The sequence below is a fragment of the Xanthobacter variabilis genome (assembly GCF_043831965.2).
In the GTDB taxonomy this organism is placed as follows: Bacteria; Pseudomonadota; Alphaproteobacteria; order Rhizobiales; family Xanthobacteraceae; genus Xanthobacter.
Map to the genome: position 1 here is coordinate 2,836,627 of NZ_CM195533.1, position 54,327 is coordinate 2,890,953.

At 65.8% G+C, this 54,327-nt stretch carries 63 protein-coding genes (2 of these 63 cut by a window edge); 47 read left to right on the top strand and 16 right to left on the bottom strand.

Going from position 1 to position 54,327, the window contains the following annotated elements:
• From V5F26_RS12240 to V5F26_RS12420, 37 genes are all read left to right on the top strand, one after another.
• Positions 1-294 carry the 3' portion of a LemA family protein gene (locus tag V5F26_RS12240; protein WP_370640629.1) on the top strand. It extends 264 nt beyond the left edge of the window, so only the last 294 of its 558 coding nucleotides appear in the window; its start codon lies beyond the left edge, outside the window; it ends in the stop codon at positions 292-294.
• Positions 295-394: 100 nt separating this feature from the next.
• Positions 395-1,156 (top strand): TPM domain-containing protein, encoded by a 762-nt coding sequence (locus tag V5F26_RS12245; protein WP_394946051.1) that lies wholly within the window; start codon positions 395-397, stop codon positions 1,154-1,156.
• Between the two features lie 110 nt (positions 1,157-1,266).
• Positions 1,267-2,082 carry a TPM domain-containing protein gene (locus V5F26_RS12250; RefSeq protein ID WP_234050004.1) on the top strand — a complete coding sequence of 272 codons (816 nt, stop codon included), beginning with the start codon at positions 1,267-1,269 and terminating at the stop codon, positions 2,080-2,082.
• Positions 2,083-2,481: 399 nt separating this feature from the next.
• Positions 2,482-3,465 carry a malate dehydrogenase gene (locus V5F26_RS12255; RefSeq protein ID WP_394057925.1) on the top strand — a complete coding sequence of 328 codons (984 nt, stop codon included), beginning with the start codon at positions 2,482-2,484 and terminating at the stop codon, positions 3,463-3,465.
• 576 nt (positions 3,466-4,041) lie between these two features.
• Entirely contained in the window at positions 4,042-4,413 is a 372-nt protein-coding gene (gene rpsL / locus V5F26_RS12260) for a 30S ribosomal protein S12 (RefSeq protein WP_012113697.1), read from the top strand.
• A 23-nt stretch (positions 4,414-4,436) separates the two neighbouring features.
• The gene (gene rpsG / locus V5F26_RS12265) at positions 4,437-4,907 is read left to right on the top strand and encodes a 30S ribosomal protein S7 (protein ID WP_234050006.1); all 471 of its coding nucleotides are present in this window, start codon (positions 4,437-4,439) and stop codon (positions 4,905-4,907) included.
• Between the two features lie 18 nt (positions 4,908-4,925).
• Complete coding sequence (gene fusA / locus V5F26_RS12270) at positions 4,926-7,001, top strand: elongation factor G (protein WP_234050007.1); 2,076 nt, start codon at positions 4,926-4,928, stop codon at positions 6,999-7,001.
• A gap of 62 nt (positions 7,002-7,063) precedes the next feature.
• Positions 7,064-8,254, top strand: coding sequence for an elongation factor Tu (gene tuf, locus V5F26_RS12275; RefSeq protein ID WP_234050008.1), 1,191 nt, complete (start codon positions 7,064-7,066; stop codon positions 8,252-8,254).
• An 83-nt stretch (positions 8,255-8,337) separates the two neighbouring features.
• A complete protein-coding gene (gene rpsJ, locus V5F26_RS12280) occupies positions 8,338-8,646 on the top strand; it encodes a 30S ribosomal protein S10 (RefSeq protein ID WP_012113701.1) in 309 nt (102 codons plus the stop codon).
• A gap of 23 nt (positions 8,647-8,669) precedes the next feature.
• Entirely contained in the window at positions 8,670-9,398 is a 729-nt protein-coding gene (gene rplC, locus V5F26_RS12285; protein ID WP_234050009.1) for a 50S ribosomal protein L3, read from the top strand.
• Positions 9,398-10,018, top strand: coding sequence for a 50S ribosomal protein L4 (gene rplD, locus V5F26_RS12290; RefSeq protein WP_234050010.1), 621 nt, complete (start codon positions 9,398-9,400; stop codon positions 10,016-10,018). The genes rplC and rplD overlap by 1 nt, the downstream gene beginning before the upstream one ends.
• Positions 10,015-10,323, top strand: coding sequence for a 50S ribosomal protein L23 (locus V5F26_RS12295; protein ID WP_234050011.1), 309 nt, complete (start codon positions 10,015-10,017; stop codon positions 10,321-10,323). The genes rplD and V5F26_RS12295 overlap by 4 nt, the downstream gene beginning before the upstream one ends.
• A 26-nt stretch (positions 10,324-10,349) precedes the next feature.
• Positions 10,350-11,183, top strand: coding sequence for a 50S ribosomal protein L2 (rplB, locus tag V5F26_RS12300; RefSeq protein WP_394058951.1), 834 nt, complete (start codon positions 10,350-10,352; stop codon positions 11,181-11,183).
• Between the two features lie 11 nt (positions 11,184-11,194).
• Positions 11,195-11,473 (top strand): 30S ribosomal protein S19, encoded by a 279-nt coding sequence (rpsS, locus tag V5F26_RS12305; protein ID WP_234050013.1) that lies wholly within the window; start codon positions 11,195-11,197, stop codon positions 11,471-11,473.
• A gap of 6 nt (positions 11,474-11,479) precedes the next feature.
• Positions 11,480-11,860: a 50S ribosomal protein L22 gene (rplV, locus tag V5F26_RS12310; RefSeq protein WP_234050014.1), complete on the top strand. Its 381-nt coding sequence runs from the start codon at positions 11,480-11,482 to the stop codon at positions 11,858-11,860.
• The gene (rpsC, locus tag V5F26_RS12315) at positions 11,860-12,618 is read left to right on the top strand and encodes a 30S ribosomal protein S3 (protein WP_234050015.1); all 759 of its coding nucleotides are present in this window, start codon (positions 11,860-11,862) and stop codon (positions 12,616-12,618) included. Before rplV ends, rpsC begins: the two co-directional genes overlap by 1 nt.
• A gap of 28 nt (positions 12,619-12,646) precedes the next feature.
• Entirely contained in the window at positions 12,647-13,060 is a 414-nt protein-coding gene (gene rplP, locus V5F26_RS12320) for a 50S ribosomal protein L16 (RefSeq protein WP_234050016.1), read from the top strand.
• Positions 13,061-13,070: 10 nt separating this feature from the next.
• On the top strand, positions 13,071-13,280 hold the full coding sequence (gene rpmC, locus V5F26_RS12325) for a 50S ribosomal protein L29 (RefSeq protein WP_234050017.1): 210 nt from the start codon (positions 13,071-13,073) through the stop codon (positions 13,278-13,280).
• Positions 13,281-13,287: 7 nt separating this feature from the next.
• Entirely contained in the window at positions 13,288-13,536 is a 249-nt protein-coding gene (gene rpsQ, locus V5F26_RS12330) for a 30S ribosomal protein S17 (RefSeq protein ID WP_234050018.1), read from the top strand.
• Between the two features lie 198 nt (positions 13,537-13,734).
• Positions 13,735-14,103, top strand: a complete 369-nt coding sequence (gene rplN, locus V5F26_RS12335; protein ID WP_234050019.1) for a 50S ribosomal protein L14 — start codon at positions 13,735-13,737, stop codon at positions 14,101-14,103.
• Positions 14,103-14,420, top strand: a complete 318-nt coding sequence (gene rplX, locus V5F26_RS12340) for a 50S ribosomal protein L24 (protein WP_234050020.1) — start codon at positions 14,103-14,105, stop codon at positions 14,418-14,420. Before rplN ends, rplX begins: the two co-directional genes overlap by 1 nt.
• The gene (gene rplE / locus V5F26_RS12345; protein WP_234050021.1) at positions 14,413-14,967 is read left to right on the top strand and encodes a 50S ribosomal protein L5; all 555 of its coding nucleotides are present in this window, start codon (positions 14,413-14,415) and stop codon (positions 14,965-14,967) included. The genes rplX and rplE overlap by 8 nt, the downstream gene beginning before the upstream one ends.
• A 153-nt stretch (positions 14,968-15,120) precedes the next feature.
• Entirely contained in the window at positions 15,121-15,426 is a 306-nt protein-coding gene (rpsN, locus tag V5F26_RS12350) for a 30S ribosomal protein S14 (RefSeq protein WP_394058947.1), read from the top strand.
• A 10-nt stretch (positions 15,427-15,436) separates the two neighbouring features.
• On the top strand, positions 15,437-15,835 hold the full coding sequence (rpsH, locus tag V5F26_RS12355; protein ID WP_234050023.1) for a 30S ribosomal protein S8: 399 nt from the start codon (positions 15,437-15,439) through the stop codon (positions 15,833-15,835).
• A gap of 16 nt (positions 15,836-15,851) precedes the next feature.
• Entirely contained in the window at positions 15,852-16,385 is a 534-nt protein-coding gene (gene rplF, locus V5F26_RS12360) for a 50S ribosomal protein L6 (protein ID WP_234050024.1), read from the top strand.
• 12 nt (positions 16,386-16,397) lie between these two features.
• Positions 16,398-16,760, top strand: coding sequence for a 50S ribosomal protein L18 (gene rplR, locus V5F26_RS12365; protein WP_234050025.1), 363 nt, complete (start codon positions 16,398-16,400; stop codon positions 16,758-16,760).
• Positions 16,761-16,775: 15 nt separating this feature from the next.
• Positions 16,776-17,333, top strand: a complete 558-nt coding sequence (gene rpsE, locus V5F26_RS12370; RefSeq protein ID WP_234050026.1) for a 30S ribosomal protein S5 — start codon at positions 16,776-16,778, stop codon at positions 17,331-17,333.
• A gap of 30 nt (positions 17,334-17,363) precedes the next feature.
• Complete coding sequence (gene rpmD, locus V5F26_RS12375; RefSeq protein ID WP_234050027.1) at positions 17,364-17,552, top strand: 50S ribosomal protein L30; 189 nt, start codon at positions 17,364-17,366, stop codon at positions 17,550-17,552.
• A gap of 11 nt (positions 17,553-17,563) precedes the next feature.
• Positions 17,564-18,049, top strand: coding sequence for a 50S ribosomal protein L15 (gene rplO / locus V5F26_RS12380; RefSeq protein WP_234050028.1), 486 nt, complete (start codon positions 17,564-17,566; stop codon positions 18,047-18,049).
• Positions 18,050-18,244: 195 nt separating this feature from the next.
• Positions 18,245-19,579, top strand: coding sequence for a preprotein translocase subunit SecY (secY, locus tag V5F26_RS12385; RefSeq protein ID WP_394058942.1), 1,335 nt, complete (start codon positions 18,245-18,247; stop codon positions 19,577-19,579).
• A complete protein-coding gene (locus V5F26_RS12390) occupies positions 19,579-20,166 on the top strand; it encodes an adenylate kinase (RefSeq protein WP_394946053.1) in 588 nt (195 codons plus the stop codon). The genes secY and V5F26_RS12390 overlap by 1 nt, the downstream gene beginning before the upstream one ends.
• A gap of 364 nt (positions 20,167-20,530) precedes the next feature.
• Complete coding sequence (gene rpsM / locus V5F26_RS12395) at positions 20,531-20,899, top strand: 30S ribosomal protein S13 (protein WP_234050031.1); 369 nt, start codon at positions 20,531-20,533, stop codon at positions 20,897-20,899.
• 119 nt (positions 20,900-21,018) lie between these two features.
• Positions 21,019-21,408 (top strand): 30S ribosomal protein S11, encoded by a 390-nt coding sequence (rpsK, locus tag V5F26_RS12400; protein WP_234050032.1) that lies wholly within the window; start codon positions 21,019-21,021, stop codon positions 21,406-21,408.
• 136 nt (positions 21,409-21,544) lie between these two features.
• Positions 21,545-22,567 (top strand): DNA-directed RNA polymerase subunit alpha, encoded by a 1,023-nt coding sequence (locus V5F26_RS12405; RefSeq protein ID WP_394058939.1) that lies wholly within the window; start codon positions 21,545-21,547, stop codon positions 22,565-22,567.
• Between the two features lie 67 nt (positions 22,568-22,634).
• On the top strand, positions 22,635-23,060 hold the full coding sequence (gene rplQ / locus V5F26_RS12410; RefSeq protein WP_394058937.1) for a 50S ribosomal protein L17: 426 nt from the start codon (positions 22,635-22,637) through the stop codon (positions 23,058-23,060).
• Between the two features lie 141 nt (positions 23,061-23,201).
• A complete protein-coding gene (locus V5F26_RS12415) occupies positions 23,202-24,635 on the top strand; it encodes a DegQ family serine endoprotease (protein WP_394058935.1) in 1,434 nt (477 codons plus the stop codon).
• An 8-nt stretch (positions 24,636-24,643) separates the two neighbouring features.
• On the top strand, positions 24,644-25,966 hold the full coding sequence (locus tag V5F26_RS12420; RefSeq protein ID WP_394058933.1) for a replication-associated recombination protein A: 1,323 nt from the start codon (positions 24,644-24,646) through the stop codon (positions 25,964-25,966).
• 102 nt (positions 25,967-26,068) lie between these two features.
• Here V5F26_RS12420 and V5F26_RS12425 read toward each other — a convergent pair whose 3' ends face one another.
• Entirely contained in the window at positions 26,069-26,551 is a 483-nt protein-coding gene (locus V5F26_RS12425) for an Lrp/AsnC family transcriptional regulator (RefSeq protein WP_234050037.1), read from the bottom strand.
• A gap of 272 nt (positions 26,552-26,823) precedes the next feature.
• Between V5F26_RS12425 and trxB the strand changes: the two genes are divergently transcribed.
• The 5 genes from trxB to V5F26_RS12450 all read left to right on the top strand — a co-directional run bounded on the left by trxB (position 26,824) and on the right by V5F26_RS12450 (position 34,025).
• Positions 26,824-27,780: a thioredoxin-disulfide reductase gene (gene trxB, locus V5F26_RS12430; protein WP_394946055.1), complete on the top strand. Its 957-nt coding sequence runs from the start codon at positions 26,824-26,826 to the stop codon at positions 27,778-27,780.
• 99 nt (positions 27,781-27,879) lie between these two features.
• Positions 27,880-28,770: a LysR family transcriptional regulator gene (locus V5F26_RS12435; protein WP_234050039.1), complete on the top strand. Its 891-nt coding sequence runs from the start codon at positions 27,880-27,882 to the stop codon at positions 28,768-28,770.
• Between the two features lie 328 nt (positions 28,771-29,098).
• Complete coding sequence (locus V5F26_RS12440; RefSeq protein ID WP_234050040.1) at positions 29,099-29,617, top strand: peptidoglycan-binding domain-containing protein; 519 nt, start codon at positions 29,099-29,101, stop codon at positions 29,615-29,617.
• Positions 29,618-29,714: 97 nt separating this feature from the next.
• The gene (locus V5F26_RS12445) at positions 29,715-30,416 is read left to right on the top strand and encodes a M15 family metallopeptidase (protein ID WP_234050041.1); all 702 of its coding nucleotides are present in this window, start codon (positions 29,715-29,717) and stop codon (positions 30,414-30,416) included.
• 150 nt (positions 30,417-30,566) lie between these two features.
• Positions 30,567-34,025, top strand: coding sequence for an autotransporter domain-containing protein (locus V5F26_RS12450; RefSeq protein WP_394946056.1), 3,459 nt, complete (start codon positions 30,567-30,569; stop codon positions 34,023-34,025).
• Between the two features lie 153 nt (positions 34,026-34,178).
• Here V5F26_RS12450 and V5F26_RS12455 read toward each other — a convergent pair whose 3' ends face one another.
• From V5F26_RS12455 to V5F26_RS12490, 8 genes are all read right to left on the bottom strand, one after another.
• A complete protein-coding gene (locus V5F26_RS12455; RefSeq protein WP_394946057.1) occupies positions 34,179-35,024 on the bottom strand; it encodes a triphosphoribosyl-dephospho-CoA synthase in 846 nt (281 codons plus the stop codon).
• Between the two features lie 51 nt (positions 35,025-35,075).
• Positions 35,076-36,212, bottom strand: a complete 1,137-nt coding sequence (locus V5F26_RS12460; RefSeq protein ID WP_394946058.1) for an ATP-grasp domain-containing protein — start codon at positions 36,210-36,212, stop codon at positions 35,076-35,078.
• 120 nt (positions 36,213-36,332) lie between these two features.
• The gene (locus V5F26_RS12465; RefSeq protein ID WP_394946059.1) at positions 36,333-37,331 is read right to left on the bottom strand and encodes a beta-ribofuranosylaminobenzene 5'-phosphate synthase family protein; all 999 of its coding nucleotides are present in this window, start codon (positions 37,329-37,331) and stop codon (positions 36,333-36,335) included.
• A complete protein-coding gene (locus V5F26_RS12470) occupies positions 37,328-37,762 on the bottom strand; it encodes an HIT family protein (protein WP_394946060.1) in 435 nt (144 codons plus the stop codon). The genes V5F26_RS12465 and V5F26_RS12470 overlap by 4 nt, the downstream gene beginning before the upstream one ends.
• Positions 37,763-37,899: 137 nt before the next feature.
• The gene (gene pstB, locus V5F26_RS12475; RefSeq protein WP_394058964.1) at positions 37,900-38,721 is read right to left on the bottom strand and encodes a phosphate ABC transporter ATP-binding protein PstB; all 822 of its coding nucleotides are present in this window, start codon (positions 38,719-38,721) and stop codon (positions 37,900-37,902) included.
• Between the two features lie 163 nt (positions 38,722-38,884).
• Entirely contained in the window at positions 38,885-39,715 is an 831-nt protein-coding gene (locus V5F26_RS12480; protein ID WP_394946061.1) for a transglutaminase N-terminal domain-containing protein, read from the bottom strand.
• 83 nt (positions 39,716-39,798) lie between these two features.
• Positions 39,799-40,749, bottom strand: coding sequence for an alpha-E domain-containing protein (locus tag V5F26_RS12485; protein WP_394946062.1), 951 nt, complete (start codon positions 40,747-40,749; stop codon positions 39,799-39,801).
• 122 nt (positions 40,750-40,871) lie between these two features.
• Positions 40,872-42,287, bottom strand: coding sequence for a circularly permuted type 2 ATP-grasp protein (locus tag V5F26_RS12490; protein WP_234050050.1), 1,416 nt, complete (start codon positions 42,285-42,287; stop codon positions 40,872-40,874).
• A 170-nt stretch (positions 42,288-42,457) separates the two neighbouring features.
• On the opposite strand from V5F26_RS12490, the gene V5F26_RS12495 reads away from it, so the two are divergent.
• Both V5F26_RS12495 and V5F26_RS12500 read left to right on the top strand, forming a co-directional pair.
• On the top strand, positions 42,458-43,210 hold the full coding sequence (locus V5F26_RS12495; RefSeq protein WP_394946063.1) for a competence/damage-inducible protein A: 753 nt from the start codon (positions 42,458-42,460) through the stop codon (positions 43,208-43,210).
• A gap of 164 nt (positions 43,211-43,374) precedes the next feature.
• Entirely contained in the window at positions 43,375-43,809 is a 435-nt protein-coding gene (locus V5F26_RS12500) for a c-type cytochrome (protein ID WP_394058913.1), read from the top strand.
• Positions 43,810-43,987: 178 nt separating this feature from the next.
• On the opposite strand, the gene V5F26_RS12505 is transcribed toward V5F26_RS12500, so the two are convergent.
• Positions 43,988-44,716 (bottom strand): cytochrome b/b6 domain-containing protein, encoded by a 729-nt coding sequence (locus V5F26_RS12505; RefSeq protein WP_394058911.1) that lies wholly within the window; start codon positions 44,714-44,716, stop codon positions 43,988-43,990.
• A gap of 249 nt (positions 44,717-44,965) precedes the next feature.
• Between V5F26_RS12505 and V5F26_RS12510 the strand changes: the two genes are divergently transcribed.
• The 3 genes from V5F26_RS12510 to V5F26_RS12520 all read left to right on the top strand — a co-directional run bounded on the left by V5F26_RS12510 (position 44,966) and on the right by V5F26_RS12520 (position 46,692).
• Positions 44,966-45,352, top strand: a complete 387-nt coding sequence (locus V5F26_RS12510) for a hypothetical protein (protein ID WP_394946064.1) — start codon at positions 44,966-44,968, stop codon at positions 45,350-45,352.
• 234 nt (positions 45,353-45,586) lie between these two features.
• The gene (locus V5F26_RS12515; protein ID WP_234050055.1) at positions 45,587-45,757 is read left to right on the top strand and encodes a hypothetical protein; all 171 of its coding nucleotides are present in this window, start codon (positions 45,587-45,589) and stop codon (positions 45,755-45,757) included.
• A 29-nt stretch (positions 45,758-45,786) separates the two neighbouring features.
• On the top strand, positions 45,787-46,692 hold the full coding sequence (locus V5F26_RS12520; protein WP_394946065.1) for a group III truncated hemoglobin: 906 nt from the start codon (positions 45,787-45,789) through the stop codon (positions 46,690-46,692).
• Positions 46,693-47,367: 675 nt separating this feature from the next.
• Here V5F26_RS12520 and V5F26_RS12525 read toward each other — a convergent pair.
• The 6 genes from V5F26_RS12525 to V5F26_RS12550 form a co-directional block, all read right to left on the bottom strand.
• Positions 47,368-48,117 (bottom strand): tetratricopeptide repeat protein, encoded by a 750-nt coding sequence (locus V5F26_RS12525; RefSeq protein WP_394946474.1) that lies wholly within the window; start codon positions 48,115-48,117, stop codon positions 47,368-47,370.
• 626 nt (positions 48,118-48,743) lie between these two features.
• Positions 48,744-50,354, bottom strand: coding sequence for a bifunctional aminoglycoside phosphotransferase/ATP-binding protein (locus V5F26_RS12530; protein ID WP_394946066.1), 1,611 nt, complete (start codon positions 50,352-50,354; stop codon positions 48,744-48,746).
• Between the two features lie 167 nt (positions 50,355-50,521).
• Positions 50,522-50,995, bottom strand: a complete 474-nt coding sequence (locus V5F26_RS12535) for a hypothetical protein (protein ID WP_394946067.1) — start codon at positions 50,993-50,995, stop codon at positions 50,522-50,524.
• A 7-nt stretch (positions 50,996-51,002) separates the two neighbouring features.
• Positions 51,003-51,887, bottom strand: a complete 885-nt coding sequence (locus tag V5F26_RS12540; protein ID WP_394946068.1) for a hypothetical protein — start codon at positions 51,885-51,887, stop codon at positions 51,003-51,005.
• A 224-nt stretch (positions 51,888-52,111) separates the two neighbouring features.
• Positions 52,112-53,239 (bottom strand): NAD(P)-dependent alcohol dehydrogenase, encoded by a 1,128-nt coding sequence (locus V5F26_RS12545; RefSeq protein ID WP_394946069.1) that lies wholly within the window; start codon positions 53,237-53,239, stop codon positions 52,112-52,114.
• A gap of 137 nt (positions 53,240-53,376) precedes the next feature.
• Positions 53,377-54,327, bottom strand: partial view of a lysine-2,3-aminomutase-like protein gene (locus V5F26_RS12550; protein ID WP_509210508.1) — the 3' portion only. The gene runs 195 nt beyond the window's last position; 951 of the gene's 1,146 nt are visible here — the last part of the coding sequence; its start codon lies off the right edge, out of view; it ends in the stop codon at positions 53,377-53,379.

Below are 54,327 nucleotides of genomic sequence, written 5' to 3' on the forward strand. Positions count from 1 at the left end.
GCACAGAGCGAGCTGGGGCGGGCGCTGGGGCGGCTCATCGCGGTTTCGGAGGCCTATCCGGACCTGAAGTCCAGCCAGAACTTCCTGGCGCTCCAATCCCAGATCGAGGGAACGGAAAATCGCATCGCCGTGGCGCGGCGCGACTATATCCGCGCGGTTCAGGCCTACAATACCGAGCTGAAGACCTTCCCTGGCGTGCTTTGGGCCGCGACCCTCTATCGCTCCTACAAGCCCATGGAAACCTTCACGATTTCCGAGGAGCAGACGCGCGCTCCCCAGGTCCGGTTCAATTGAGGACCGGGGCGTGAGCGGCCGGGTCGTCGGGCGAGCTTGGGGGCGCGGCGGTTTCGCCGGCGCGTTGGCACCGGCTGCGGTGGCGAGAGCGTGGCTTGCCATGGCCCTCGCTATGGCGCTGCTGGCAGCCTTCTCGACGGGCGCGCGCGCCTATACGTTCCCGCCGCTGACGGGCCGCGTGGTCGATGCCGCGAATATCCTCGACCCCGTCAGCCGAGCCGAACTGGAAGCGCGCCTGGTGGCCCAGGAGGAGAAGGCGTCCGACCAGGTGGTGGTCGCCACCGTTCCCTCGCTGGAGGGCGGCGCGGTGGAGGACTATGCCAACGAGCTGTTCCGCGCCTGGGGCATCGGGCAGGCAGGCAAGAACAATGGCGTGCTGCTGCTGGTGGCGCCGAATGAGCGCAAGGTGCGCATCGAGGTCGGCTATGGCCTGGAGGGCATCCTCACCGATGCGGTGGCCAGCACCATCATTCGCAACGCCATCGTGCCCGCCTTCAAGGCGGGGGACATGCCGGACGGCATCCTGAAGGGCACGGACGCCATCATTGAGATCCTCAATCTGGATCCGGAAGAGGCCCGCGCCCGTGCCCGCGCCGAGGCGGAGGAAACCAGCCTGGAGGATTGGCTCGGCGTGATCGTGCTGATCCTGATGATCGCGCTGTGGATCTACATCTTCTGGCGGGCGGCGCGGTCGGGCTCGGGCGGGCGCGGCGCGCGCATGGCGGGGCGCCGGAAACGCTCGGGCGAGGCGGCTGCCCCGGTCACGACCTGGGATTGGGGCAGCGGCAGCGACCGCGACTCGGGCGGCTGGTCCGGGGGAGGGGGCTCATCGGGCGGTGGCGGTGCCTCCGGAAGCTGGTAATTTGCTGCGGCGCCCCGGCGCGCGATGTGGCATGATGCAATGCTGGTATTCCACCAGCCGTTCTGACAAGACTGGACGTCCGACAATGGTCGCAGGTGCTGGAGACCGTCATGGTGGCTGACCGCCGACAGGGGCCCGTGCGCGCAGGGCGCGCCGACCCCGCTGCCCAGGCTCAGCCGGGCCGCCCGCCGCGCGCGCAGCCGCCTCAGGCGCCGGCTGCGGCCAAGGAGCCGGAGGCCGCCCCCGCGCCCGATCGCAAGCAGGACATGAGCTACGTGGGCGCCGCCGCCCGTCCGCCGGCGACCGTCGTCTTCGGGCTTTCGCCCGAGGACATGCGCGAGGTCAATGAGGCGATCGCGGCCGCCGAGCTGCAGACCTCGGCGGAAATCCGCGTGGTGGTGTCCCGCGGGTCGCTGGTTCAGCACCCCTTCTTTTCGGTGATGTGGTCGTCGCTGGTCTCGCTGGTGCTGCCGTGGGCCATCGTGGTGCTGTGGCCCATGTCTGCGCTCAGCATCCTCCAGGTCCAGGCCATCATCTTCCTGGTGGTGGCGGGCATCCTGATGCTGCCGCAGATGACGGAACGTGTGGTGCCGCGCCTGGCGCTGAAGGCCGCGGCCCGCTCGGCGGCCATCGAGGCCTTCCTGGCCCATGGCGTGTCGCAAACCTCTGGCCGCACCGGTATTCTCATCTTCGTCGCGGCCCGCGAAAGGCTGGTCGAGGTGGTGGCGGACGACGGGGTGCACACGCCCCTGGGGCCCGTGGCCTGGGCGGAGATCTGCGATTCGATCTCCCGCGAGGCGCGCAAGGGCAGCCTCGTCGAGGGCCTCGTTTCCGGCGTGCGGCGTGCGGGCGAGCTTCTGGCGCGCCCCATGCCGCAGCGGCCCGGCGACGTGAACGAGCTCTCGGACCGCGTCGTGGTCATCTGACGGCTGCCTGACAAAGGAACCCGTGCCACGGTCGCCAGTCGCTGCGCTGATGCGTGGCGCGGCGCCTGGGAAAGGTATTTCAGGTCCCGCGACGCGCGAGCCGGGTGGTCGCCGTCCACGCGCAGACATGCCCCACGCCAGGGGGCGAGCGGGGAAAGCGCGCGGGTCGCAGCTATCCGAGCGAGGCCGGCGACAATTTGCCTCCCGGCCGGGCGCTCACCCGGGATGGGGAAGGCGCGGTGGTATCGGCATTTGCCCCATGGGGTGCAGGACACCTAGACGAAGGAAGCGGGGGGTGAGGTGCACCTCGGTGTGCATTCGTCTTTGCATTCGCCGCCTGTGGGAATAGATTGCGCGCCCGAGCCTGAGGGGCTCACTCAAGGCAAAGGGCATTTTCCCATGACCAAACCCGCCGTTCGCGTCGCCGTTACGGGCGCCGCCGGTCAGATTTGTTATTCGCTTCTGTTCCGCATCGCCAATGGCGATCTGTACGGCAAGGATCAGCCGGTCATTCTGCAGCTTCTCGATCTCCCGCAGGCCCAGGGCGCGGTGGGCGGCGTGGTGATGGAGCTCGAGGATTGCGCGTTCCCGAACCTCGCCGACGTTGTCATCACCTCCGACCCCAAGGTGGCCTTCAAGGACATCGACGCCGCCATCCTGGTGGGCGCCCGTCCGCGCTCGAAGGGCATGGAGCGCGCTGACCTGCTCTCCGCCAACGCCGAGATCTTCAAGGTGCAGGGCGCGGCCCTCAACGAGGTCGCCAAGCGCGACGTGAAGGTGCTGGTGGTCGGCAACCCGGCCAACACCAACGCCTACATCACCGCCAAGAGCGCTCCGGACCTGCCGGCCCGCAACATCACCGCGATGCTGCGTCTCGACCACAACCGCGCGCTCTCGCAGTTCGCCAAGAAGGCGGGCGTGCTGAGCCAGGACATCGAGAAGCTGGCCGTGTGGGGCAACCACTCCCCGACCATGTATGCCGACTACCGCTTCGCCACCGTGAAGGGCAAGCCGCTGCCGGAGCTCGTCGGTGACGAGGCCTGGTATCGCGACACGCTGATTCCCACCGTGGGCAAGCGCGGCGCCGCCATTATCGAGGCGCGTGGCCTGTCGTCCGCCGCCTCCGCGGCCAACGCGGCCATTGACCACATGCACGACTGGATCCACGGCACCAATGGTGGCTGGGTTTCCATGGGCGTGGCGTCTGACGGCTCCTACGGCGTGCCGGAGGGAATCGTGTTCGGCGTGCCCGCCGTGTGCGCCAATGGCGATTACGAAGTCGTGAAGGGCCTGCCCATGGACGACTTCTCCAAGACCAAGTTCGACGTCACCCTCAAGGAACTCCTCGAGGAGCGCGACGGCGTCGCCTCTCTGCTCGGCTGATTCCTTAATAAAACGTTGCCTTGGGGCGCGGCGCCTTGGTGCCGCGCCCTTTGCTTTGCCGCTGTCATAAAACCCTCCGGGCGGGGGTGCTAGACCTTGGGTGCAGAGCAAAAATGCCCCTCGAGCCCCCTTTTCTCGGCTCCGAAGCGTTGAAACTCTTGACGCAGAGCGACTCTGCAGCTAGAAGCAGCCCACTTTCGCGGCAGGCGGTCGGTGCCTGAACGAGAGACGCAGCAAAGGCCCCCGGCGAAAGCCCACTGGCCACAGCGTCTTTCAGGGCACCGAAACGCTGCCAGGAACAGCACTGCGATAACTTCAGGTGCATGATCGCAGCGCCGCCGGAACCGAGCCGGTTCCGGGTCGAGCGTTGTGATCCTCTGTCGCGAACAAGGCGTGTTCGCCGCCGAGTGCGGTGGCGAGCGGCGCCTTTTCTGTTCGTTGTGCGGCCAGCCGGTCTCCGGCGGTTGAAACGAATTTCGTAAGGCCACCGTGAGGTGGCCAGCCGTGGCGGTCGCAAGGCCGTCGAACTTAAAAGTTGCGGCCAAGGCCGCAGGTCAGGACGAGGCGAAGGCGTACATGCCGACGATCAACCAGCTGATCCGTAAGCCGCGGGAAGCGCAGAAGGCGCGGGACAAGGCGCCGGCGCTCCAGGCGAGCCCCCAGAAGCGCGGCGTGTGCACGCGCGTCTACACCACGACCCCGAAGAAGCCGAACTCGGCCCTTCGTAAGGTCGCCAAGGTGCGGCTCACCAACAGCTACGAAGTGATCGGCTACATCCCCGGTGAAGGCCACAACCTTCAGGAGCACTCCGTGGTCATGATCCGCGGTGGCCGCGTGAAGGATCTTCCTGGCGTGCGCTATCACATCCTGCGCGGCGTGCTCGATACGCAGGGCGTGAAGAACCGCAAGCAGCGCCGTTCGAAGTACGGCGCGAAGCGGCCCAAGTGATCGGCTGAAGTGAGGAATTAGAAATGTCCCGTCGTCACAAGGCCGAGCGCCGCGAAGTCATCCCGGATCCGAAGTTCGGGTCCACCATTCTGTCCCGCTTCATGAATTCCGTGATGCGTGACGGCAAGAAGTCCGTGGCCGAGTCCATCGTGTACGGCGCCCTCGACGTGGTCGAGGTCAAGGCCAAGCACGATCCGGTGGAAGTCTTCATCCAGGCCCTCGAGAACGTGGCGCCTGCGGTTGAGGTTCGCTCCCGCCGCGTGGGTGGTGCCACCTACCAGGTTCCCGTGGAAGTGCGGAACGAGCGTCGCCAGACCCTGGCGATCCGCTGGCTCATCGCTTCCGCCCGTGCGCGCAACGAGAAGACCATGGTGGAGCGTCTCTCCGCCGAGCTGCTCGATGCGGCCAACAATCGCGGCGCTGCCGTGAAGAAACGCGAAGACACGCACCGTATGGCCGAGGCCAACCGGGCGTTCTCGCACTATCGCTGGTGATCGGAGAGGACGCTTCCCATGCCCCGTACTCACGCGATCGAGGATTACCGCAACTTCGGCATCATGGCTCACATCGATGCCGGCAAGACCACGACCACTGAGCGGATCCTCTACTACACCGGCAAGAGCCACAAGATCGGCGAAGTCCATGATGGCGCCGCCACCATGGACTGGATGACCCAGGAGCAGGAGCGCGGCATCACCATTACGTCGGCCGCGACGACCGCTTTCTGGCAGGGCAAGCGTCTGAACATCATCGACACCCCCGGGCACGTCGACTTCACCATCGAGGTGGAGCGTTCGCTGCGCGTGCTGGACGGCGCCGTGTGCGTGCTGGACGGCAACCAGGGCGTCGAGCCGCAGACCGAGACCGTGTGGCGCCAGGCGGACAAGTACAACGTGCCCCGCATCGTGTTCGTCAACAAGATGGACAAGATCGGTGCCGACTTCTACCGCTGCGTCGACATGATCGTGGACCGCGTGGCCGGCAATCCTGTGTGCTGCCAGCTGCCGATCGGCTCCGAGAGCAACTTCAAGGGCATCATCGACCTCGTCCGCATGAAGGCGGTCGTGTGGGAAGACGAGGCCCTGGGTGCGAAGTACCATGACGAGGAGATCCCCGCGGATCTCGCCGACAAGGCCGCTGAGTACCGCAATAAGCTCGTGGAAGCCGCCGTCGAGCTCGACGACGACGCCATGGCCGCTTACCTCGACGGCACCGAGCCGGACGAGGCGACCCTGAAGTCCCTCATCCGCAAGGCCGTGATTGGGCGTAAGTTCAACCCGGTGTTCTGCGGCTCCGCGTTCAAGAACAAGGGCGTGCAGCCTTTGCTCGACGCCGTGGTGGACTTCCTGCCGTCGCCGATCGATCGCGGCGCCATCAAGGGCATCGATTTCAAGACCGAGGAAGAGACCGACCGCAAGCCTTCGGATGCGGAGCCGCTGTCTGTCCTCGCGTTCAAGATCATGGATGACCCCTTCGTGGGCACCATCACCTTCTGCCGCGTCTATTCGGGCGTGATGGAAGCAGGCATGAGCCTCCTGAACTCCACTCGCGACAAGCGCGAGCGCGTGGGTCGGATGCTGCTCATGCACGCCAACAACCGTGAGGACATCAAGGAAGCCTATGCGGGCGACATCGTCGCTCTCGCTGGCCTCAAGGAAGTTCGTACCGGTGACACGCTGTGCTCGACCGAGAAGCCGGTGATCCTCGAGAAGATGGAGTTCCCGGAACCCGTCATCGAGATCGCCATCGAGCCCAAGTCCAAGGCCGACCAGGAGAAGCTGGGCATCGCCCTGTCGAAGCTGGCCGCCGAGGATCCGTCCTTCCGCGTGTCGACCGACCACGAGAGCGGCCAGACCATCCTCAAGGGGATGGGCGAGCTGCACCTCGACATCAAGGTCGACATCCTGAAGCGCACCTACAAGGTGGACGCCAACATCGGTGCCCCGCAGGTCGCCTATCGTGAGACCCTCACGAAGAAGACCGAAGTGGACTACACCCACAAGAAGCAGACCGGTGGTACCGGCCAGTTCGCTCGGGTGAAGTTCGTGGTGGAGCCGAACGAGGCGGGCAAGGGCTTCCAGTTCGAGAGCGTGATCGTCGGCGGCGCGGTGCCGAAGGAGTACATCCCGGGCGTCCAGAAGGGCCTCGAGAGCGTGCTCGGTGCCGGTGTGCTTGCGGGCTTCCCGGTGGTGGACGTCAAGGTTCAGCTCATCGACGGCGCGTTCCACGAAGTGGACTCGTCGGCTCTGGCCTTCGAAATCGCGTCTCGCGCTGCCTTCCGTGAAGCCCTCCAGAAGGGCAGCTCGGTTCTGCTCGAGCCGATCATGAAGGTCGAGGTGGTGACCCCCGAGGATTACACGGGTTCGGTCATCGGCGATCTGAACTCCCGTCGTGGCCAGATCCAGGGCCAGGACATGCGTGGCAACGCCAACGTGATCAACGCGATGGTGCCGCTCGCCAACATGTTCGGCTACGTGAACACCCTGCGCTCGTTCAGCCAGGGCCGTGCCACCTTCACCATGCAGTTCGACCACTACGAGCAGGTGCCGTCGAACGTGGCTCAGGAGGTTCAGGCCAAGTACGCGTGAGCGTCGGCCTGAGCCCCATTCACCCTTAAAGATCACGCCAGAGAGACCCGACGGAGCGTCCCATGGCCAAAGAAAAGTTTAACCGTTCGAAGCCGCACTGCAACATCGGCACCATTGGTCACGTCGACCATGGCAAGACGTCGCTGACGGCTGCGATCACCAAGGTGCTGGCCGAGGCCGGTGGCGCCACCTTCACCGCCTACGACCAGATCGACAAGGCGCCGGAAGAGAAGGCCCGTGGCATCACCATCTCGACCGCTCACGTCGAGTATGAGACTGCCAATCGCCACTATGCGCACGTCGACTGCCCCGGGCACGCCGACTATGTGAAGAACATGATCACCGGCGCGGCGCAGATGGACGGCGCCATCCTGGTGGTGTCCGCCGCTGACGGCCCCATGCCCCAGACCCGTGAGCACATCCTGCTCGCCCGTCAGGTCGGCGTGCCGGCCCTGGTGGTGTTCCTCAACAAGTGCGACATGGTCGACGATCCGGAGCTGCTCGAGCTCGTCGAGATGGAAGTGCGTGAGCTTCTGTCCAAGTACGACTTCCCCGGCGACGATATCCCGATCATCCGCGGCTCGGCCCTCGTGGCCCTTGAGAATGGTGATGCGGCTCTCGGCCGTGACGCCGTGCTCAAGCTGATGGAGGCGGTCGACGCCTACATCCCGCAGCCGGAGCGTCCGGTTGACCTGCCGTTCCTGATGCCCATCGAGGACGTGTTCTCCATCTCCGGCCGCGGCACCGTGGTGACCGGTCGCGTGGAGCGAGGCATCATCAAGGTCGGCGAGGAAGTGGAAATCGTCGGCATCCGTCCGACCGTGAAGACCACGGTGACCGGCGTCGAAATGTTCCGCAAGCTGCTCGACCAGGGTCAGGCCGGTGACAATGTCGGCATCCTGCTGCGTGGCACCAAGCGTGAGGACGTGGAGCGCGGCCAGGTCGTGTGCAAGCCCGGCTCGGTGAAGCCCCACACCAAGTTCAAGGCCGAAGCCTACATCCTGACCAAGGAAGAGGGCGGCCGTCACACTCCGTTCTTCACCAACTATCGCCCGCAGTTCTACTTCCGCACCACGGACGTGACCGGCGTGTGCACGCTGCCGGAAGGCACCGAGATGGTGATGCCCGGTGACAACGTGTCGATGGACGTGGCGCTGATCGTTCCGATCGCCATGGAAGAGAAGCTGCGCTTCGCCATCCGCGAAGGCGGCCGCACGGTCGGCGCCGGCGTGGTTGCCTCCATCATCGAGTGAGCCAAAACGAAAAGAAACGGGGGCACGCCGCGCCGCGCGGTGTTCGCGGAGCGCGTGCCCTTCATTCCCGGAGCCTTTGAGCCATGAACGGCCAGAACATTCGAATTCGCCTGAAGGCGTTCGATCACCGCATCCTCGATGCGTCGACGCGAGAGATCGTCGCCACGGCCAAGCGCACGGGTGCGCAGGTGCGCGGCCCGATTCCGCTGCCCACGCGGATCGAGAAGTTCACCGTCAATCGCTCTCCGCACATCGACAAGAAGTCGCGCGAGCAGTTTGAGATGCGTACTCACAAGCGGTTGCTCGATATCGTCGATCCGACGCCCCAGACGGTGGACGCGCTGATGAAGCTCGACCTCGCCGCCGGCGTTGACGTCGAAATCAAGCTCTGAACGAGAGGCGAGGAGACACGACCATGCGGTCAGGCGTCATCGCCCAGAAGGTCGGCATGACCCGCATCTTTACGGATGCCGGTGAACATGTTCCGGTCACTGTGCTGAAAGTCGAGAGCTGCCAGGTGGTTGCCCACCGTACGCTCGATCAGAATGGCTACGTCGCGGTGCAGCTTGGTGCTGGCCGGCGTAAGCCGAAGAATGTGACCCGCGCCGAGCGCGGCCACTTCGCGGTGGCTCAGGTTGAGCCCAAGCGGAAGATGGCTGAGTTCCGCGTGCCGGAGGAGGCGCTGATCCCGGTTGGAGCCGAGATCACCGTCGATCACTTCGTCGTGGGTCAGTATGTCGACGTGACCGGTACCACCATTGGTAAGGGTTTCGCGGGCGGCATGAAGCGGCACAACTTCGGTGGCCTTCGCGCCTCCCACGGTGTGTCCATCTCGCATCGTTCGATTGGTTCGACCGGCGGCCGTCAGGATCCGGGTAAGACCTTCAAGAACAAGAAGATGCCTGGCCACATGGGTGACGTGACCGTCACGACCCAGAACCTGAAGGTCGTGATGACCGACGTCGAGCGCGGCCTGATCGCGGTCGAGGGTGCGGTTCCCGGTCACGCTGGCGGCTGGATCACCGTGCGCGACGCGGTGAAGAAGAAGCTGCCGGCTGAGGCTCCCAAGCCGGGCGCGTTCAAGATCGCGACCGCCGGCGAGGCTGCTCCTGCGGCTGAAGCCACCAATGAGGAGGGCGCGTGATGGAACTCACCGTCAAGACGCTCGACGGCGCTGACGCCGGGTCCGTGGTGCTGTCGGATGAGATCTTCGGTCTCGAGCCGCGTGCGGACATCCTGCACCGCATGGTGACGTGGCAGCTCGCCCGTCGCCAGGCCGGCACGCACCGCACCAAGGGTCGTTCGGAGATCAACCGCACGTCCAAGAAGATGTACAAGCAGAAGGGCACCGGTAACGCCCGTCACGGTGCGGCGTCTGCGCCGCAGTTCCGTGGTGGTGGCCGCGCCTTCGGTCCGGTCGTTCGCTCTCATGCGTTCGAGCTGCCGAAGAAGGTTCGTGCCCTCGCGCTGAAGCACGCTCTGTCGTCCAAGCTGAAGGCGGAGCAGATTGTGGTGGTCGACAATGTGTCGATGGCCGATCCGAAGACCAAGGCCTTGAAGGACCGTTTCGCGCAGCTCGGCTGGGCGTCGGTGCTCATCGTGGACGGGGCCCAGGTGGAGCAGAACGTGGCGCTGGCCGCCCGCAACTTGCCCTACGTGGATGTGCTCCCGGTCCAGGGCATCAACGTCTACGACATCCTGCGTCGCGACACGCTGGTGCTGACGAAGGCCGCCGTGGATGCGCTGGAGGCGCGCTTCAAATGAGTTCCGCGCGCAACATCGAGCCGCGTCACTACGACGTGATCCTCTCTCCGGTCATCACCGAAAAGGCGACGAACGCGAGCGAGCAGAACAAGGTCGTCTTCGACGTCGCCGGCACGGCGACGAAGCCGGCGATCAAGGAAGCGGTGGAGAAGCTCTTCGACGTGAAGGTCAAGAGCGTCAACACCCTGGTCCGCAAGGGCAAGGTGAAGATCTTCCGCGGCCGCAAGGGCGTCCGCAGCGACGTCAAGAAGGCCGTCGTGACCCTCGAAGAGGGTCAGAAGATCGATATCACCACGGGCCTCTGAAGAGCTGAGGGGAACGGGATAAGACCATGGCGCTGAAGCATTTCAAGCCGGTCACGCCGAGCCTTCGCCAGCTCGTGATCGTGGACCGCTCCGGCCTCTACAAGGGCAAGCCGGTAAAGACCCTGACCGAGGGCAAGAGCTCCTCGGGCGGACGTAACAATAACGGTCGCATCACCGTCCGCTTCCGTGGCGGCGGTCATAAGCAGACCTATCGCCTGGTGGACTTCAAGCGCACCAAGCGCGAGATGCCGGCCACCGTGGAGCGGATCGAGTATGATCCGAACCGCACTGCATTCATCGCCCTCCTCAAGTACGAGGACGGTGAGCTCGCTTACATCCTGGCTCCGCAGCGTCTTGCTGCTGGCGACCAGGTGATCGCGGGCAGCCAGGTGGACGTGAAGCCGGGCAATGCCGGGCCGCTGGCTTCGCTTCCCGTGGGCACGATCGTGCACAATGTGGAGCTGAAGCAGGGCAAGGGTGGGCAGATCGCTCGCTCCGCCGGCAGCTATGCGCAGATCGTGGGCCGCGATGAAGGCTACGTGATCCTGCGTCTGAATTCCGGCGAGCAGCGTCTGGTTCACGGCGCGTGCTATGCTACCGTGGGTGCGGTTTCGAATCCCGACCACATGAACACTTCGCTCGGTAAGGCCGGGCGGAATCGGTGGCTGGGTCAGCGCCCCCACAACCGCGGTGTCGTCATGAACCCGGTCGATCACCCGCACGGCGGCGGTGAAGGCCGCACCTCGGGTGGCCGTCATCCGGTCACGCCCTGGGGTGTGCCGACGAAGGGCAAGAAGACCCGCAGCAACAAGGCGACGGACAAGTTTATTGTGTCCAGCCGCCACAAGCGGAAGAAGTGAGGGCCTGACAGATGACTAGGTCGATTTGGAAAGGCCCGTTCGTCGACGGCTACCTTCTGAAGAAGGCGGAAGCCGCTTCGGGTTCGGGTCGCCGGGACGTGATCAAGATTTGGAGCCGGCGCTCCACCATTCTGCCCCAATTCGTGGGCTTAACCTTCGGCGTCTATAACGGGCAGAAGCATGTGCCCGTGTCGGTCACCGAGGAAATGATCGGTCACAAGTTCGGTGAGTTCGCGCCCACGCGCACTTACTACGGACACGCGGCCGACAAGAAGTCGAAGCGGCGGTGATCGGTCATGAGTAAGCAGGCAAAGCCCCGCGCGCTCGCGGACAACGAAGCCAAGGCGGTGGCGCGCAATCTGCGCGTCTCCCCCCAGAAGCTGAACCTGGTCGCGGGCCTGATCCGCGGCAAGAAGGTGGCGACGGCCCTCGCCGATCTCGAGTTCTCTCACAAGCGGATCGCCCGCGATGTGAAGAAGTGCCTCGAGAGCGCGATTGCCAATGCCGAGAACAACCACGAGCTCGACGTGGACGATCTGATCGTCGCCGAAGCGCACGTGGGCAAGGGTCTGGTGATGAAGCGGTTCTCTCCCCGTGCGCGCGGTCGCGCCTCGCGGATCGAGAAGCCCTTCTCCCACATCACCATCGTGGTGCGGGAAGTCGAGGAGCGGGCCTGATGGGTCAGAAGGTCAATCCGGTCGGGCTCCGGCTCGGCATTAACCGCACGTGGGATTCCCGCTGGTTCGCCAATAAGGGTGAATACGGCAAGCTCCTGCACGAGGATCTCCGCATCCGCGAGATGCTGTTGAAGCAGCTCAAGCAGGCGGCGGTGTCGCGCGTGGTGATCGAGCGTCCGCACAAGAAGTGCCGTGTGACCATCTACTCGGCTCGTCCGGGCGTGGTCATCGGCAAGAAGGGCGCGGACATCGACAAGCTGCGCAAGAAGGTCGCCGAGATGACCAACTCGGAGGTCTTCATCAACATCGTCGAGATCCGCAAGCCGGAGACCGACGCGCGCTTGGTGGCCGAGTCCATCGCGCAGCAGCTTGAGCGTCGTGTTGCGTTCCGTCGTGCCATGAAGCGGGCCGTCCAGTCGGCCATGCGTCTGGGCGCGGAAGGCATCCGTATCAATTGCTCGGGTCGTCTGGGTGGCGCAGAAATCGCCCGCCTCGAGTGGTACCGCGAGGGCCGCGTTCCGCTGCACACCCTGCGTGCGGATGTGGACTACGGCACCGCCACGGCGTTCACCACCTATGGCACCTGCGGTGTCAAGGTGTGGATCTTCAAGGGCGAGATCCTCGAGCACGATCCCATGGCGCAGGACAAGCGCCAGGCCGAGCAGGAAGCTGGTCCCTCTTCGCGTCCCCAGCGGCGTGAGCGTGGTGACCGCGAGCGTGGCGATCGCGACCGCGGCGACCGCGGCGACCGCGCCTGACGGCTGCGAGAGAGAAGGCGATTAAGCCATGCTGCAACCCAAGCGCACCAAGTTCCGTAAGCAGTTCAAGGGACGCATTCACGGCGTCGCCAAGGGCGGTACGGATCTGAACTTCGGCGAATTCGGCCTCAAGGCCATGGAGCCGGAGCGTGTCACCGCCCGCCAGATCGAGGCGGCCCGTCGCGCCCTCACCCGTCACATGAAGCGTGCCGGTCGTGTGTGGATCCGCGTGTTCCCGGATGTGCCCGTGTCGTCCAAGCCCACCGAAGTGCGTATGGGTAAGGGCAAGGGCGCTCCGGAATACTGGGCTGCCAAGATCAAGCCGGGCCGCATCATGTTCGAGATCGACGGCGTGAGCGCCGAGATCGCCCGCGAGGCGCTGACCCTCGCGGCGGCCAAGCTGCCCATCAAGACGCGCTTCATCCAGCGCATCGCCGAGTGAGGAGAGGCTCATGAAAGCCGAGGACGTTCGGGCCCTCAGCCCCGATCAGCTCGCCGATGAGCTGCTGAAGCTGAAGAAGGAACAGTTCAACCTGCGCTTCCAGAAGGCGACGGGTCAGCTGGAGAATACTGCACGGAACCAGCAGATCCGCCGCGATATCGCGCGGATCAAGACCGTGCAGAATCAGAAGAGCGCCACTGCGGCGCAGAAGGCTAAGTGAGGAAGCGATGCCGAAGCGCGTGCTCCAGGGCGTCGTGGTGAGCGACAAAACCGACAAGACCGTGGTGGTCCGGGTGGAGCGGCGCTTCACCCATCCGCTGCTGAAGAAGACCGTTCGTCGGTCCAAGAAGTATCATGCCCATGACGAGGCCAACGCCTGGAAGGTGGGGGATACGGTTTGGATTGAGGAGCATCGGCCTCTGTCCAAGCTGAAGAACTGGATCGTGATCCAGGGTGAGAAGCGGGCGGAAGTCTGATACTGAGAGCTTTCTCACCCGGGTGATTCGGCTCGGGTGAGGGACTGGCCCCGATGCTGGGTCCGTCGCTCTGCTTCACCGGCGGAGCGAGAGGAGACCGCATCGCGGCAATCCGTGTTTCGATGAGCGGGGCACGGCAAACAAGGGTTAGGCAACGCCGGGTGACCGGTGGCGCCGGATGACGAGAACAGGTGCGTCATGATCCAGATGCAGACCAATCTCGACGTGGCGGACAATTCCGGCGCGCGTCGCGTCATGTGCATCAAGGTGCTTGGCGGCTCGAAGCGGAAGTATGCCCATGTGGGCGACATCATCGTGGTGTCGGTCAAGGAGGCCATTCCGCGCGGTCGCGTGAAGAAGGGCGACGTGATGAAGGCCGTGGTGGTCCGTACCGCCAAGGACATCCGTCGCGGCGACGGTTCCGTGATCCGCTTCGACCGCAATGCGGCGGTGCTGATCAACAACAATAAGGAGCCGGTGGGCACTCGTATCTTCGGCCCGGTTCCGCGTGAGCTTCGCTCCAAGAACCACATGAAGATCATCTCGCTGGCGCCGGAGGTGCTGTGATGGCCGCGAAGATCAAGAAGGGCGACAAGGTCGTCGTCCTCGCCGGCCGCGACAAGGGCCGCACCGGCGAGGTCATTCAGGTGATGCCGAAGGAGGAGCGTGCGCTCGTCCGTGGCGTCAATATCGTCAAGCGCCACCAGCGCCAGACGGCGAACCAGGAAGGCGGCATCATCTCCAAGGAAGGGCCGATCCACCTGTCGAACATCGCCATTGCCGACCCGAAGGATGGCAAGCCGTCCCGCGTCGGTTTCCAGGTGCTGGAAGACGGGAGCAAGGTCCGCGTGGCCAAGCGCTCCGGGGAGAAGATCGATGGCTGAGGCTTACACTCCGCGGCTGCGTACCCATTATGACGATGTGGTGCGCGCCAAGCTGATCGAGCAGTTCAGCTACAAGAACCCCATGGAAGTGCCGGTCATCGAGAAGATCGTCATCAACATGGGCGTTGGCGAGGCGACCGCTGACACCAAGAAGGCGACGACTGCCGCCGCGGACCTCGCGCTCATCGCCGGCCAGAAGCCGGTTCTGACCCGCGCCCGCAAGGCGATCTCGAACTTCAAGCTGCGCGAGAACCAGCCGGTCGGTGCGAAGGTTACCCTTCGCAAGGTGCGCATGTATGAGTTCCTGGACCGTCTCGTGAACATGGCGTTGCCGCGCGTGCGAGACTTCCGGGGCCTGAACCCCAAGAGCTTCGATGGCCGTGGTAACTATGCCATGGGCATCAAGGAACACATCGTGTTCCCCGAGATCAACTACGACCGCGTCGAGCAGATCTGGGGCATGGACATCATCGTGTGCACCAGCGCGAAGACGGACGACGAGGCCCGGGCTCTGCTCAAGGCCTTCAACTTCCCCTTCCGCCAGTGATCGATTAGAAGGGGCGCTTCGATTCGGTCTTCCGAAGGCAAGTGCCCCTTGCCGCTTCCTCAGGGGCGCGGCTCACAGAGTGACTGTTTCGAATGCTTTTCCGGCCGTGAGGGGGTGATAAGCGCCCTCAGACGCGGAGAACAGGAGCAAGAGATGGCGAAGAAGAGCGCGATCGAGACGAACGAGCGCCGTCGCAAGCTGGCTGCATGCCAGGCGGCGAAGCGCACGCGTCTGAAGGCGATCGTGAATGACAAGACCCTGCCGATCGAGGAGCGCTTCCAGGCGACCTTGAAGCTGGCTGAGATGCCGCGCAACGGCGCGAAGATCCGCATCCGCAATCGCTGCGAGGTGACGGGCCGTCCGCGCGCGTTCTATCGCAAGCTCCAGGTGAGCCGCGTTGCGCTGCGCGAGCTTGGTAACCAGGGCATGATCCCCGGTCTCGTGAAGTCGAGCTGGTGAGGAGGATCGCATGTCTGTGAATGATCCCATCGGCGATCTGATCACCCGTATCCGTAACGCCCAGATGCGCCGCAAGGAGAAGACGTCTTCTCCCGGTTCCCGTCTGCGGGCCTCGGTGCTCGATGTGCTGCGCGACGAAGGCTATATTCGGGGCTACACCGCCACCGACCATGGCAATGGCCGTAGCGAGTTCGAGATCGAGCTCAAGTACTTCGACGGCACTCCGGTGATTCGTGAGATCGCCCGTGTGTCGAAGCCCGGTCGCCGGGTTTATGCGTCGGTGAAGAATCTGCCGCGCGTCGCCAACGGTCTCGGCATCGCTGTCGTGTCCACGCCCCAGGGCGTGATGGCCGACCACGAAGCCCGCGACAAGAACGTTGGCGGTGAAGTGCTCTGCACCGTGTTCTGAGGCGAGGGAGGATTACATGTCGAAGATCGGCAAGCTTCCCGTCGCCATTCCGGCCGGCGTGACCGCCACGCTGGACGGCCAGACGGTGAAGGTGAAGGGACCCAAGGGCGCCCTCGAGGTGACTCTTGTTGAGGAAATCGCGGCCAAGATCGAGGGTTCCGAGATCCAGCTGGCGATGAACGGCGAGACCAATCGTCATAAGGCGATGTGGGGCATGTCCCGCACGCTGGTGGCGAACCTCGTGGAAGGCGTGACCAAGGGCTTCGAGAAGAAGCTCGAGATCACGGGCGTCGGCTACAAGGCGGCGGTGCAGGGCAAGAGCCTCAACCTGTCGCTCGGCTATAGCCACGACGTGATCTATGCGATTCCGGAAGGGATCCAGATCGTGACGCCGAAGCCCACCGAGGTGGTCATCAGCGGCATCAATCGCCAGCAGGTCGGCCAGGTGGCGGCTGAGATCCGCGAGTTCCGCGGCCCCGAGCCCTATAAGGGCAAGGGCGTCAAGTACGCCGGCGAGTTCATCTTCCGCAAGGAAGGCAAGAAGAAGTAACGGAGGCGGACCATGGCTAAGGATTTGGAGGCGCTGGCGCGCCGCAAGGCCAAGGTGCGCCGCGCCATTCGAGTTGCTGCGAACGGGCGTCCGCGCCTTTCGGTGCACCGCACCTCGCAGCATATCTATGCGCAGATCATCGACGACGCGAAGGGTGAGACCCTGGCGTCTGCGTCGAGCCTGGAGAAGGAGCTGCGCTCCTCTCTCAAGACCGGCGCCGACACCGAGGCGGCCAAGACCATCGGCAAGCTGGTGGCGGAGCGCGCGGCGGCCAAGGGCGTGACTGCGGTCGTGTTTGATCGTGGCGCATACATCTATCATGGGCGCGTCAAGGCGCTCGCTGAGGGCGCCCGCGAAGGCGGCCTTCAGTTCTGACGCGAGGACGAGCAAATGGCCCGTGAAAGGGAACCGCGCCAGGAGCGCGAGGATCGCGACAACACGTTTGTGGACAAGCTGGTCCACATCAACCGTGTCGCGAAAGTGGTGAAGGGTGGCCGGCGCTTCGGCTTCGCCGCTCTGGTCGTCGTCGGCGATCAGAAGGGGCGGGTTGGCTTCGGTCACGGCAAGGCTCGCGAGGTCCCGGAGGCGATCCGCAAGGCGACCGAAAGCGCCAAGCGCGCGCTGATCCGCGTGCCGCTGCGTGAAGGCCGTACGCTCCATCACGACGTTGCCGGGCACCATGGTGCTGGCAAGGTGGTGCTGCGTGCCGCTCCGGCTGGTACCGGCATCATCGCCGGCGGTCCGATGCGCGCCGTGTTCGAGACGCTGGGCATGCATGACGTGGTGGCGAAGTCCTTTGGGTCTTCCAACCCGTACAACATGGTTCGCGCGACGTTCGATGCGCTCAAGAACCAGGACAGTCCGCGCTCGGTTGCTGCGCGGCGTGGCCTCAAGGTGTCGCAGCTTCAGTCTCGCCGCCGCGTCGAAGACGCGGAAGCGACCGACTGAGCGGCGCGAACCGACGGATAGGAGCGCGCCATGAGCGACAAGACCATCACCGTGGAGCAGATCGGTTCGCCGATCCGCCGCCCGTTTGACCAGGAAGCGACCCTCAAGGGCCTCGGGTTGAACAAGCGGCATCGCCGCTCCACTCTCCAGGATACTCCGGCCATTCGCGGTATGATCGCGAAGGTCGCCCACCTCGTCCGCGTGGTCGAGGGGGAGTGAGGAGCTGAACGATGAAGCTCGATGAGATCCGGGATAACCCGGGCGCCCGCAAGAGCCGCATCCGCGTTGGTCGCGGTATCGGCTCCGGCAAGGGCAAGACTGGCGGCCGCGGTGTGAAGGGCCAGAAGTCCCGGACCGGCGTTGCCGTGAAGGGGTTTGAGGGCGGTCAGATGCCGCTGCATCGGCGCCTGCCGAAGCGTGGCTTCCACAACATCTTCCGCCTCGACTACAACGAAGTGGCCATTGGTCGGATTCAGGTTGCCATCGATGACGGCAAGCTGAATGCGGCGGAGCCGATCACGGTGTTCGCGCTGGTGGCGGCTGGCATTCTGCGTCGTCCGAAGGACGGTGTGCGCGTGCTGGGCGGCGGTGAGCTGAAGACGGGCGTGACGCTGGAGGTCGCTTACGCGACCGCTTCGGTCAAGTCGGCCGTTGAGGCTGCTGGCGGCAAGGTGATCCTCCTTGCTGCGCCGAGCGTCGGCGAAGAAACCGTTTGAAAATAGGCGGCCGGGCTTAAAGTCCGGCCGCTTTTGGTGCGCGGCGCGGCATCTCGTGCAGCCTTTCGCCCTTGGCAGCCCGGCCCCGCGCCGGGTATGTGCTTTTAAGGGCGTTGCGCCGGCGCCGCCTTGGCACCGCAAATCCCGCCCATAATCAGGGCCGCCCCTCAGGGGTGGCGTCCAGCGGAGCAAGGCATGGTCTCGGCGGCGGAACAACTCGCGGCGAACCTCAATTTCGGCGCCCTCGGCAAGGCCGAGGAGCTGAAGAAGCGCATTTGGTTCACCCTTGGCGCGCTCATCGTCTATCGGCTCGGCACGTACATTCCCATGCCGGGAATCAATCCCGATGCCCTTGCGGACGTGTTCAAGACCGCGAACCAGGGCATCATTGGCCTGTTCAATATGTTCTCGGGCGGCGCTGTTGAGCGCATGGCCATTTTCGCCCTGAACATCATGCCGTACATCTCGGCCTCCATCATCATTCAGCTGCTGACGAGCGTCTCTCCGACGCTGGAAGCGCTGAAGAAGGAAGGTGAGGCGGGCCGCAAGCAGCTCAATCAGTATACACGCTATCTTACTGTGGTTCTGGCACTGTTCCAGGCCTACGGTATTGCGGTCGGCCTTGAGGGGTCGGGGAGCGTTGTGGCTGACCCAGGTTGGTTCTTCCGCATTTCCACGGTGATCACGCTCACCGGTGGCACCATGTTCCTGATGTGGCTGGGCGAGCAGATCACCTCGCGCGGCATTGGTAACGGGACGTCGCTGATCATTTTCGGCGGTATCGTCGCGGAGCTTCCGGGCGCCTTCGTGCGGACGCTGGAGCTCGGCCGCGAGGGCGCCATTTCCACGCTGGCGATCCTCGCGGTGCTTGTGATGGCCGTGGTGGTCATCGCCTTCATCGTGTTCATGGAGCGCGCTCAGCGGCGTCTGCTGATCCAGTACCCCAAGCGTCAGGTGGGCAATCGGATCTACGAAGGTCAGTCCTCGCATCTGCCGCTGAAGCTCAATACGTCGGGCGTCATCCCGCCGATTTTCGCTTCGTCGCTGCTGCTGATTCCGACGACGATTGCGAGCTTCACGCAGGGCCAGGGGCCGGAATGGCTCCAGACCATCACGACCTTCCTCGGCCATGGGCGCCCGCTGTATATGGCGCTGTATGTGGCTTTGATTGTGTTCTTCTGCTTTTTCTACACCGCGATTGTGTTTAATCCGGTGGAGACGGCGGATAATCTGAAGAAGCATGGCGGCTTCATCCCGGGTATCCGTCCGGGTGAGCGTACCGCCGAGTACATCGACTATGTGCTGACCCGCATCACTGTGGTGGGTGCCGCGTACATCGCCGCCGTTTGCCTCTTCCCCGAACTGCTGATTTCCTATGCGGCAGTTCCGTTCTATTTCGGCGGAACGTCGCTCTTGATTGTTGTCAGTGTGACGATGGACACTGTGTCGCAAATTCAAGGCCACCTGCTCGCCCATCAGTACGAAGGACTGGTCAAGAAGGCGAAGCTGCGTGGGGGGAGGAGAAAGTGATGAGGCTCGTTCTGCTTGGCCCGCCCGGCGCGGGGAAGGGAACCCAGGCGCAGCGCCTGGTGACCCGCCATGGTATCGTTCAGCTCTCGACCGGCGACATGCTGCGCGCGGCCGTTGCGGCGGGAACGCCGATCGGATTGAAGGCCAAAGAGGTGATGGAAGCCGGCGGGCTGGTGTCCGATGAGATTGTCATTGGCATCATTGCAGACCGCCTGTCGCAGCCCGACGCGAAGAACGGCTTTATCCTCGACGGCTTCCCGCGTACCGTGGCGCAGGCGGAAGAGCTGGACCGCATGCTGGCGGAAAAGGGAATCAAGCTCGATGCGGTGATCGAATTGGTGGTGGACCAGGAAAAGCTGGTCGACCGCATCATCAACCGCGCAGCGGAGGCCCGGGCACGGGGCGAAGCCGTTCGGAAGGATGATGATCCGGACGTATTCAAGAGCCGGCTTGAGGCCTATAACCGCGACACCGCCGTAGTCGCGCCCTACTATAAGGCGCGCGGTCAGCTGAAGCAGATCGATGGCATGATGGAGATCGATTCGGTCACCGCCGCGATTGATGGTGTGCTTCGCCAGGCAGCGTGACGGGGCCGGCTGAATGAAGGGCTCCTCGCCGATGGCGAGGAGCCTTTTTTGTTTTTCAAAAGAGAGGCGCCTCGGCGCGACCCGCGGCTTTCCATCGTCGGCGCTCGCAGGAGGCCGCAAGAGGAGAGCGGGGAGCCGGGGGCAGGGGCTGGCGCCATGGAGTGGAATTGACTCTTTCGTTAATTCCCGCTAAGGGCACTCTCTCGCTTCGGAAGTTGGTGCTGCGCGCTCCGCCTGGAAGGGCAGGGCGTGGTGGCACCTTTGTCGTATTCGCGGCGTAATCGTCTCCGCAGGGGCCGGGCTCCACCGGACGCGGAGTTCCCTCCGTTGGCGTGAAAATCGCAGACGGTACATGGAGAGAGCAGTGGCTCGTATTGCAGGCGTCAATATCCCGACCAACAAGCGCGTTGTCATCGCGCTTCAGTACATTCACGGCATCGGCCCCAAGAACGCCGAAGAGATCGTGACGAAGGTCGGCATTCCGGCTGAGCGCCGGGTGAATCAGCTCACCGACCAGGAAGTGCTGCAGATCCGTGAGGCCATCGACCGCGACTATATCGTGGAAGGTGATCTGCGGCGTGAAGTGGCGATGAACATCAAGCGCCTGATGGACCTCGGCTGCTATCGCGGTCTGCGTCACCGTCGTGGCCTGCCCGTGCACGGCCAGCGGACGCACACCAATGCCCGCACCCGCAAGGGGCCGGCCAAGCCCATCGCTGGCAAGAAGAAGTGATCGGCCGCAAGGCTGGATGAGGGGAGGCCGGCGCTGCCGGCCTTGCCCGTTTCCCGGCCCCGAAGGGGGTCATCCCGAGCGCCTGGTGCTACGGGCGCGTTTGAAGGATCAAAAAGAGTATGGCTAAGGAAGCTACCCGCGTTCGTCGTCGCGAGCGTAAGAACATTGCCTCGGGCGTGGCTCATGTGAACGCTTCGTTCAACAATACCATGATCACGATCACCGACGCTCAGGGCAACACCATCTCCTGGTCGTCCGCAGGTGCCATGGGCTTCAAGGGCTCGCGCAAGTCTACGCCGTATGCGGCTCAGGTTGCGGCGGAAGACGCCGCCCGCAAGGCTGCGGAGCACGGCATGCGCACCCTCGAGGTGGAAGTGTCCGGTCCTGGTTCGGGTCGTGAGTCCGCGCTGCGCGCGCTGCAGGCAGCGGGCTTCCTCGTCACCTCCATCCGTGACGTGACCCCGATCCCGCACAACGGCTGCCGTCCGCGCAAGCGCCGCCGCGTCTGATCCGCTCTTGGTCCCGCGAGTTTTTGCTTGCGGGTCGTTTGCCCGGTTTCTCCTCCCCGATCGGGACGGGTCTGCACCTCCGGATGAGGTCTTCAAAGCCCCGGTAGCCGTGTCAGCCCGGCGAGAAAGCAAGGTGATGCAAGTGATTCAGAAGAACTGGCAAGAGCTGATCAAGCCCGAGAAGCTGCAGGTGAGCCCGGGTAGCGATCCGAAGTGCCTGGCCACCGTTATTGCGGAGCCGCTTGAGCGCGGCTTTGGCATGACGCTGGGCAATGCTCTGCGGCGTATCCTGCTGTCGTCCCTGCAGGGGGCGGCCGTGACGTCCATCCACATCGACGGGGTGCTGCACGAGTTTTCGTCCATCCCCGGCGTCCGCGAGGACGTGACCGACATCATCCTGAATGTGAAGGATGTCGCCATCAAGATGCAGGGCGATGGCCCCAAGCGCATGGTGGCGAAGAAGACTGGTCCCGGCGTTCTCTATGCCGGCGACATCCAGACCGTGGGCGACGTTCAGGTTCTGAACCCGAACCTTGCGATCTGCACCCTCGATGAGGGAGCTGAGCTGCGGGTCGAGTTCACGGTGGACACGGGCAAGGGCTATGTGGCGGCGGATCGCAACCGTCCCGAGGATGCCCCGATCGGCCTCATCCCGATCGACAGCCTGTATTCGCCGGTGCGCAAGGTCTCGTACAAGGTCGAGAACACCCGTGAGGGCCAGATTCTCGACTATGACAAGCTGACCATGCAGATCGAGACCAATGGCTCGATCTCTCCGGAGGATGCGCTCGCCTATGCGGCGCGGATCCTGCAGGATCAGCTTGAGATCTTCGTGAACTTCGAAGAGCCCAAGCGCGAGAGCGAGACGACCGCGATCCAGACGCTGCCGTTCTCTCCGGCCCTGCTGAAGAAGGTGGACGAGCTCGAGCTCTCCGTCCGTTCGGCGAACTGCCTGAAGAACGACAACATCGTCTATATCGGCGACCTGATCCAGAAGAGCGAGACGGAGATGCTCCGCACGCCGAATTTCGGCCGTAAGTCGCTCAACGAGATCAAGGAAGTGCTCGCCTCCCTCGGTCTGCACCTGGGCATGGAAGTGCCCGGCTGGCCGCCCGAGAACATCGAAGAGCTCGCGAAGCGCTTCGAGGAACACTACTGAACCCATAAGCGGCTCGAGCCGCGCAACCTTTCGGCTCGCCGCCGTCATCTTTCAGGAGTTCGCCGTCATGCGTCACGGCAAGGTACACCGCAAATTCAACCGCACGGCGGAGCATCGCAAGGCGATGTTCTCCAATCTCGCGGGCGCGCTCATCACCCATGAGCAGATCGTCACCACCCTGCCGAAGGCCAAGGACCTGCGTCCCGTGGTCGAGAAGCTGGTGACCCTGGCTCGCCGGGGCGATCTGCACGCTCGTCGTCAGGCCGTTGCCGAGCTGCGCGACCTCACGGTCGTCAAGAAGCTCTTCGACGTGCTGGCGCCCCGCTATGCGGCGCGTCCGGGTGGCTACACCCGCATCATCAAGGCCGGCTTCCGCTATGGCGACAACACCGCCGTGGCCGTGATCGAGTTCGTGGATCGCGACGAGGACGCCAAGGGCGCCGCCGATCGCGCCCGCGCCGAGGCCGAGGCCGGTGAAGCCGCTGCTGCGTGAGCTTTTCGCGCACGCGATGAATTGAAAAGGGGCGGTCCTCGGGCCGCCCTTTTTTTCGTCCAGAGGTGGCCGAGCAGCGCGAATCGGCGAGATGTGCGGACTGGCGCGTTGGCACCATGAGCAAGCAAGAAGGGTGACGGGATGCTGAGACGGCTTTCGCTCTGTTTGGCCGCCGGGGCTGTGGCGCTGGCGACGGCGTTTGGCGCGGGGAGCGCATCCGCGCAGGCGCAGCGCGTGCCGGCCTCGCAGGCGGAAGTGAAGCTGTCGTTTGCGCCGGTCGTCGCGCGCACGGCTCCGGCTGTGGTGAACGTCTATGCGATGAAGACCGCGCAGCAGCGGGCTAACCCGTTCTTTGATGATCCCTTCTTCCGCCGCTTCTTCGGCGCCCCCGGGGGCGTTCCCGGCCTGGGTGCGCCGGAGCGGATGCAGCGTTCGCTGGGCTCAGGTGTGATCGTCGATCCCTCTGGGTTGGTGGTGACCAACTACCATGTGATCGAAGGGGCGGATGAGATCCGCGTGGCGCTCAACGATAAGCGCGAATATGAGGCCGAGGTCCTGCTGCGCGATCAGCGGACCGACCTTGCCATTCTGCGCATCAAGCCGGAGGGCAAGGAGAGCTTCGCTTCGCTGGACCTGGGCAATTCGGACGAGCTCGCGGTCGGGGACCTGGTCCTGGCCATCGGCGATCCCTTCGGCGTGGGGCAGACCGTGACGCAGGGCATCGTGTCCGCGGTTGCGCGCACGCAGGTTGGTGTGTCCGACTACCAGTTCTTCATTCAGACTGACGCCGCCATCAATCCCGGCAATTCGGGTGGTGCGCTGGTGGACATGTCGGGGCATTTGGTGGGCATCAACACCGCCATCTATTCCCGCTCGGGCGGTTCCATCGGCATCGGCTTTGCCATTCCGGTGAACATGGTGCGGGTGGTGCTGGAGCAGGCGAAGTCGGGCGGCAAGGCGGTGCGGCGGCCGTGGCTCGGCGCCAAGCTGCAGCGCGTGACGCCGGAGATCGCCGACAGCCTGAACCTTCCGCGGCCGTCGGGCGCCCTTGTGCGGGAAGTGACGGCGGGTAGTCCGGCTGCGAAGGCGGGGCTGAAGGTGGGTGATCTCATCGTTGCCGTGGAGGGCCAGGGGATCGATGATCCGGAGTCGCTCAACTACCGGCTCGCGACCCGGCCCATCGGCAGCCGCGCGGCGCTGGGGCTCAATCGCGGCGGGCGCCCGGAGAGCGTCGTCGTGGTGCTGGAAAGTGCGCCGGAAACGCCGGCTCGGGATGAGGTGCTGCTGCGCTCGCGTTCGCCCTTCGGCGGCGCGACTATTGTGAACCTCTCGCCGGCGGTTGCGGAAGAGATGCGGGTGGATGGGGCGTCCACGGGCGTAGTGATCGCGGAGATCGCGGATGGCACGCCGGCGGCGATGGCCGGCTTCAAGCCGGGCGACGTGATCGTGGAGGTCAACGGGGAGAAGATCGGCCGCACGCGCGAGCTTGAGACGCTGACCCAGACTCCCATGCGCGCGTGGCGCATTGTGGTCATTCGCGGCGGCCGCGCGATTTCGGCGTTGCTGCCGGGCTGAGGCGTGAGATGAGCGACCTGTTCGAAGCGGCGGGTGTGCCTGCCGGCGCGGGGGAGGGCGGTTCTCGCCCCCTGGCGGATCGGCTGCGGCCGACCACGCTGGCGGAGGTGGTGGGCCAGGACCATCTGGTGGGGCCGGATGGGGTGCTCACGCGCATGCTGGAGGGCCGCTCGCTGGGCTCCCTCATCCTTTGGGGGCCGCCGGGCACGGGCAAGACCACCGTGGCCCGGCTTCTGGCATCGGCCACGGACCTTCACTTCGAGCAGATCTCCGCCATCTTTTCCGGTGTTGCGGACCTGAAGAAGGTGTTCGAGCAGGCGCGGGCGCGGCGGCGGGTGGGGCAATCCACGCTGCTGTTCGTGGATGAGATCCATCGCTTCAACCGCGCCCAGCAGGACAGCTTCTTGCCGGTGATGGAGGATGGCACCGTCACCCTGGTGGGCGCCACCACGGAAAACCCATCGTTCGAGCTGAATGCGGCGCTGCTGTCGCGGGCGCGGGTGCTGGTGTTTCGTGCTCTGGACGCCGATGCCATCGGCCGCCTGTTGGCGCGGGCGGAGGAGATCGAGAACAAGCCCCTGCCGCTGACGGCGGAGGCCCGCCTGGCGCTGGTGAACATGGCCGATGGTGACGGCCGCGCGTCGCTGACCTTGACGGAAGAAGTGTGGCGCGCCGCGCGGACCGGCGAGGTGTTCGACGTGGCCGGCCTTGCGGATGTGGTGCAGCGCCGCGCGCCCATCTATGACAAGAGCGAGGATGGCCACTACAACCTGATTTCCGCACTGCACAAATCCGTGCGCGGCTCCGACCCCGATGCCGCGCTTTATTATCTGGCGCGGATGCTGGATGCGGGGGAAAGCCCGCTCTTCCTGGCGCGGCGCATCGTGCGCATGGCCATCGAGGATGTTGGCAATGCCGATCCGCAGGCTCTGGCGGTGGCCAGCGCGGCGAAGGATGCCTTCGATTTCCTGGGCTCCCCGGAAGGTGAGCTGGCCTTGGCCCAGGCGGTCGTCTACGTGGCTACGGCGCCCAAGTCCAACGCGGTCTATATGGCCTTCAAGGCGGCCCAGCGTCTGGCAAAGGAGGCGGGATCCCTGACGCCGCCCAAGCATATTCTGAATGCGCCGACGAAGCTGATGAAAAAGGAAGGCTACGGCCAGGGCTATCGCTACGACCACGACGAGCCGGATGCCTTTTCAGGGCAGAATTACTTCCCCGAGGCGCTGGGCCGCCAGAGCTTCTACCACCCGGTGGAGCGTGGCTTCGAGCGCGAGATCCGGAAGCGCATGGACTATTGGGCGCGGTTGCGCGCCGAGCGGGGGGAGCGTTAGGCCATGTTCGGGCGGAGCGGATTCCGCTTCGCGCGAGCGCTGCAGGCACTCAAGAGGTTGGAGTCGTTCACCGCTTCTGGGTCGCGGAAAATGTACCAGGGCTCAAAGGCGCGGCAGGCCGGCTTCCAACGGCACCGCGGGGGCGTTCTTCACCTGCTTCAGGGTGAGCGCGGTCTTCACATTGCGCACATTCGGGGTGGCGGTGATTTCCAGCACGAAGTTCTGGAAGGTGCGCAGGTCCGGCGCCACGCACAGCATCATAAAGTCCACATCGCCCGAGAGCATCCAGGCGGTGCGCACCAGCGGCCACTGGTCAATGCGTTCCTGGAAGGCGGCGAGGTCGGTTTCCGCTTGGCTGATGAGGTGGACCATGGCGAAGGCCATCAGGTCGTAGCCGAGGCGCTTTTCGTCGAGCAGGGCCCGGTAGCCCTGGATGATGCCATCATCCTCCAGCGCCCGCACGCGGCGCAGGCAGGGTGGAGCGGAGATGCCGACCCGGCGGGAAAGCTCCACATTCGTCATGCGCCCGTCGCGCTGGAGCTCGTCGAGGATCTTCCAATCGACAGCATCAAGGCGAACGGTCAAGGCGTGCTCCCGGTGGGCAGGTCGCCGATGTCCGGCGCACCGGCACCTTAGTGCGCGATTGCGGCAACGCAACGAAATAATCTTTCGCCACAGATCCAGTGCACAATGGACTCGAAAGATGGGCGCGGGCACCGCGGCGATGCCTTGTGGCGATGCGGTGGAGCCCCTACATTTGCGCATAGCTTACGCTGCGCTGGGGCATGGCCGGGGATCCCCCGCCTGCGCCACCCGCAGCGTGTTCGCCCCGAGGGGCCGAGCGCGTCGAGGACGTTATGAGTGTCCAGCATACCAAAGTCGTGATCATTGGCTCCGGGCCGGCGGGCTTCACCGCGGCCATCTATGCCGCCCGTGCCATGCTCCAGCCCATCCTGTTCGAGGGCATCCAGCCCGGCGGCCAGCTCACCATCACCACTGAGGTGGAGAATTATCCGGGCTTCGCCGAGCCGGTGCAGGGGCCCTGGCTGATGGAGCAGATGCGCGCCCAGGCGGAGCATGTGGGAACCGCGCTGGTGGCTGACCACGTGGCCAGCCTCGATCTGTCCCAGCGCCCGTTCCGGCTCGTCACCGAGTCGGGCGTGGCCTACACGGCGGACACGGTCATTCTCGCCACCGGCGCCCAGGCGCGCTGGCTGGGGCTGGAGAGCGAGAACACCTATCGCGGCTTCGGCGTTTCCGCCTGCGCCACCTGTGACGGTTTCTTCTATCGTGGCAAGGACGTCATCGTGGTGGGCGGCGGCAATACCGCCGTGGAAGAAGCGCTCTTCCTCACCAATTTCGCGGCCAAGGTCACCGTGGTCCACCGGCGCGAGGGCTTCCGCGCCGAGCGGATCCTGCAGGATCGCTTGTTCGCCAACCCGAAGGTGGACGTGGTGTGGAACGCGGAGGTGACGGAGGTGCTGGGCGCCGACGAGCCCACCCACGTGACCGGCGTCACGCTGCGTGACACGCGGACTGGCGAGACCCGCCAACTCAAGGCCGACGGCCTGTTCGTGGCCATCGGCCACGCGCCGGCGACCGAGCTGGTGAAGGATCAGCTCAAGCTGAAGCCCTCGGGCTATGTCTGGACCGCGCCGGATTCCACCGCCACCTCGGTGCCCGGCGTATTCGCGCCCGGCGACGTGGCGGACGATGTCTACCGCCAGGCGGTGACCGCCGCCGGGCGGGGCTGCATGGCGGCGCTGGAGGCCGAGCGCTTCCTGGCGCAAGCCATGGCCGAAGCCGCCGAATAGGTGTTTGGGCGCCGCAGCCGTGCGGCGCCCTTTCCATTTCAAACCATCGCACTCGACGCATCCCGCATTCCGCCGGATGCCGCACATGCCGGGGCCCCAATGGACTGGGACAAGCTGAAGGTCTTCCACGTCGCTGCTGAAGCGGGCTCCTTTACCCATGCCGGGGAGACGCTGGGGCTGTCGCAATCGGCGGTCAGCCGGCAGGTGTCAGCACTGGAAGCCGAGCTGAAGGTGCCCCTGTTTCACCGCCATGCCCGCGGCCTCATTCTCACGGAGCAGGGCGAGCTGCTCTACCGCACCGCGCATGAGGTGTTCCTGAAGCTGGAATCGGCCCGGGCCCAGCTGTCCGACAGCCGCGAGAAGCCCAATGGGGAATTGCGGGTGACCACCACGGTTGGGCTGGGCACCCACTGGCTCACCGCGCGGGTCGGCGAGTTCGTGGAGCTGTTCCCGGATATCCGCATTCAGCTCATTCTGACCGATGAAGAGCTGGACCTTGCCATGCGCGAGGCGGACGTGGCCATTCGCATGCGCCAGCCGGTGCAGCCGGATCTGGTGCAGCGCAAGCTCTTCACCGTGCATTTTCACGCCTATGCCTCGGTGGATTACCTGAAGCGGCATGGCCAGCCGCGCACTCTGGACGAGCTGGACCGCCATCGCATCCTGCTGCTCGGCGGGCCGATTCCTTCCTATTTCCAGGGCCTCAATTGGCTTGAGCATGCCGGGCGGGATGGCACTGTGCCGCGCATCCCCGCCTTCGAGGTGAACAGTGTGCTGGGCCTGAAGCGGGCGGTGGAGCGCGGCGTCGGCATCGGCACCCTGCCGGACTATCTGACCGATGACGCCACCTCTCTCGTCCAGCTGTTCACGGATCGGGAGACGCCGAAGCTGGAGGCCTATTTTACCTATGCGCAGGAAATGCGCTCGGTGGCCCGCATCCAGGTCTTCCGCGACTTCCTGATCTCCAAGGCACAGCGTTGGAATTACTGAAGTTTATCGTCCGTGTGACGTTTTACGCAGGGCTGGTGGGAATAGGCCCGCGTGCGGCGCATGCCTGACATGCAGTCAATTGCCATTGATTTATGCCTAAAGAGCGTGCAGTTTGCACATGCGCTGATCGCATCATGACTGATGCTTCAGCTGTTCCCCTCTGGAAGGTTCGCCGCTTAGCGGCGATACTTGCCGGGTCCGTAACTGGGCCCGGCATTTTTCTTATGTCGGAGCGCATGTACCTCTGCCGTGGTATTCTGTTATAGGCAGTTGGGGACTTTCCGCAGGCCCGAGAATCCCGGGCACCGATCGCATCGGAGGAGCGACCATGGCAGTGCTGAAGCGCGGACTGGCTGGAGAGCCGGTCAAAATTCTGCAGACCAAGCTGGGGGTGGTTGCTGACGGTCAGTTCGGCCCGGCGACCGAGGAGGCCCTGAAGGCCTACCAGAAGGCCCATGGCCTTGCCGTCGACGGCGTGGCGGGCCCGGACACCTTCCTGACCCTGGAACTGCCCGAGCTCATCCTGCTGGCCACCGGCAGCCGTGGCGAGGCGGTGAAGAAGCTGCAGGCCGCTCTGGGCGTGGGCGCTGACGGCGTGTTCGGCGCCGGGACGGAAAAGGCGCTGCGCGAATTCCAGGCGAAGAATGGGCTGGATGCGGACGGCATGGCTGGCCCGGTCACCCTGGCCAAGATTTCGGCCTTCTCGACCGTCATCACCCCTGCGGCGGTTGAAAAGTCCCTGTCGGGTCCCGAGGTTGCGAGCCCTGATGCCAAGCCCGCCGCGGCCGACCTCGCCGCGGCGCCGCGCAAGAGCATCTGGCAGACCATTACCAGCTTCTTCTCCTGAAGCCTGGGTGGGAGTTCGGCCGCCGGGAGCACCGGCGGCCTTCCCTTTGCTGCGGCGCGGGAGCACGCTACATTCAAGCGCTGCTTTGGATGATGGAATGCCCCGCCGCCTGATGGACAAGTTCGTGAAACCCGCCGCGATCGCCCTCGGCATCGCCGGCCTCAGCCTGGCCACCGAGGTCCGCGCGGAACGTCCGGACCTGTTCGTGGACGTGACGCAGATCGTGCCCGACGTGGTTCTCGATGTGCGCTATGCGGGCACGCAGAATTTCGTGGGAGCGCCTGTTGATGGCTATGGCGCCGCGCGCTGCCTGCTGACGAGGCCGGCGGCCCAGGCACTGGCCGGCGTGGCGCGGGATGCCCACGCCAAGGGCTTGAAGCTGAAGCTGTTCGATTGCTACCGGCCAGCGCGCGCCGTGGCCCACTTCGCCCGCTGGGCGGCCGATCTTTCCGACACCCGCACGAAGGCGGTCTATTACCCGGACGTGGACAAATCCCAATTGTTCGCGCTCGGCTATATCGCCGAACGCTCCGGGCACTCGCGGGGCTCCACCCTCGATCTCACCCTGGTGAACGCCGCCACCGGCGCTGAGCTCGACATGGGCACGCCGTTCGATCTCTTCAGCGCGCGGTCCTGGCCGGCCTCGAAGGAGGTGAGCGCGGAGCAGAAGGCGAATCGGCAATTGCTGGCCACACTCATGGAGACGCACCGCTTCAAGCCCATAGAGCAGGAGTGGTGGCACTTCACTTTGGCGAACGAGCCATTTCCCGACACGTACTTCGATTTTCCCATCGAGTGAACGTGACACCCGTGAATCGGTGGCGCAAATGCCGCGATTGGGGCCAAAAGGCGGCACCGCGCACGACGCGGCCTGCTGTGTCATGGTAGTGTCGCAGGGGAGCCCCTACGAAGGGCCTACTCCTTCCCTTACCGCCAGGACCTCAGGCCAATGCATCTTCTGCGCTCCTCCGCCAGCTCGCTCGTTCTTGCCTTGGTGTGCGCGGGGTTGGGGAATGCAGCCCTGGCCGGCTCGTTCACCGTTCCGCCGGCGTCTGGTCCGCAGAGCGTCTCGGGTACCGATACGGGCACCATCGCGGCCGGGGCGACCCTGGATGGGGGCTCCGATGCCGCCATCACCTGGAGCGCGCCGGCGACCGGGACCGGCGTCGATATCCAGAATGCGGGGGTCATCACCTCCACGGACCGCGGCATCGACACGGCTTCCGATGTCAGCGGCTTTTTCACGCTGACCAATACGGGAACCGTGGCCAGCACCGACGATGCCTTGCGCATCAAGGGCACCTTCGACGGAGGCTTCCTGGAAGTCATCAATGGCGGCGTCATCTCCTCGGCCGAGGGGCAGGTCCTGGATTTCGACAAGGCGGATAGCGACGGCGCGGTCGTCTTCGTCTCCAACAGCGGCACCATCCGATCCGAGGGCAGCGATGCGGTGCGCCTTGGCGGCGGGGTGGTGGTGATCTCCAATTCGGGGACCCTGGAGACCACGGCCAGCGGCAAGCGCGCCATCAAGATGGATACGCCCGCCAATTTCGAGACCCTGCTGGCCCTGACCATCGCCAATGAGGAAGGTGGTGTCATTTCCGGCACGGACGACGCCATTAAGCTCTCGTCCGATGGCGCCAGCACCGCGTCGCCCCTGATCTCCATTTCCAATTCGGGGACCATCCGCTCCACGGTGGATGGCCAGGCGATCGACCTGGGCGGCATCGCCTCGCAGAACGCCATCATCACCATCAACAATTCCGAGACGGGCCTGATTACGGCCGCCGATGATGACGCCATCCAGGGCGCCAGCGGCATGGATGTGACCAATTACGGGCGCATCATCTCCAATTACGCGGCCGGTACTGCCGATACCCAGAACAATTCCGGCATCAAGATCGATGGCGAGGGGATGGCCGGCGGCATGAGCGCCACCATCACCAACATGGCCGGCGGCCTCATCTCCGGCGCATATCATGGCATCAAGGCGTCCGGCCCCGAGGACTTCCTCGATGTGCGCAATTACGGCACCATCGAGGGCCGCAACGGCTCGGGCGTGAACTCGAATGGCAGCGGCGTCGTGGTCAATCACGGAACGATCACCGGCACCTTTGATCCGGCCGCCAGCTTCGGCGATGGCGACGGCGTGGATTTCGACCAGGCCGGCACCATCGTCAATTACGGCACCATCTCCGGTCTCGGCTCCAAGGGCACCAAGCCGGGCGAGCTGAAGCCCAGCACCAGCGAGGGCATCGCCATTGGCGGCGGCGCGATCCTGAATGGCGATGCGGAGGTGACGAGCGCCCTCATCTCCGGCGCCAATAACGGCATCCTGGCTGACGACAGCAATAATGGCGACGTCTTCAGCGCCCTTTCGGTGGTCAATTACGGCACCATTCGCGGCGAGGATGGGTTCGGCATCCGCATCGTCAACACCGCGGGCACCTTCGGCAACACCATCATCAATTACGGCACCATCTCCGGTACCACCTATGCCGTGGCGATGGGGGATGGGGACGACCAGTTCGTCTATGAGGCGGGCTCCCAGGTGGTCGGCGCGGTGCGGGCCGAAGGCGGCACCGACACCCTGCGGCTCGGCGAGGTGGACGGCGCCTTCGACCTCTCCCTGCTGGGCGATGGCGCCACCTATCAGGGTTTCGAGCGGCTGAGCCTTTCCATCGGCTCAAACTGGCTGGTCTCCGGAGCCACAGATTTTGCCGGTTCGGCGGACGTTGTCGGCGCCACCTTGCGCCTGGCCGGTGCCGACTTGTCCGGCGCCTCGGTCCGCGTTGCCGGCGACACGGCGAGCGGGCTCGCGGGCAGCCTGCTGGGCACCGGCGCCATCGGCGCCTTGAGCGTCGGGGCGGGGGGCCTCGTCGCGCCCGGCACCACCGGGGCTCCGGGCACCCTGGCTGTGGCGGGGAACGTGACCTTCGAGGCCGGTTCCGCCTACCAGCTGCAGACCTCGGCGGCCGGGACGGTGGACCTGATCGCGGCCGGCGGCGCAGCCAGCGTCGACAGTGGAGCGCAGGTGGTGCTCAACACCCAGACCGGCCATCTGGAGTGGGGCACCGACTACGCCATTCTGATCGCCACCGGCGGCGTGACCGGCAATTTCGGCAGCGTGAGCGAAACGGCGGGATATCTTTTCCTCACCCCGCACCTCAGCGCGGACGACAATGCCATCATCCTCAGCCTCGATCGCAACGGCACGCAGTTCTCGGCCTACGCAGTGGGGGCGAACGAGCTGGCGGTGGCCAATGCGCTGGATCTCTACGGCGCCGGAGCCACTCCGGGTTTCGGGGCGCTCTATGATCTGATGCTGCAGCAGACTTCCGCCGGCACCGTGCGCACCGCGCTCACCGAGCTTTCCGGCGGCATCCACGCGACCCTTCAGGGCGCGGCGATCTTCAGCGAGAACACGCTGGTCAACGACACCCTGCTGGGCCGCCTGCGTCAGGCGGGCTATGCGGGCAGCTCGGGCGCGCAGGCCGCGCTGGGCTTCGGCGGGCCGGCGAGCGCCTATGCTGAGCCGCGCCAGGTTGAGGCCGGGCCGTTCAGGGCGATGCCCACTCCGGTGCAACCCGCCGGCCCGGTGCTCACCGCCTGGGCGCAGGGCTACGGCCAGTGGGTGGATTCCAACGCTGGCGCGCAGGACGTGACCACCAAAGCCGGCGGCGCGCTGGTGGGCCTGGATGCCACAGATGGCCACCTCACCTATGGCTTCGCTGTGGGCTATTCGTCGAGCTCCACGGATGTGGCCAATGCCTCGTCCGATGCCGATACGGCGCGCGTGGCGGGCTATGCGGGCGCCAGCTTCGATGCCTGGAAGCTGCGCGCGGGCGCGGACATCGGCTGGAGCAGCATCTCCACCTCCCGGTTCGTGGCCCTGACCGGGGAGCGACCGCAGGCGGATTACGGCGCGACGTCCGCCAACCTGTTCGGCGAGGTGGGCTACACGTTGGCCATGGGGCCGGTCGCGCTGGAGCCGTTTGCCGGCATGGCCTGGAGCTATGCGGATTTCGGCAGCTTCTCGGAGACCGGGGCGCCGGTGTCCGGCCTGCGCTCGGATGGCGCCACCATGAGCACGCCCTATTCCACCCTGGGTCTGCGCGCGGCGGGCAGCTTCACCCTTCAAGAGGGCATGCGCCTCACCCCCTATGCCTCCGCCGGCTGGCGTCATGCCTTTGGCGATGTCACGCCAACCGAGAGCCTGACCTTCATCGGCCTGGGCACTTCCTTCCTGGTGGAAGGCGTGCCGGTGGCGACGGACAGCGTGGTGGTCACGGGTGGGCTGGACCTCGGCCTTGTCAATGGCGTGACGCTGGGGCTCGCTTATGACGGCAATTTCGGCGACGGCGTCACCTCCAATGCGGGCCGTGGCGTGCTGTCGGTGAAGTTCTGACCCTGGGCTTGATGGCAGGCAGGTGGCCTTGAGCATTCCCCGTTCCACGGCGCGGGGAATGCTCCCACACGGCGCACTCGCACACGGCGCGGTGGCAGGTTTTCACCCTGCGGGCCGCTGCGGCTCCGCTCGAAAGCGCTTCCGTGCTGGCCCTTAGGCCGCGAGCAGGGCGGCGAGGATGCTGGCGACGGTAAGGTCGGCGGTGGTGCCGGGATTGATGCCCCGCGCCTTCAGGCTGGCATCGAACTCCGCCAGTAGGGCATGCCGCCGCGATTCATCGGCCCCGGCCATGGCCCGGCGGAGCTGCTGGGCCTCGTCGCGCACCGTTTCCGCGGTCTGGTTGCCGAACTTGCGGGCAATGTGGCTATCCGGAAAGGTGCACAGCAAAGCGAGATAGGCATTCTCCACGCCGTAGGGCGCGCAGGGCTCCGCTTCCAGCTCCGGCAAGCCAATGGCGAAGACGTCGGCGAAATCGGTGGCATACTGGCGGGCGATGCTGTCGCGATCCGCCGCAAGGCTCATGGCCGTGCGCAGATCAGATGGCGCTGGGGCATGCACATCGCCCTCCGTGGCATTACCCAAGCCGCCGGGCTTGGCCGTGGCGATGGCGCGAAACGCATTCTCCGCATCGTCGAGGGTCAGGCCCGCCAGCACCTGCGCCAAACGGGCGCGCAGGCTACCCGGCTCCGGCGCCAGCGCCGCCGCGATGAGCGGCGCCGCAAGCAGGATGATGCCCAGATTGGTGTTGCACCCGGCCACGGCCAGCGAGGCGTCCACCGCGCGCCGAATGCGAACGCCCACCTGGATGCCTGGCCGCGCGATCACGTCTGCGGCGGCTTGCGCCGCCTGCTCGAAGTGACGCACTTCCATGCCGTGGCCGGGTGCGAACACATGCACGTTGCCGGGCTTGAGCGCCTGCAGCTCCGCCCGGCACGCCGCCAGGAAGCAGGCGGCGGCGTGCTCGGCCCTCTCGCGCTCAGGCATTTCGCGCTCAGGCATTTCGCGCTCAGGCATCTCGCACTCGGGCATGGGCGTGCTCAGCTCGGGGTGTCAGGCCGCCGGCTCGGCCAGGGAAGCGAAGCCGAGTTCGGCGCGGACTTCGGCCATCAGTACGTCGAGGCGGGCCCGCACGATCTCGGCGGTGGGTCCGCTGGCGCGCACGGTGCATACCGGTGCGCCGCGCGGAATGGCGGCGCCGGCTGCCGGCCGGTCGGCCACATATTGCGGGAGCGCGCAGTTGGGCACCAGAAGGTCCGTCTCTGCGTAGAGCACCTGGCTCGCATGAACCTCGGCGGGGGCCGGGATGCTCGCCGGCACGCGGCCGCCACAGGCGGCCAGATGCAGGCCCAGCAAAGGCGGCAGCGGGTCCACATCGAAAATGTCGAGGGTCGCGCCCAGGCGGGGGTTCACTTCCACCAGGAACCAGCCATCCTCGCCCACCACGAAGTCCATGGAGATCAAGCCCACCAGCCCACAGGCAAGGGCCAAGCGCGTGGCGCCCTCACGCATGGCCTCGGCGTGGGCCGCCGGCAGGGCGACGGGGCCGACGACACCGCCATAGCGGAACGGATGCTCGCAATCATCGTCGCGCCACTGCTGCGAGGCGCCCACCACCACGGCCTTGTGGCCATTGGCTAGCAGCAGCAGGGAATAAGGCTCCCCCTTCACCTCCCGCTGGAGGTAGTCACCGGCGGCGGGGGCGGAGAGGTCCCCGGGCGCGCGGCGGCGGATGTGGCCACCGCCGGCACCGCCGATCTTCTTCACCAGGATGGGCGCACCGCCGAACGCCCCCGGAACCGGGGCCTCGATGGTCACTTCCGGGAAGGGCACGCCGAGATGGCTGCAAATGCCGGCAAGGGCGAGCGGATCCTTCAGAACTCGCACGGTTTCCGGCGAATTGCCGAGGATGGGATTGCGCACCGCGATGCGGGCCATGAGGTCCGGATCATCCTCCAGCCCGCTTCCGAGGATCACCGGCAGGCCGGCGGGGGAAAGGCTGGTGAGGGCCTGGATCAGGTCGTCCCCGTCGAAGGCATATCCATTGCGCTTGTGCACGCGCACGCAGCGCGCGGAATGCGCGCAGGTGTCGAGATCCGCGAACAGATCCAGCGCCAGGGCGGCGAACCCGGCCCGCGCGGCGGCGGCGGCGAGCGGGCGCGCGGAAAGGGCGATGAGAGCAAGATCCATGGCTAGTCGGCCTGCCTGTTTGTGAGCCCGCCCGCTTGTTCGGCACAGCCGTAGCCTGGGGCGGTTTCGACCTGGTCCAAGACCCGGCTTTGCGCCCGGTCGCGAAGTTGGTGGCGGCGGTCAGGCGAGGCTTGCCCCGAGCGCCCGGATTTCGGCGCCGCTATTGTTTCCCGCCACGCAATCAAACGTGAGATTTTTGGACGATGCAAAGCGCTGGCGCAAGGCCTGCAGCAGATCTTCCGCCTGTGCTGCATTGCCCACAATGGCGAAACCCGTGGGCCCCCACGAGCTCTGGCCCACGCCGGGGACGCCCTGTGCTTCAACGAAACCAATGGCTTGGGCTACATCTTGGCTGCAGAAGCGGCCGCCGCCCTGGGCCGCCGCATAATGGTCGCCCAAGGCCTGCTGCCATTCGCCGATGACGGTACCGAAGGCCATGGCATCGCCCTCCGCCAGCGCCGGCAGGGCTTTCAGCACGATGAGGTGGCACAGATGCGCCGCCAGGGTTTCGGGAAAGGGCGGCAACTCAGCCATCGCGCGGGTTTCGGCGTCGCCGCTCAGCCCCTCCCGGCTCGAATCGAATGCCAGGAGAATGCGCCAGTCCTCTGGGAAGGGCAGGCGGGAGAGCAAAGGGGGAGGCGCGGAACCGCTCCCAGCGGCGCCGACCGGCTTGCCACCGTCGAGAATGACGCCGCCCTGGGTAAAGGCTTCCATGCCGATGGCGGACCGCAGCCCGCGCCCGAGCAGCGTGGCCGCCTGCCGTGCATCCAAATCGTGCCCACCCAGACGCGCGACCGCGATACCGATCGCGATGGCGAGCTGTGTTCCCGAACCAAGCCCGCCATGGGGCGGAAGGGCGGAATCGACGCTGACGGCAAAGGCCCCCTCGATGCCGAGAGCCGCCCGCACCCTGTCCCGCACCTGTGCCGCGCGGACGGCATCGGGGCCGGTGGCGCTATCGGCATCGGCGCGGGCCACCGTCACCGCCGTCACCGGCCGGTCGAGGGTGATGCCCAGGCTGCCGAAGCGACGGCCGAGCGCGCCGCCAAGGTCCAGAAAGCCGAGATGAAGCCGCGCGGGAGCCCTGATGCTCAGCGCGGACGCGCGCGCGCTGCTCACTGGCCGAGGGCGGCGCGCAGCAGCGCGGCGTGCTCGGCCAGCACCTCGGGCTTCTCCATTTCGCTCGCCGGCGGTTTCATGGGCACGCCAAGGTGGCGGGGAATGACGTGGACATGGAGGTGGAACACCACCTGGCCGCCCGCTTCCTCGTTGAACTGCTGCACGGTAACGCCATCCGCCTTGAAGGCCTGCTTACCGGCGATGGCTATCTTCTTCGCGATCTTCGCCACATGGGCGAGATCTTCGGGATCGATGTCCAGGATGTTGCGCGCCGGATTCTTGGGAATCACCAGCGTATGTCCGGGGCAGCGCGGCATGATATCGAGAAACGCGAACGCCCGATCATCCTCATAGACCTTCTGCGCCGGCAGTTCGCCGCGAAGAATCTTGGCGAAGATGTTGTTGGGGTCATACGCCGGCGCGTGGGACATTGTGGGCTTCCTCCTGTTTGAGCCAAGGACATTGCAGGGGTGGGCCAATGGGTCAAGGGGGCAGGGGTGGATCACGGCCGCGCTTACGCGGGCGCCCTTGCGGCAGCCGCCATGGCCTCGCGGATGCGGGACAATCCTCAGCCGAAGCGGCCGGTGATGTAGTTGTGCGTGCGCTTGTCCTTCGGCCGGGTGAACATGTGGTCCGTGGCGGAGAATTCCACCATTTCGCCGAGATACATGAAGCCCGTGAAGTCGGAGATGCGCGCCGCCTGCTGCAGATTGTGGGTGACGATGATGAGCGTGTAGCGGGCGCGCAGCTCCAGCATCGTCTCCTCGATCTTGGCCGTGCTGATGGGGTCGAGCGCCGAGCAGGGCTCGTCCAAAAGGATCACCTCGGGCCGGACGGCGATGGTGCGGGCAATGCACAGGCGCTGCTGCTGCCCGCCGGAGAGGCTGAGGCCGCTGGCCTTGAGCTGGTCCTTCACCTCGTCCCACAAGGCGGCGTGGCGCAGCGCGTCCTCCACCCGCGCCGCAACCTCATCCTCGGGCGGCGCCTCATTGATGCGGATGCCCATGGCCACGTTGTCGAAAATGGACATGGGGAAGGGCGTCGGCCGCTGGAACACCATGCCGACGCGGGCGCGCAGGGCGGCGGCATCCACTTCCGGCGCCAGGATGCTGCGACCATCCATCAGCACCTCGCCTTCCACCCGCTGGTCCGAATAAAGCTCGAACATGCGGTTGAAGACGCGCAGCAGCGTGGACTTGCCGCAGCCCGAAGGGCCGATCAAGGCCGTGATGCGGTTGGCGTACAATCGAACCGAAACGTCATGCAGGGCGCGGCGCTCACCATAATAATAATCGAGGTGGCGGACCTCGATCTTCACCGGCGGGGTGCCGGGCGGGGCGGATTGGGCGCTGGTGTCGGTGGCCTGCGACACGGGGGTGGGCGCGTGCATGCTGGCGCTGTGGGCGTTCGCCTCGACCTCGGTTGAAACGTGCTTGGACACGGCGTGCGCCCTCCGTGTGGTCTTGAAAGATCACATCATGGAGGTTGTTCACCGTGTCTTTATGACAGAGGCCGCACATGGCGGCACTTTGTTCCGTGCCGCCGCGCGATTTTCAGTTCTGGCCCTGGCTTTGGGCCTGGGCCATGCGGGGCGGCGTGCGCCCATCCTCCGCGCAGACGCTCTCGCGGCATTCAAAGCCCGTGCTGCGCATGGGGGCGACGCCGAACGCGTCGAGGCCCACCGCCAGCCGCACATAGTTCTCGGTGGCGCAGACATTGCGGCCGGGATCAAACGCGATCCAGCCGATCTTCGGCACATAGGCCTCCGCCCAGTGGCGGGCCGCGCCTTCGTCGTCCAGGGCCAGATAGCCGGAAATGTGGCGCGCCGGAATGCCCAGATGGCGCGCCGCACCGATGAACACATGAGCAATGCCGCCAGCGCAGGCGGACTTCGCCTCCAGCACCGCCTCGGCCGAGAGGGGCATGGTGGAGCCGGTGGGCTCGACCTCCGTCAGGGTCTCGTGCGCGCGGACCATGAGGGCGTGCAGCCGGGTCAGCGGATCCTCGGGCACGCCCTTCACCGCGGCGTCGGCAAAGGCAATCAGGCTCGCGACAGGGTGGGTGAGGGTCGTCTCGCGCATATAGAGCGCCGGCGGAAAGGGCTCCACCGAGCCGCGCACGATGCCGGTGGTGTCGAACGTCTCCACCTCGCCTTCGGCCACCACGGTCACATGATCGGTGGGGCCTTCCACGCTGAAAGCGTGGCAGATGTTGCCGAAGGCATCTTCCTGCGGATGTAGCCGGCAATCGCTGTCGAGATCGAGGGTCCAGCGCTGGATGAACTGGCCCTCGTGCGAACGGGGAGTGAGGCGCACGGTGACCGACAGGTTGCGGCTGCCGGGCTCGAAACGCTGGGTGATCTCGTGGCGGATGCGGACACGCATGATCGGACCTTGAAAGTTGCCGGACCCAGAACACTTTTGCGGAATGGTGGGCGGAAGGCGCCCGCGGGCGCCCTCGTCATCCATCAGGTCAGGTACTGCTCCTTGATCTCCGCGCCCAGCTTGTTGTTGTCGGAGATGAAGCCCGAGATGAACTCGTGCAAGCCGGTCTGGAAGATGTCCTCGATGTTGCGGTTGGTGAGCCGCGCCAGCATGGAACGCGCCAGGCGCTGGGAAGGTCCCTGGCGGCCATAGGCGGAGGCGATGTCGTCGAGGTTGCGCGCCAGGTTGTCGTAGCAGGCGGCGAGCGAACGCGGCATCTGCCGGTTCAGGATCAGAAGATCCGCGACCAGCCAGGGCTTCACGCTGTCGCGATACACCCAGTGGAACGCCGTGAGCGCCGAGACCGAACGCAGGATGGAGGCCCACTGGAAGTAATCGAGCGGCCCGCCCACATGCTCCTTCTCCGGCAGCAGCACGTGGTACTTCACGTCGAGAATGCGGGCCGTGTTGTCCGAGCGCTCCAGCTGGGCGCCGCAGCGGGAGAACCAATAGGCGTCGTTGCGCAGCATGGTGCGGAAGGTCGCGCCATCGAACCTGAGCGAGGTCTCCTTCACGAAGGCCAGGAAGCGGGAGAGCTCGTCGCGGGTGAGCGCGCGGTTGGGGAAGTTGCGCAGCTCGATCCAGGCGGTGTTGATCACCTCCCACATTTCCGAGGTGAGCGCCGTGCGCACGGAGCGCGCATTGGTGCGGGCCACTTCGAAGCAATTGCGGATGGAGGAGGGGTTTTCCGCCTCGAAGGCCAGGAAGGAGACCACCTGCTCTTCCTTGGCCTCCTCAAGCGGCCCGTAGCGTTCGGTGAACACGTCGGCGACCCCGGCGGTCAGCACCGCCGAACCCCATTCATTGGTGGACCCGCCATAGGTGACGGGGGTGTAGGCGAGCCGCTGCGACACATCGAGGATGCGCGCCAGGCAGTCTGCGCGTTCAACGTATCGGCTGAGCCAGTAGAGATTGTCAGCGGTGCGGGAGAGCATGGAGAACCCATCCGGAGGAGGAGGAAGCGGGCAGGCGTCGTGGCGTGGCGCCTGCCGGCGATGTGTTCAAGGGTCACGGCCGGGGCCGGGCCGCGACCGCGGTCATGCGTTGGGCGGCAGGCTCATGCGTCGAGCACCCAGGTGTCCTTGGTGCCGCCGCCCTGGCTGGAATTCACCACCAGCGAACCCTCCTTCATGGCCACGCGGGTGAGCCCGCCGGGCACGATGCGCACCTTGTCGGAGCCAGAAAGAATGAAGGGCCGCAGGTCCACATGGCGGGGCGCGATGCCCTTTTCCACCAGCGTGGGGCAGGTGGAGAGCGCCAGAGTCGGCTGGGCGATGAAGTTGGCCGGATCGGCGATGAGCTTCTCGCGGAACTTCTCGATCTGCGCCTTGTCCGCCGTGGGGCCCACCAGCATGCCGTAGCCGCCGGAGCCGTGCACTTCCTTCACCACCAGCTCGGGCAGGTGCTCCAGCACATATTTCAGGTGGTCGGCCTCGCGGCAGCGCCAGGTGGGCACGTTCGGCAGCAGCGGCTCCTCGCCCAGATAGAAGCGGATGATGTCCGGCATGTAGGAATAGACCGCCTTGTCGTCGGCGACGCCGGTGCCCACCGCATTGGTGAGGGTGACGTTGCCGGCCTGGTAGGCGCTCATCAGGCCGGGCACGCCCAGCACGCTGTCGGGGCGGAAGGCGAGAGGGTCGAGGAAGTCGTCGTCGAGGCGGCGATAGATCACGTCCACCCGCTTCGGCCCCTCGGTGGTGCGCATGAAGACGATGCCGTCCTTCACGAACAGGTCGCGCCCTTCCACCAGGTCCACGCCCAGCTTGTCGGCCAGGAAGGAGTGCTCGTAATAGGCCGAATTGTAGATGCCGGGGGTGAGGATCACCACGTTCGGCTCATGCCCGCTCTGGGGCGAGAGCGAGCGCAGGGTGGCCAGGAGGTCGTCGGCGTAATTCTCCACCGGCGCGACCTTGTGCATGGAGAACAGTTCGGGGAACAGCCGCAGCATGATCTCCCGGTTCTCCAGCATGTAGGAGACGCCGGACGGCGTGCGCGCATTGTCTTCCAGCACGTAGAAGGTGTCGGGGTCGGTGCGGACGATGTCGATGCCGGCGATGTGCACATAAAGGTCGTGCGGCACCCGCTGGCCGTTCATCTCGGGGCGGAAGGCCGGATTCTTGTACACGAGATCCTCGGGCACGATGCCGGCCTTCAGGATCTCCCGCTTCGAATAAACGTCGCGGATGTACATGTTGAGCGCCTTGACGCGCTGTTCCAGGCCGGTGGACAGGCGCCCCCACTCATCCTTGGTGAGGATGCGGGGCACGATATCGAAGGGAATCAGGCGCTCCTGGGCGTTCTGCTCCCCATAGACGGCAAAGGTGATTCCTATCCGCCTAAAGATGTATTCCGCTTCCTTGCGGCGGTGGTTGAGCACGTCTTGAGGAACGCCGCCGAGCCACTGCTTCAGTGTTTCGTAGGCCGGTCTCACATGCCCATCCGTGCTGGACATTTCGTCGAACGCTTGCCGCATTGGGACTGTCACTCCACGTCCGCAGATCTCAGATTCAGAACACTACAAACATCGTGCCAAAGAAGTGATAAAGGGAAAAGGCTTCCCTGCAGCGACGCTCTCGTTTTACGAGTGTTCGCAAAATGGGCAAACGGAAGCATGTTGCCGCTGAAAAAGGCAGGTGATGCGTCATGAGCGAGGCAGACGGCGCGCAAATGGTCACCGCGGGGCTGGTCGTCATTGGCGACGAGGTTCTCTCGGGGCGCACCAAGGATAAAAATATCGGCCACATCGCCGAGCGGCTGACGGAGGTGGGCATCGACCTTCGCGAGGTCCGCATCGTGCCGGATGTGGAAGAGGACATCGTTGCCGCGGTCAACGCGCTGCGTCATCGCTTCACCTATGTCTTCACAACCGGAGGCATCGGCCCCACCCACGATGACATTACCGCTGATTCGATCGCAAAGGCATTCGGCGTCAGCATAGACGTGGACCCGCGCGCCCGGGCCATGTTGCTCGAATATATCGCGGAGAAGGATCTGAACGAGGCGCGCCTGCGCATGGCCCGGATTCCCGCCGGTGCGTCTTTGGTGGTGAACGCGGTTTCCAAGGCGCCCGGGTTCCGGATCGGCAACGTGATCGTCATGGCCGGCGTGCCGCGCATCATGCAGGCCATGCTGGAGGCGGTGCTGCCCGATCTGGACAAGGGCCGGCCCATGCTCTCCCGGACCGTCCTGGCGGACGCGAAGGAGGGCGATATTGCCGCGCCGCTGGCGGATATTGCGCGACGTCATCCAGATACCATCATCGGGTCCTATCCATTCCGCGATGAGGACGGGCGCTTCAAGACTCATCTTGTGGTCCGTGCGCGCGAAGCTGCGCTGGTCGACGCCGTTGCGGACGAGGTGCGGGCCATGGTGGCGGCCGCGGTGGAAAGCCGCTGAACCCCTGGGCTTGCTTCGCCGGTATCGCAAGGGAAGCTGCGCCGAAAGTCGAGAGCGGCAATTGGCCGCCGCTCTCCTCGCGCAAGCGTGAGCGTTGGGCGGTATCGTCTGGTTGGAATATTTGTAGGGTGTGGCCTCTTCCGAATCCGCATTTGGAGCAGAAGATGCGTCTTTTCGTGACCGCCGCCATTGTCGGTGGCCTTGTTGCAGCCACCGCCGCCTACGCCCAGGGCAATGTCATCCAGCAGCGCCGCGCGGCGATGAAGGCGATCGGCGAGCAGACCGATATCGGCGCCTCGATCCTGAAGGGTAAGGTGCCGTTCAGCACCGACAAGGCCCAGCTGATCTTCCAGACCTACAAGGACAAGATGGTCGGCTTCGAGAAGCTGTTCCCGCCTGGCTCCGATGCCGGCGAGACCAAGGCCACCGCCGCCGTGTGGAGCGATCGCGCAGGCTTCGATGCCGCCATCACCAAGTTCAATCAGGCCGTGGCCGACAATGCGGCCAAGGGCGTGGTGGACGAGGCGGGCTTCAAGACCGCTTTCGCCGCCGTGGCTGAGAACTGCCGTTCCTGCCATCAGACCTACAAGTCTCGCTGATCCGGGCTGCTGCAGTCCGTCGAGGCTCAGGCTGTCTCAGTTTTCACAGAAACGCTGAAATGGCCTGTCCATTCGTTTTGGGCGTTTCCTTCATGCGAGGCGGGTTCCCGCTTCGCTGCGAAACGCTCTGGGAAAAGGCCGGGCGCTCCTTATGGGGCGCCCGGTTTTGTTTCGTGGGTCAGCCACCCATCTGGGTCACGGCGAACACGCCGGCGGCGGCCAGGGCCAGCAGCACGAGGGCGAGCGGCACCGGCGCCAGGCGCGGCGCGGCAATGGCGGCCGGCAGGCGCTTCCAGCCGGTGACCATGGGGCGCACCAGGTCCTGCCGCAGCAGCACCGCATAAGCGATGATCGCGAGCACATGCAGCGCGACGGCGATCATGATGAGATCGAACGACAGGCCATGCGCCACCGTGAGCTGGTCGCTCAGCTCGCCACTCACCAGGTCGGCGAGGGGGCCGCTGGTGAACAGTCCATCATTGGCGAACAGGCCGGAAACGGTCTGGAACAGCAACAGGGCCAACAGCGCGACCACCATATAGGCGCCGGCGGCATTGTGCCCCGTCTCCGGCTCGGGCTGGCGCTTCAGCACGTGGCGGAGGTGGTCGATGGCCGCCGCCGGGCTGCGCACGAAAGAGGCAAAGCGCGCGGTCTGGCTGCCGAACAGACCCCAGAGAATGCGGAAAAGCACAAGGGTGAGAATGGAGTAGCCGGCATAGAAGTGCCAGTCGATCCAGCCATTGCGTGCCGTGACGTAGGACGTGGCCACGAGCGCCACCAGTGTCCAATGGAACAGCCGCGTCGGCGCATCCCAAACCTTGATCCAGCGCCAGGCGCCGCCCATCGTCTTGCCGCGCGCGCTGGCCGCGGGCGGGTTGGCGCCGTCGCGCAAAAGGGTGTCGGTCATCGCGTCCTCTCTTGCAAAGGGCGACCGGCCGGCATTCACACGCCGGCGGGCGCCTGCTGGCGCTTCTTCTAGCGGCCCGCCGTGAACGGTAGAAGCTCACCTTATGAAAACGTGATCGCGCGCGGCCACTTTCAGTGACATTGCCGGCGCGAAGATCGTAAGCTCATGGGGCAGATCCGAGGTTTTCAGTCGGATCGCTTTGTGACGCGTGTTTTGCCGCGCGGATTTTTTCGGAATTGAGAGATTGCCATGGCTGAGATTGTCGAGGGGGCCGCCCAGGGGCCTTCGGAAAATGCTGGCTCCGCACAGGAGCTTCCCGCCGAGCAGATCCAGGTGTCGCAAGAGGCCATCGTCCGCTGGGCCAGCCTTGATGAGGGCGTCCCGCTGAAAGTGCTGCTGACGCGCGCGGACTTGGATCATCTGCTGTTGGGTCTGCGTAGCCTTGCTATCGGCCAGAGCGAGCTGGTGTCGGCCCTTACCGGTCACATCAATCAAGACACCCAGGCCAGTGCGCGGGCGCTGCTCATGGCCGACCAGCTCTGCGTGGCAGCCTATAGCCGGCTCAATGCGTTCATCTCGGTGCTGATGATGGCCGCGGCTCCGGTGGGCGAGAGCGCCGCGCCGCCGGCGGTCTGAGATGGCGTCGCGGGCCTCGGGAACGGGCCTGCGGGTCTCTGTTTCGCGCCATTTTGTCGCTGCGGTTGTGCCGGTTGTATCAGATTAATTTCTAGGCACGCGCGAAATTACAGCAATATCGCCGTCGCTGCCGCTTGCGTGGGGCGGCGGCCTCTCCTACCGTCCGTTATATAATTTTCATGCCGAGCGCTTTTTGTCGCCGCGGCGGGGCCGTTTCGGCCAGGAGGACGTTGCATGGCCTCGGACAAGAGCTCGACGCCCATTCCCGTGCGCTTTGTGCCCGGCACGGCGGTGCGCATTTCGGCGCCCTGGCAGAGGACCGGCAAGGACGTGGCGCGCTCCCGTGCCGGCCTGCGTCTCGTGGCCCGCGCGCCCGAGCCGACAAAGACCGAGACCAAGGACTGATCGCGGCTGTTGGAACAGGAGTGCGACCCATGACGACATCGTCCACCCCCACGTTGCAGACCTCGGCCGTGCCGGTGGGCGCCGGCCAGTCTCGTGGATCTTCCACCGGTGTTGGGCCTCATCTGCCCTCGGCGTCCGCCGGGAAAGCGGATTTTGGCGGCGTGTCGTTCGTTGCCGCACCTAAGGCGCCGGCGCACCCTGGCATCTTCATTCTCACCCGCTCCATCGGCGACCTCGCCTATCCCGCTTATATCGGCGAGGCGGAGGACATGGCGCTGGCGGAGGAGGCGGTCCGCGCGGCATTGCCGGCGGAAACCGCTGTCACGGACGGTCTGTTCTACATGGAGCGTCCCAATGCGCGCCTGCGGGCCCATGCCCTTCATGACTTGGTGGGCAAGTATGATCCGCCATTGAACACCACGGGCCGCAAGGGCCCGGCCGCGCCTGAGCTGGCCGCCCTCATCGCCGATCGCGCGGACGTGTGGCCGAATGGGGCGCGGGAGCAGCTGGCCAGCGAAATTCACGTCACTGAGGCCGATCTCGACCGGCTGGTGCGGGAGTTCTATGCGGCGGCTGGGCAGGACCCGCAGCTGGGCCCCATTTTCGCCCGGGCCATTCCCGATTGGGAAGAGCACTATCGGATTGTCCAGAACTTCTGGTCCCGCGCATTGCTCGGTACCGGCCGCTATACGGGCAATCCGTTCTCCGCGCACATCTCGCTGCAGCTGAAGCCGGAGCATTTCACCCGCTGGGTGGCGCTGTTCACGCAGACTGCCCGCCGCGTGCTGGAGCCGGCGGCTGCTGACCGGGCCATCGCCAAGGTGGAGCACATGAGCACCTGCTTCCAGGCTGGGCTGTTTCTGCCTCCGGTGAATGGCGGCGCGCATCCTCACGCCGCGCTTCCCGGGCTGCATGGCGCACCCCACCACGCCTGATGCGACGAAATCGCGGCGCCCCGCGAGGGGGGGAGCGAACCCGATGGCGGAAGGCGATGGGGACCTTGGGTTAACCGTCTGTCGTGGGGTGGGGTGGGCGCTGAAGAGAGGCCAGGGCATCGTGTTTTGCCGGCCAAGGCGGTGTGGTCGCCGGTGGAAAGGGCGCTACGCCCTTCCTCGACGCGCGCCGGATCCTGCCCGTCGTTGTCGAGCCGCGCGCTTTTTTCGGCGTGCTCGGGTGATGCGCCACATCGTCGTTTCGTGTCCGGTGGCGCGCAACGTCGCGAAGGATGCCCGTCGGCTAACGATGGGAAAAGCGTGGGCAAAGAGCGCAGAGGTCGGATGGGGGCAGCTCTCGTGCCGCCACATTTCGGGCCCTCAGGTGGGGCGAGGGAGGCGTGGGGGGGCGGCTGCGCTTCGTCTCCCGATTGGGCGGCTCCGTGGTGTCGTCGCGTGGTGCCATGGCGCGCCCACCGGACCGCGATCGAGACTCTGATCCCCGCGTCCGAAACCGCTCCAGCGCTGATCCGGGCGCCCCTTGTGTGATGGGCATATGGCTTCGCGTCGGGACAACGCGTCAGCTTGGCAGATGGCGTGTCTTCCCGCTTCCATAAAGAGGGAAGACACCGGATGGCGGGCGGCGTGCCGCGAGGGGACTGCCTGCGGAGCGCTGGTTCAGGGTGCCGGCGTGGCGCCTTCTTCCGCCTTCATCACGCGGCGCTCGGCGGCGGCTTCCTCTTCCGGGCTGAGGGTGGCGCGCACGGCGTCAAAGAAGCGGTCCGCCAGGGGGCTTTTGCCGGATTTGGCGCGCAGCAGCCAAGCAAACGCAGCGATCCGGTCCCGCGGTACACCCACGCCGAGATGGTGCGCAGCGCCCAGCAGCGCCTGCCCATCAGGGTCGCCGGCTTCGGCCGCCTTGCGCCACCAGGTGGCGGCGTCGGATTCGTCGGTGCCGCCGGGTGCGGCGCTGACGGCATCCAGATGGGAGATGAGGCCGAGGCGGGTCATGGCGGAGGCAACGCCCTGCTCGGCCGCAGCCTTGGCCCAGCGCTTGGCCTCCTCCATATTGGCGGCCGTGCCGGTGCCCTCGAACAGCAGGAAGCTGAGCATGTCCTGCGCCGGGGCGTCGCCCGCCTCGGCGGCTTGGCGGTAAAGCTCGACCGCATGGGCGCTGTCGCGATTGCCACCCAGGCCCTTCAGGTAGAGCCGGGCGAGATTGCGCTGGCCCACCGGATCGCCAGCCTCAGCCGACAACTCGAGCCACTCGCGCGCCAGCTCCATATTCTGGTCCACGCCCAACCCGTCGATGAAGCAGGCGCCGATATTGTTCTGAGCGCGGCCGTGGCCCTCGCGCGCCAGGGGCTCCCAGATGGCGAGGGCGCTGTCGTAATCTCCGCTTTGGGCAGCCGCGAGTGCCCGCCGCATCTGTTCCTCGGGTTCCGACCAGTCCTCGGACTGGGCTTCCGCAGGCACCTTGGCTTCCGCATCCGGCTCCGGGGCGATGGTGGGGCCGGTGGGTTCGGCGGACGCCGGGGCGGGTTCGATGGCCTCGGGGGCGGTGGCACTGTCGGACATCGGGCGATCCTCGGCGGTCTGGGTTTCCTCGGCGCCCTTGCCTTTCAGGCGGTCGAGCCAGCTCATGGGGTGTCTCCTGGGGCGCCGCCGAAGACGACGCGAATGGGGACGCTGGACGGAAAATTCGGCCCAAAGAAGGGTCGGGACATGCGCGCGCCATCCTGCACGCCGCAGGGGCGCCCCATCATCGCGGGATGGGTGGGAATGCGCGTCATGTCCTCCTCTCGCATTCGGACCTGCGCGGGAGACTCATCGCTTGCGGCGCTGGTTCCCGGCATGTGGACGATCAAGCGGCAATCCTGGCCCCGACGAGGGCCGGACCGCCGCCTTGAAGTGGGTCCTGAGAGTCGCAAATGGAGATTGCGCGAATCATCTCAAGTCACATTCGAGGTGATTGTCCCCGAGGTGAGTGAAATATTCGTTCCTTTGGCGCGGCTTGGTGGATTCTCCAGCCGTCATGGACGGCGGCCACGTGCTCAGCCGCTGCCGACGCGGATCCAGTTCAGCTCGCCGATATCGTAGGCCTGCTGGCGCCGGGCAATTTCGCCATCGGCGTCGGAGGCATCCTTGTGCGCCGTCTTGCGGTGTTCCACCCTCTCGACGCGGATATCCAGTGGCGCTTCCAGCCAGACGCCATGAAACGGCACCTTGAGGGTGCGGGCCAGCGCCTCTTCATCGTTCCGCTCCTGAGCATGGGCGTGAACGGCGTCGATCATGGCGGACTGGCCGGTGGCAAGCACGCGGGCGGCGAGGGTGCGCAGGCGTGCATAGACCTGCTGCGTCACCTCCGGGCCGTAGGCGGCTTCGGGCAGTGGATCCGTCTCGGCCACGTTAAACAGGCGCTTGCGCTCGATATCGCTGCGCAGAACCACCGCGCCGGGCGGCCGGCCGATGAAGGGCGCCCAGCGCAGGGCGCGGGTGGTCTTGCCCGTGCCGGAAAGGCCGCCGATGGCGCTGAGGCTCGGCGCGCGCTCCCTCAAGCCGGCGGGAAAGTCAGCCGGCAACGGCGCGGTGTCCGGGGCGGATGGCGCGAGCCCGAGAAACTGTCGCGCACTGAAAAAGAGGTGGCGAATGCGCGCCTCCGCGCGCTCCCGCACCGCACCGGAAAGATGGGCCCGCCCGGCGGCCTCGACCTTCGCGCGGATGGAGGCCCGCAGCGCCAGGAAGAAGGGTAGCGCGTCCAGCCCGTCGAGCGTGGCATCGTCCCGCTGGGCCCACAGATAACGGTTGAGCACGGTGTTGGCGGCGGTATGGAGGCCGCGCTGCCACAGATCCATGAGAAGGAAGGCGAGATCGTACAGTACATCGCAGATAGCGATGTCATCGCTGAACTCTATGGCGTCGAACAACACCGGAGCGCCGTCGATCAGCACGATGTTGGCGAGGTGCAGGTCCCCGTGGCAGCGGCGCACGAATCCCGCCTGGGATCGCGCTCGCAGCAGCGGCGTGATGCGCTCCAGCTCGGCTTCCGCCGCTGCCGCGAGCGCCTCAGCCTCCGCGGCGTCGAAAAGGTCCGCATGCTGGCGGAAAGCCTCGCGGTTGTCCGCCAGATAGGAGGCGAGCCGCGAGGGCACCTCATGACCGCAATGGACCTCCGCCCGCTCATGGGCACGGGCCACGGCCTGGGCGAGGGCGGTGAGCAGTGGCCGCTCCAGCGGCGCGCGGGCCGCCACCTGGTCCAGGGTGTCCGCAGGGTCGAAGCGGCTCATCTTCACCGCATACTCAACCGGCTTGCCGGAGCCGCCCAGGGCCAGGCCTTCTGGCGAGCGCGTGATCGGCACCACGCCGAGATAGATGCTCGGCGCGTTCGCGCGGCCGATGGCGACCTCCGCCGTGCAGGCGGCCTTGCGCTTGCCGAGGGTCGAAAAGTCCATGAACGGGAAGTACACCGCGCGCTTCACCTTGTAGGCGAAGGGCCCCGCCAGGAACACCACTGCGCCGTGCGTGTCGATGCGGCGTACGCTTTCGCCGGCGGCAAGGCCGTGGCTTGTCGGGCTGGAGAGGAAGGCGAAGATGGCGCCCTGATCCTCGACCACATGATCGGCGCCTTGAGGGCCGTTGCTGCCGTTGCGTGGAGACTGGTCCAAAGCCGCCTCCTGGCGGGTGGATGGCGGGAGATGAGCGGCGCCACCTCGCCGAGCCGGACGCGCGCAGATGGCTTTTTCGAGCGAAGCTGGAACCGGTCCGTGTGAAGGAGGAGCGTAACAACGATGGGACAGGCTGTTTCAGCGTTTCCTTGAGAAACTGAAACAGCCTAGGTCGAGGCGCGCTGCTCCTGCGTCTTGGCGTGCAGCAGGGCCAGGGTCAGCGCCTGGCTGAACAAGGTCAGGGCCGGGCCGGCGACGTTGCCGCGCGCCAGCTGCACGAACCCGCCGGCGACCAACCCCAGGAAGGCGATGTTCAGGAGATCCAGGCTTCCACCGCTGGCTTCGGAGAGGGCGCCGTTGATGCGGCTCACGGCGACAGAGGTCTTGCCGATGGGATGGCGCGGGGAGGGCGGGACCAGCGAAAGTCCCGCTTTCTCCAGTGCCGGCTGGATCTCTTCGGCGGACGACAGGTGGTGGGTGAGGATCAGGCTGCCGCCGCGCACCTGAACATCCAAGCGTCCGTCTTGGGAAAGCCGGGCGGCACAGGCCTGGAGGTCGGCCTCTCCCCGCGGGTGTGCGGCGGCGAGCCGTGTGCGCCCCGGGATGTGGTGGGCGATACGCACCTCAATGGGTTGGGACATCCGAACCTCAGCCTTCGGCTTCCGGGGTCACGGGCGGGGTGGCGGGCGCCGGGGTCTCGGGGGTTGCGGCCGCTACCGCAGGCTTTGCTGCAGGCTTTGCTGCGGTCTTGGTGGCGGCATTTGCGGTAGCTTTGGCTGTGCTTTTCGTGGGGCGCTTGGCCGCGGCGGACGGCTTCGCGGCGCTGGCGGTCACTGTGTCCGCCGTGCCACGCGTCGTCTTGGCTGAGCCTGTGCTCTTGATCGCGTCCGTGCTCTTTGTGGCGCCCGCGCTCTTCGTCGCGCCTGCGCTCTTGGCCTTGGTCTTCGCCGTCACGGCTGCCGCCTTGGGCGCGGCCGTGACGGTGGCAGGGGCGGCGGCGCGAGTGCGCGATGCCTTCGCTGCCGGCTGATCCTCTCCGCCCGTGCGCCCGGTGCGCGAGGCCTTGACGGGTGCGGCGGTTTCAGCGACGGCGGTGCGCTCGCTGGCGCGGGTGGCGGCACGGCGCGTGCTCCGCGCACGCCGGGTCGTGCTGCGCAGGACGGTCTCCGGGGCGCGGCCTGCCGGAGTGGCCGGCAGGGCCTCATCCGTCTCGCCTGCCGCGACGGGTTCGGAATGCTTGGTGAAGCTCTCGGCGCTCCGCAGGGCGGTGGTGGCTGCAGCACTGGCGGCCGCGGCGACCTTGCCGGCGGCGGTTTTCACGCCATCCACGGCATCGGCCACCAGATCCTTGACGTCCTCGCCGGTCTTGGAGGCGGCGGCGACGGTGGCATCATAACTTGCCTTGCCGGCCTCGGCCGCGTTCTTGGCCGCAGGCCGTGCCGCGCGCAGCAGCCGGGGGCCGGCCGCCACCGCTCCGGCGCCGAGGGCCAGACCCACCAGAAAGCCGCCCCGCAGAAGGAAAAACGGAAGCATTCTATTCAACCCCAATGACCGCACCCGAGCCGCGCAAAAGGCGCTTCGCCCTTCACTCGCCATTGGCACCGATGGAGTATCGCGAGGGAGGCCGGATCAGGTTGCATATTTGGAGAAACCCTAGAACGTTTCCCCACCGGAAGAAAACGGCGAAACACTCTAAAGTGATCATCGCCGCTTCTTTTCGGCGGTGGAGCCGGCATTCCGGCTCCACCGCTTGCGCCCTACGGCGTGATGGCGACCTTCAGCACGCCATCACGCTGGTGGCCGAAGAGGTCGTAGGCGGCCTCGATGTCGTCCAGCTTGAAGCGGTGGGTGACGAGGGCGCGGGCATCCACCCGGCCCGAGGCCACCACATCCATCAGCCGGCGCATGCGCTCCTTGCCGCCGGGGCAGAGGGAATTGACGATGGTGGTGTCGCCCAGGCCCGCGAAATAGGCATCCAGCGGGATCTTCAGGTCGGTGGAATAGACACCGAGGGACGAGAGCGTGCCGCCGGGCCGCAGCACGCGAAGGGCCGCCTCGAAGGTGGCCTGGCGGCCAAGCGCCTCGATGGCAACATCCACGCCGCGCCCGTCGGTGAGGCGCATGATCTCTTCCACCGGATCGACCTTGGAGAAGTCCACCACCATGTCGGCGCCCATGGCGCGGGCCACCTCGAGGCGCGCCGGCACCTGGTCCACCGCGATGATGCGCGTGGCGCCCATGAGCTTGGCGCCTGCGGTGGCGCACAGGCCGATGGGGCCTTGCGCGAACACCACCACGGTGTCGCCGATCTTGATCTTGCCGTGCTCGGCGCCCGAGAAGCCGGTGGACATGATGTCCGGGCACATGAGCACCTGCTCGTCCGAGAGCAGGTCTGGCACCGGGGCGAGATTGGCCATGGCGTCGGGCACCAGCAGGTATTCGGCCTGGGCGCCGTCGATGGTGTTGCCGAAGCGCCAGCCGCCCATGGGCTTGAAGCCGTGCTTCATGCGCGGGCCATCCTGGGAGCCGCAGCCGCACAGGCAGGCATTGGAGTAGCCCGAGGGGGTGATGGCGCCGGCAATGACGCGCTGGCCTTCCTCGAAGCCTTCAACGGCGGAGCCGAGCTTCTCGATGATGCCCACCGGCTCGTGGCCAATGGTGAGGCCCTTGGCCACCGGATACTCACCCTTGAGGATGTGGATGTCCGTGCCGCAGATCGTGGTGGTCGTGACGCGGATCAGCGCATCCAGCGGCCCCACGTCGGGGATGGGCTTGTCTTCGAGGACGATGCGATTCTTCTCGACGAAGATCGCCGCCTTCATCTTCGGCGTCTGCGGAGACGGACGCTTGGACGTGGCGGCCGGCTGCTCGAGGGTCTCCGACATGGCCTTCAGCTCCCTGTGGTTATGTGTCGAACAATATGGGGCGCGTGCAACGTTGCATTGACGCTGGTCAACCGCTTACCACCCCACCCTTGCCCTGGCGGGACAACGCCCGTGGCGCGCGAGCGTTCCGGCACGTCTCAACCTTCCGGCGGGTAGAGGTGCACGCCGCCGCAATTATCGGTCACGCGGAAGCGCTCGCCGTCGTCCGGGCCGGCGGTCAATTCGTCCAGATGGTCGGGCAGCAGAGGCACTTTCCCCGCCCCGCCGGGAATATCCAGCACATAAGTGGGCAGGGCGAGCCCGGAGAGCCGGCCCCGCAGCGCCCGCATCAGCGCCTGTCCCTCGCGGATGGTCAGGCGAAAATGGCCGGTGCCGGGGGCAAGGTCCGGATGGTGCAGGTAATAGGGCTTCACCCGGCATTCGACGAGGCCGCGAAACAGGGCCGCCAGCGTTTCGGCATCGTCGTTGACCCCGCGCAGCAGCACTGTTTGCGAGACCAGCGGCAGCCCTGCATCCGCCATGCGGGCGAGCGCGGCTCGACACTCCGGCGTCAGCTCGCGCGGATGGTTGGCGTGAATGGCCACATAGGAGGTGACGCCGGGGGCCTGCAGCGCCGCCACGACGTCAGCGGTGACGCGCTCGGGTGCCGCGATGGGCACGCGCGTGTGGAAGCGGGCGATTTTCACATGCGCAATGCCCGCCAGGCGCCGCACCACCTCGCTCATGCGCCGGGACGACAGCATGAAAGGGTCGCCGCCGGTGAGAATCACCTCCCAGATTTCCGGATGATCGGAAAGATAGGCGAAGGCGGTATCGAGAGCGGTGGGGGAAAGGGTGGTCTCGGCGCCGGGGCCGACCATCTCGCGGCGGAAGCAGAAGCGGCAATAAACGGCGCAGACACCCACGATCTTCAGCAATGCCCGGTCCGGATAGCGATGCACGATGCCGGGCACCGGCGAATGGGCGTGGTCGCCGATGGGATCGCCCCTCTCTTCCGGCCGTACCTCCAGCTCGCGAGCATCGGGGATGAACTGGCGGGCGATGGGGTCGGCGGCATCCCGCGGGTCGATCAGGCCGGCCAGCGGGGC

Excerpts from the sequence above, each read along its gene's own strand:
- V5F26_RS12245 (WP_394946051.1), top strand. The coding sequence starts at position 395 with ATGGCCCTCGCTATGGCGCTGCTGGCAGCCTTCTCGACGGGCGCGCGC.
- V5F26_RS12250 (WP_234050004.1), top strand. The coding sequence starts at position 1,267 with ATGGTGGCTGACCGCCGACAGGGGCCCGTGCGCGCAGGGCGCGCCGAC.
- V5F26_RS12255 (WP_394057925.1), top strand. The coding sequence starts at position 2,482 with ATGACCAAACCCGCCGTTCGCGTCGCCGTTACGGGCGCCGCCGGTCAG.
- rpsL (WP_012113697.1), top strand. The coding sequence starts at position 4,042 with ATGCCGACGATCAACCAGCTGATCCGTAAGCCGCGGGAAGCGCAGAAG.
- rpsG (WP_234050006.1), top strand. The coding sequence starts at position 4,437 with ATGTCCCGTCGTCACAAGGCCGAGCGCCGCGAAGTCATCCCGGATCCG.
- fusA (WP_234050007.1), top strand. The coding sequence starts at position 4,926 with ATGCCCCGTACTCACGCGATCGAGGATTACCGCAACTTCGGCATCATG.
- tuf (WP_234050008.1), top strand. The coding sequence starts at position 7,064 with ATGGCCAAAGAAAAGTTTAACCGTTCGAAGCCGCACTGCAACATCGGC.
- rpsJ (WP_012113701.1), top strand. The coding sequence starts at position 8,338 with ATGAACGGCCAGAACATTCGAATTCGCCTGAAGGCGTTCGATCACCGC.
- rplC (WP_234050009.1), top strand. The coding sequence starts at position 8,670 with ATGCGGTCAGGCGTCATCGCCCAGAAGGTCGGCATGACCCGCATCTTT.
- rplD (WP_234050010.1), top strand. The coding sequence starts at position 9,398 with ATGGAACTCACCGTCAAGACGCTCGACGGCGCTGACGCCGGGTCCGTG.
- V5F26_RS12295 (WP_234050011.1), top strand. The coding sequence starts at position 10,015 with ATGAGTTCCGCGCGCAACATCGAGCCGCGTCACTACGACGTGATCCTC.
- rplB (WP_394058951.1), top strand. The coding sequence starts at position 10,350 with ATGGCGCTGAAGCATTTCAAGCCGGTCACGCCGAGCCTTCGCCAGCTC.
- rpsS (WP_234050013.1), top strand. The coding sequence starts at position 11,195 with ATGACTAGGTCGATTTGGAAAGGCCCGTTCGTCGACGGCTACCTTCTG.
- rplV (WP_234050014.1), top strand. The coding sequence starts at position 11,480 with ATGAGTAAGCAGGCAAAGCCCCGCGCGCTCGCGGACAACGAAGCCAAG.
- rpsC (WP_234050015.1), top strand. The coding sequence starts at position 11,860 with ATGGGTCAGAAGGTCAATCCGGTCGGGCTCCGGCTCGGCATTAACCGC.
- rplP (WP_234050016.1), top strand. The coding sequence starts at position 12,647 with ATGCTGCAACCCAAGCGCACCAAGTTCCGTAAGCAGTTCAAGGGACGC.
- rpmC (WP_234050017.1), top strand. The coding sequence starts at position 13,071 with ATGAAAGCCGAGGACGTTCGGGCCCTCAGCCCCGATCAGCTCGCCGAT.
- rpsQ (WP_234050018.1), top strand. The coding sequence starts at position 13,288 with ATGCCGAAGCGCGTGCTCCAGGGCGTCGTGGTGAGCGACAAAACCGAC.
- rplN (WP_234050019.1), top strand. The coding sequence starts at position 13,735 with ATGATCCAGATGCAGACCAATCTCGACGTGGCGGACAATTCCGGCGCG.
- rplX (WP_234050020.1), top strand. The coding sequence starts at position 14,103 with ATGGCCGCGAAGATCAAGAAGGGCGACAAGGTCGTCGTCCTCGCCGGC.
- rplE (WP_234050021.1), top strand. The coding sequence starts at position 14,413 with ATGGCTGAGGCTTACACTCCGCGGCTGCGTACCCATTATGACGATGTG.
- rpsN (WP_394058947.1), top strand. The coding sequence starts at position 15,121 with ATGGCGAAGAAGAGCGCGATCGAGACGAACGAGCGCCGTCGCAAGCTG.
- rpsH (WP_234050023.1), top strand. The coding sequence starts at position 15,437 with ATGTCTGTGAATGATCCCATCGGCGATCTGATCACCCGTATCCGTAAC.
- rplF (WP_234050024.1), top strand. The coding sequence starts at position 15,852 with ATGTCGAAGATCGGCAAGCTTCCCGTCGCCATTCCGGCCGGCGTGACC.
- rplR (WP_234050025.1), top strand. The coding sequence starts at position 16,398 with ATGGCTAAGGATTTGGAGGCGCTGGCGCGCCGCAAGGCCAAGGTGCGC.
- rpsE (WP_234050026.1), top strand. The coding sequence starts at position 16,776 with ATGGCCCGTGAAAGGGAACCGCGCCAGGAGCGCGAGGATCGCGACAAC.
- rpmD (WP_234050027.1), top strand. The coding sequence starts at position 17,364 with ATGAGCGACAAGACCATCACCGTGGAGCAGATCGGTTCGCCGATCCGC.
- rplO (WP_234050028.1), top strand. The coding sequence starts at position 17,564 with ATGAAGCTCGATGAGATCCGGGATAACCCGGGCGCCCGCAAGAGCCGC.
- secY (WP_394058942.1), top strand. The coding sequence starts at position 18,245 with ATGGTCTCGGCGGCGGAACAACTCGCGGCGAACCTCAATTTCGGCGCC.
- V5F26_RS12390 (WP_394946053.1), top strand. The coding sequence starts at position 19,579 with ATGAGGCTCGTTCTGCTTGGCCCGCCCGGCGCGGGGAAGGGAACCCAG.
- rpsK (WP_234050032.1), top strand. The coding sequence starts at position 21,019 with ATGGCTAAGGAAGCTACCCGCGTTCGTCGTCGCGAGCGTAAGAACATT.
- V5F26_RS12405 (WP_394058939.1), top strand. The coding sequence starts at position 21,545 with ATGCAAGTGATTCAGAAGAACTGGCAAGAGCTGATCAAGCCCGAGAAG.
- rplQ (WP_394058937.1), top strand. The coding sequence starts at position 22,635 with ATGCGTCACGGCAAGGTACACCGCAAATTCAACCGCACGGCGGAGCAT.
- V5F26_RS12415 (WP_394058935.1), top strand. The coding sequence starts at position 23,202 with ATGCTGAGACGGCTTTCGCTCTGTTTGGCCGCCGGGGCTGTGGCGCTG.
- V5F26_RS12420 (WP_394058933.1), top strand. The coding sequence starts at position 24,644 with ATGAGCGACCTGTTCGAAGCGGCGGGTGTGCCTGCCGGCGCGGGGGAG.
- trxB (WP_394946055.1), top strand. The coding sequence starts at position 26,824 with ATGAGTGTCCAGCATACCAAAGTCGTGATCATTGGCTCCGGGCCGGCG.
- V5F26_RS12435 (WP_234050039.1), top strand. The coding sequence starts at position 27,880 with ATGGACTGGGACAAGCTGAAGGTCTTCCACGTCGCTGCTGAAGCGGGC.
- V5F26_RS12440 (WP_234050040.1), top strand. The coding sequence starts at position 29,099 with ATGGCAGTGCTGAAGCGCGGACTGGCTGGAGAGCCGGTCAAAATTCTG.
- V5F26_RS12445 (WP_234050041.1), top strand. The coding sequence starts at position 29,715 with ATGCCCCGCCGCCTGATGGACAAGTTCGTGAAACCCGCCGCGATCGCC.
- V5F26_RS12450 (WP_394946056.1), top strand. The coding sequence starts at position 30,567 with ATGCATCTTCTGCGCTCCTCCGCCAGCTCGCTCGTTCTTGCCTTGGTG.
- V5F26_RS12455 (WP_394946057.1), bottom strand. The coding sequence starts at position 35,024 with ATGCCTGAGCGCGAAATGCCTGAGCGCGAGAGGGCCGAGCACGCCGCC.
- V5F26_RS12460 (WP_394946058.1), bottom strand. The coding sequence starts at position 36,212 with ATGGATCTTGCTCTCATCGCCCTTTCCGCGCGCCCGCTCGCCGCCGCC.
- V5F26_RS12470 (WP_394946060.1), bottom strand. The coding sequence starts at position 37,762 with ATGTCCCACGCGCCGGCGTATGACCCCAACAACATCTTCGCCAAGATT.
- pstB (WP_394058964.1), bottom strand. The coding sequence starts at position 38,721 with ATGCACGCGCCCACCCCCGTGTCGCAGGCCACCGACACCAGCGCCCAA.
- V5F26_RS12480 (WP_394946061.1), bottom strand. The coding sequence starts at position 39,715 with ATGCGTGTCCGCATCCGCCACGAGATCACCCAGCGTTTCGAGCCCGGC.
- V5F26_RS12485 (WP_394946062.1), bottom strand. The coding sequence starts at position 40,749 with ATGCTCTCCCGCACCGCTGACAATCTCTACTGGCTCAGCCGATACGTT.
- V5F26_RS12490 (WP_234050050.1), bottom strand. The coding sequence starts at position 42,287 with ATGCGGCAAGCGTTCGACGAAATGTCCAGCACGGATGGGCATGTGAGA.
- V5F26_RS12495 (WP_394946063.1), top strand. The coding sequence starts at position 42,458 with ATGAGCGAGGCAGACGGCGCGCAAATGGTCACCGCGGGGCTGGTCGTC.
- V5F26_RS12500 (WP_394058913.1), top strand. The coding sequence starts at position 43,375 with ATGCGTCTTTTCGTGACCGCCGCCATTGTCGGTGGCCTTGTTGCAGCC.
- V5F26_RS12505 (WP_394058911.1), bottom strand. The coding sequence starts at position 44,716 with ATGACCGACACCCTTTTGCGCGACGGCGCCAACCCGCCCGCGGCCAGC.
- V5F26_RS12510 (WP_394946064.1), top strand. The coding sequence starts at position 44,966 with ATGGCTGAGATTGTCGAGGGGGCCGCCCAGGGGCCTTCGGAAAATGCT.
- V5F26_RS12515 (WP_234050055.1), top strand. The coding sequence starts at position 45,587 with ATGGCCTCGGACAAGAGCTCGACGCCCATTCCCGTGCGCTTTGTGCCC.
- V5F26_RS12520 (WP_394946065.1), top strand. The coding sequence starts at position 45,787 with ATGACGACATCGTCCACCCCCACGTTGCAGACCTCGGCCGTGCCGGTG.
- V5F26_RS12525 (WP_394946474.1), bottom strand. The coding sequence starts at position 48,117 with ATGCGGCGGGCACTCGCGGCTGCCCAAAGCGGAGATTACGACAGCGCC.
- V5F26_RS12535 (WP_394946067.1), bottom strand. The coding sequence starts at position 50,995 with ATGTCCCAACCCATTGAGGTGCGTATCGCCCACCACATCCCGGGGCGC.
- V5F26_RS12540 (WP_394946068.1), bottom strand. The coding sequence starts at position 51,887 with ATGCTTCCGTTTTTCCTTCTGCGGGGCGGCTTTCTGGTGGGTCTGGCC.
- V5F26_RS12545 (WP_394946069.1), bottom strand. The coding sequence starts at position 53,239 with ATGTCGGAGACCCTCGAGCAGCCGGCCGCCACGTCCAAGCGTCCGTCT.